The organism is Psychroserpens sp. BH13MA-6, from assembly GCF_052983595.1.
This window is the reverse complement of sequence record NZ_JBRJGE010000002.1, coordinates 403,699-461,369: the sequence shown is the minus strand read 5'-3', so window position 1 is coordinate 461,369 and position 57,671 is coordinate 403,699. Positions and strand designations below refer to the sequence as shown.

Annotated in this window: 42 protein-coding genes (2 of these 42 only partly in view); 21 read left to right on the top strand and 21 right to left on the bottom strand. The window is 35.8% G+C overall.

The features are described from left to right. Positions 1 to 1,508, top strand: partial view of a glycoside hydrolase family 3 N-terminal domain-containing protein gene (locus ACU8DI_RS06575; RefSeq protein WP_447111965.1) — the 3' portion only. The gene continues 1,411 nt to the left of window position 1, outside the view; the window shows 1,508 of its 2,919 coding nt (coding positions 1,412–2,919); its start codon lies beyond the left edge, outside the window; its stop codon occupies positions 1,506 to 1,508. Between the two features lie 4 nt (positions 1,509 to 1,512). After that, on the top strand, positions 1,513 to 2,649 hold the full coding sequence (gene bshA / locus ACU8DI_RS06570) for an N-acetyl-alpha-D-glucosaminyl L-malate synthase BshA (RefSeq protein ID WP_447111964.1): 1,137 nt from the start codon (positions 1,513 to 1,515) through the stop codon (positions 2,647 to 2,649). Positions 2,650 to 2,653: 4 nt separating this feature from the next. Here the strand turns inward: bshA and ACU8DI_RS06565 are convergent, their stop codons facing one another. After that, the gene (locus tag ACU8DI_RS06565; protein WP_447111963.1) at positions 2,654 to 3,721 is read right to left on the bottom strand and encodes an endonuclease/exonuclease/phosphatase family protein; all 1,068 of its coding nucleotides are present in this window, start codon (positions 3,719 to 3,721) and stop codon (positions 2,654 to 2,656) included. Between the two features lie 212 nt (positions 3,722 to 3,933). On the opposite strand from ACU8DI_RS06565, the gene ACU8DI_RS06560 reads away from it, so the two are divergent. After that, the gene (locus ACU8DI_RS06560; protein WP_447111962.1) at positions 3,934 to 4,251 is read left to right on the top strand and encodes a four-helix bundle copper-binding protein; all 318 of its coding nucleotides are present in this window, start codon (positions 3,934 to 3,936) and stop codon (positions 4,249 to 4,251) included. Between the two features lie 30 nt (positions 4,252 to 4,281). Further along, on the top strand, positions 4,282 to 5,808 hold the full coding sequence (locus ACU8DI_RS06555; RefSeq protein ID WP_447111961.1) for a GH3 family domain-containing protein: 1,527 nt from the start codon (positions 4,282 to 4,284) through the stop codon (positions 5,806 to 5,808). Here the strand turns inward: ACU8DI_RS06555 and ACU8DI_RS06550 are convergent. Next, on the bottom strand, positions 5,805 to 6,413 hold the full coding sequence (locus ACU8DI_RS06550; protein ID WP_447111960.1) for a hypothetical protein: 609 nt from the start codon (positions 6,411 to 6,413) through the stop codon (positions 5,805 to 5,807). The genes ACU8DI_RS06555 and ACU8DI_RS06550 overlap by 4 nt on opposite strands. Positions 6,414 to 6,555: 142 nt before the next feature. On the opposite strand from ACU8DI_RS06550, the gene ACU8DI_RS06545 reads away from it, so the two are divergent. Together ACU8DI_RS06545 and ACU8DI_RS06540 are read left to right on the top strand one after the other, a co-directional pair. After that, positions 6,556 to 7,818 (top strand): putative DNA modification/repair radical SAM protein, encoded by a 1,263-nt coding sequence (locus ACU8DI_RS06545; protein ID WP_447111959.1) that lies wholly within the window; start codon positions 6,556 to 6,558, stop codon positions 7,816 to 7,818. After that, positions 7,818 to 8,591, top strand: a complete 774-nt coding sequence (locus ACU8DI_RS06540) for a TIGR03915 family putative DNA repair protein (RefSeq protein WP_447111958.1) — start codon at positions 7,818 to 7,820, stop codon at positions 8,589 to 8,591. The genes ACU8DI_RS06545 and ACU8DI_RS06540 overlap by 1 nt, the downstream gene beginning before the upstream one ends. A gap of 1 nt (position 8,592) precedes the next feature. Here ACU8DI_RS06540 and ACU8DI_RS06535 read toward each other — a convergent pair whose 3' ends face one another. Beyond that, complete coding sequence (locus ACU8DI_RS06535) at positions 8,593 to 9,396, bottom strand: DUF1853 family protein (RefSeq protein WP_447111957.1); 804 nt, start codon at positions 9,394 to 9,396, stop codon at positions 8,593 to 8,595. A gap of 82 nt (positions 9,397 to 9,478) precedes the next feature. Here ACU8DI_RS06535 and ACU8DI_RS06530 point away from each other — a divergent pair, with 82 nt between their 5' ends. After that, positions 9,479 to 10,600 carry a DEAD/DEAH box helicase gene (locus tag ACU8DI_RS06530; RefSeq protein ID WP_447111956.1) on the top strand — a complete coding sequence of 374 codons (1,122 nt, stop codon included), beginning with the start codon at positions 9,479 to 9,481 and terminating at the stop codon, positions 10,598 to 10,600. Between the two features lie 52 nt (positions 10,601 to 10,652). On the opposite strand, the gene ACU8DI_RS06525 is transcribed toward ACU8DI_RS06530, so the two are convergent. Further along, on the bottom strand, positions 10,653 to 10,805 hold the full coding sequence (locus ACU8DI_RS06525) for a YqaE/Pmp3 family membrane protein (protein ID WP_447111955.1): 153 nt from the start codon (positions 10,803 to 10,805) through the stop codon (positions 10,653 to 10,655). A 176-nt stretch (positions 10,806 to 10,981) separates the two neighbouring features. Between ACU8DI_RS06525 and ACU8DI_RS06520 the strand changes: the two genes are divergently transcribed. Further along, complete coding sequence (locus ACU8DI_RS06520) at positions 10,982 to 11,413, top strand: PepSY-like domain-containing protein (protein WP_447111954.1); 432 nt, start codon at positions 10,982 to 10,984, stop codon at positions 11,411 to 11,413. Between the two features lie 92 nt (positions 11,414 to 11,505). Beyond that, entirely contained in the window at positions 11,506 to 12,057 is a 552-nt protein-coding gene (locus ACU8DI_RS06515; RefSeq protein WP_447111953.1) for a DUF4251 domain-containing protein, read from the top strand. A gap of 125 nt (positions 12,058 to 12,182) precedes the next feature. Here the strand turns inward: ACU8DI_RS06515 and ACU8DI_RS06510 are convergent, their stop codons facing one another. Together ACU8DI_RS06510 and ACU8DI_RS06505 are read right to left on the bottom strand one after the other, a co-directional pair. Next, a complete protein-coding gene (locus ACU8DI_RS06510; protein WP_447111952.1) occupies positions 12,183 to 12,764 on the bottom strand; it encodes a hypothetical protein in 582 nt (193 codons plus the stop codon). Positions 12,765 to 12,774: 10 nt separating this feature from the next. Next, the gene (locus ACU8DI_RS06505; protein WP_447111951.1) at positions 12,775 to 13,338 is read right to left on the bottom strand and encodes a YceI family protein; all 564 of its coding nucleotides are present in this window, start codon (positions 13,336 to 13,338) and stop codon (positions 12,775 to 12,777) included. A 129-nt stretch (positions 13,339 to 13,467) separates the two neighbouring features. Between ACU8DI_RS06505 and ACU8DI_RS06500 the strand changes: the two genes are divergently transcribed. The 5 genes from ACU8DI_RS06500 to ACU8DI_RS06480 all read left to right on the top strand — a co-directional run bounded on the left by ACU8DI_RS06500 (position 13,468) and on the right by ACU8DI_RS06480 (position 17,705). Next, positions 13,468 to 14,328, top strand: a complete 861-nt coding sequence (locus ACU8DI_RS06500) for a winged helix-turn-helix domain-containing protein (RefSeq protein ID WP_447111950.1) — start codon at positions 13,468 to 13,470, stop codon at positions 14,326 to 14,328. A gap of 68 nt (positions 14,329 to 14,396) precedes the next feature. After that, positions 14,397 to 14,972, top strand: a complete 576-nt coding sequence (locus ACU8DI_RS06495; protein WP_447111949.1) for a Crp/Fnr family transcriptional regulator — start codon at positions 14,397 to 14,399, stop codon at positions 14,970 to 14,972. A gap of 117 nt (positions 14,973 to 15,089) precedes the next feature. Beyond that, complete coding sequence (locus ACU8DI_RS06490) at positions 15,090 to 16,184, top strand: alkene reductase (RefSeq protein WP_447111948.1); 1,095 nt, start codon at positions 15,090 to 15,092, stop codon at positions 16,182 to 16,184. 31 nt (positions 16,185 to 16,215) lie between these two features. After that, on the top strand, positions 16,216 to 16,641 hold the full coding sequence (locus ACU8DI_RS06485; RefSeq protein WP_447111947.1) for an OsmC family protein: 426 nt from the start codon (positions 16,216 to 16,218) through the stop codon (positions 16,639 to 16,641). A gap of 5 nt (positions 16,642 to 16,646) precedes the next feature. Then, complete coding sequence (locus ACU8DI_RS06480) at positions 16,647 to 17,705, top strand: NAD(P)-dependent alcohol dehydrogenase (RefSeq protein WP_447111946.1); 1,059 nt, start codon at positions 16,647 to 16,649, stop codon at positions 17,703 to 17,705. Positions 17,706 to 17,778: 73 nt separating this feature from the next. On the opposite strand, the gene ACU8DI_RS06475 is transcribed toward ACU8DI_RS06480, so the two are convergent. The 6 genes from ACU8DI_RS06475 to ACU8DI_RS06450 all read right to left on the bottom strand — a co-directional run bounded on the left by ACU8DI_RS06475 (position 17,779) and on the right by ACU8DI_RS06450 (position 33,283). Next, positions 17,779 to 18,786: a PorP/SprF family type IX secretion system membrane protein gene (locus tag ACU8DI_RS06475; protein WP_447111945.1), complete on the bottom strand. Its 1,008-nt coding sequence runs from the start codon at positions 18,784 to 18,786 to the stop codon at positions 17,779 to 17,781. Positions 18,787 to 18,815: 29 nt separating this feature from the next. Continuing rightward, a complete protein-coding gene (locus ACU8DI_RS06470) occupies positions 18,816 to 27,038 on the bottom strand; it encodes a T9SS type B sorting domain-containing protein (protein ID WP_447111944.1) in 8,223 nt (2,740 codons plus the stop codon). A gap of 70 nt (positions 27,039 to 27,108) precedes the next feature. Continuing rightward, the gene (locus ACU8DI_RS06465) at positions 27,109 to 29,649 is read right to left on the bottom strand and encodes a PorP/SprF family type IX secretion system membrane protein (protein ID WP_447111943.1); all 2,541 of its coding nucleotides are present in this window, start codon (positions 29,647 to 29,649) and stop codon (positions 27,109 to 27,111) included. A gap of 1 nt (position 29,650) precedes the next feature. After that, the gene (locus ACU8DI_RS06460) at positions 29,651 to 31,114 is read right to left on the bottom strand and encodes a T9SS type B sorting domain-containing protein (RefSeq protein ID WP_447111942.1); all 1,464 of its coding nucleotides are present in this window, start codon (positions 31,112 to 31,114) and stop codon (positions 29,651 to 29,653) included. A 146-nt stretch (positions 31,115 to 31,260) separates the two neighbouring features. Beyond that, entirely contained in the window at positions 31,261 to 32,574 is a 1,314-nt protein-coding gene (locus ACU8DI_RS06455; RefSeq protein ID WP_447111941.1) for a hypothetical protein, read from the bottom strand. Positions 32,575 to 32,830: 256 nt separating this feature from the next. Further along, positions 32,831 to 33,283, bottom strand: a complete 453-nt coding sequence (locus ACU8DI_RS06450) for a hypothetical protein (protein WP_447111940.1) — start codon at positions 33,281 to 33,283, stop codon at positions 32,831 to 32,833. A 450-nt stretch (positions 33,284 to 33,733) separates the two neighbouring features. Between ACU8DI_RS06450 and ACU8DI_RS06445 the strand changes: the two genes are divergently transcribed. After that, the gene (locus ACU8DI_RS06445) at positions 33,734 to 34,342 is read left to right on the top strand and encodes a hypothetical protein (protein WP_447111939.1); all 609 of its coding nucleotides are present in this window, start codon (positions 33,734 to 33,736) and stop codon (positions 34,340 to 34,342) included. 8 nt (positions 34,343 to 34,350) lie between these two features. Here the strand turns inward: ACU8DI_RS06445 and ACU8DI_RS06440 are convergent, their stop codons facing one another. Next, positions 34,351 to 34,545, bottom strand: a complete 195-nt coding sequence (locus ACU8DI_RS06440) for a hypothetical protein (RefSeq protein WP_447111938.1) — start codon at positions 34,543 to 34,545, stop codon at positions 34,351 to 34,353. Between the two features lie 253 nt (positions 34,546 to 34,798). On the opposite strand from ACU8DI_RS06440, the gene ACU8DI_RS06435 reads away from it, so the two are divergent. Continuing rightward, complete coding sequence (locus tag ACU8DI_RS06435; RefSeq protein WP_447111937.1) at positions 34,799 to 35,698, top strand: mechanosensitive ion channel family protein; 900 nt, start codon at positions 34,799 to 34,801, stop codon at positions 35,696 to 35,698. A gap of 49 nt (positions 35,699 to 35,747) precedes the next feature. Here ACU8DI_RS06435 and ACU8DI_RS06430 read toward each other — a convergent pair whose 3' ends face one another. Further along, positions 35,748 to 36,317: a hypothetical protein gene (locus ACU8DI_RS06430; RefSeq protein WP_447111936.1), complete on the bottom strand. Its 570-nt coding sequence runs from the start codon at positions 36,315 to 36,317 to the stop codon at positions 35,748 to 35,750. A 217-nt stretch (positions 36,318 to 36,534) separates the two neighbouring features. Here ACU8DI_RS06430 and ACU8DI_RS06425 point away from each other — a divergent pair, with 217 nt between their 5' ends. Continuing rightward, positions 36,535 to 36,963 (top strand): FKBP-type peptidyl-prolyl cis-trans isomerase, encoded by a 429-nt coding sequence (locus ACU8DI_RS06425; RefSeq protein ID WP_447111935.1) that lies wholly within the window; start codon positions 36,535 to 36,537, stop codon positions 36,961 to 36,963. 116 nt (positions 36,964 to 37,079) lie between these two features. Next, entirely contained in the window at positions 37,080 to 37,796 is a 717-nt protein-coding gene (locus ACU8DI_RS06420) for a hypothetical protein (RefSeq protein ID WP_447111934.1), read from the top strand. A gap of 705 nt (positions 37,797 to 38,501) precedes the next feature. Here the strand turns inward: ACU8DI_RS06420 and ACU8DI_RS06415 are convergent. From ACU8DI_RS06415 to ACU8DI_RS06405, 3 genes are all read right to left on the bottom strand, one after another. After that, on the bottom strand, positions 38,502 to 43,472 hold the full coding sequence (locus ACU8DI_RS06415; RefSeq protein ID WP_447111933.1) for a hypothetical protein: 4,971 nt from the start codon (positions 43,470 to 43,472) through the stop codon (positions 38,502 to 38,504). 393 nt (positions 43,473 to 43,865) lie between these two features. Further along, positions 43,866 to 47,174 carry a M1 family aminopeptidase gene (locus ACU8DI_RS06410; protein ID WP_447111932.1) on the bottom strand — a complete coding sequence of 1,103 codons (3,309 nt, stop codon included), beginning with the start codon at positions 47,172 to 47,174 and terminating at the stop codon, positions 43,866 to 43,868. Further along, positions 47,174 to 48,064: an ABC transporter ATP-binding protein gene (locus ACU8DI_RS06405; protein ID WP_447111931.1), complete on the bottom strand. Its 891-nt coding sequence runs from the start codon at positions 48,062 to 48,064 to the stop codon at positions 47,174 to 47,176. The genes ACU8DI_RS06410 and ACU8DI_RS06405 overlap by 1 nt, the downstream gene beginning before the upstream one ends. A 212-nt stretch (positions 48,065 to 48,276) precedes the next feature. Here ACU8DI_RS06405 and ACU8DI_RS06400 point away from each other — a divergent pair, with 212 nt between their 5' ends. Together ACU8DI_RS06400 and ACU8DI_RS06395 are read left to right on the top strand one after the other, a co-directional pair. Then, positions 48,277 to 49,071 (top strand): sensor histidine kinase, encoded by a 795-nt coding sequence (locus tag ACU8DI_RS06400; RefSeq protein ID WP_447111930.1) that lies wholly within the window; start codon positions 48,277 to 48,279, stop codon positions 49,069 to 49,071. Then, the gene (locus tag ACU8DI_RS06395) at positions 49,068 to 49,760 is read left to right on the top strand and encodes a LytR/AlgR family response regulator transcription factor (RefSeq protein WP_447111929.1); all 693 of its coding nucleotides are present in this window, start codon (positions 49,068 to 49,070) and stop codon (positions 49,758 to 49,760) included. Before ACU8DI_RS06400 ends, ACU8DI_RS06395 begins: the two co-directional genes overlap by 4 nt. Positions 49,761 to 50,077: 317 nt before the next feature. Here the strand turns inward: ACU8DI_RS06395 and ACU8DI_RS06390 are convergent, their stop codons facing one another. Continuing rightward, positions 50,078 to 50,716 carry a hypothetical protein gene (locus ACU8DI_RS06390; RefSeq protein ID WP_447111928.1) on the bottom strand — a complete coding sequence of 213 codons (639 nt, stop codon included), beginning with the start codon at positions 50,714 to 50,716 and terminating at the stop codon, positions 50,078 to 50,080. A gap of 54 nt (positions 50,717 to 50,770) precedes the next feature. Further along, positions 50,771 to 52,615: a leucine-rich repeat domain-containing protein gene (locus ACU8DI_RS06385; RefSeq protein ID WP_447111927.1), complete on the bottom strand. Its 1,845-nt coding sequence runs from the start codon at positions 52,613 to 52,615 to the stop codon at positions 50,771 to 50,773. A gap of 333 nt (positions 52,616 to 52,948) precedes the next feature. Between ACU8DI_RS06385 and ACU8DI_RS06380 the strand changes: the two genes are divergently transcribed. Next, positions 52,949 to 55,486 (top strand): ligand-binding sensor domain-containing protein, encoded by a 2,538-nt coding sequence (locus ACU8DI_RS06380; protein ID WP_447111926.1) that lies wholly within the window; start codon positions 52,949 to 52,951, stop codon positions 55,484 to 55,486. Between the two features lie 41 nt (positions 55,487 to 55,527). Here the strand turns inward: ACU8DI_RS06380 and ACU8DI_RS06375 are convergent, their stop codons facing one another. Both ACU8DI_RS06375 and ACU8DI_RS06370 read right to left on the bottom strand, forming a co-directional pair. Next, entirely contained in the window at positions 55,528 to 56,250 is a 723-nt protein-coding gene (locus ACU8DI_RS06375) for a DUF6090 family protein (protein WP_447111925.1), read from the bottom strand. A gap of 107 nt (positions 56,251 to 56,357) precedes the next feature. Then, positions 56,358 to 57,671, bottom strand: the 3' portion of a protein-coding gene (locus ACU8DI_RS06370; protein ID WP_447111924.1) for a zinc-dependent metalloprotease. It continues 1,155 nt past the right edge of the window; only the last 1,314 of its 2,469 coding nucleotides appear in the window; the start codon falls outside the window, past its right edge — the gene reads right to left on this strand; its stop codon occupies positions 56,358 to 56,360.

Sequence of the window (57,671 nt, the reverse complement as noted above, 5' to 3'; positions counted from 1 at the left end):
AGAAAAATGACCACCCATGGAGAGATTATAAATTCACGGATAAAGAAATGGTTTGGCTTTATGAAATCGCAAGAACGAATTCTGTGATCTTAGATGTCTTTGCCAGACCTTATGCGCTTATTGATTTGCTTAGTATTGAAAACATTGAAAGTATTGTGATGAGTTATCAGAATAGTACCATTTCTCAAGAGAAATCTGCTCAAGCAATTTTTGGTGCTATTCCTGCAAAAGGTGAAACACCTGTTTCGATAGGAGCGCATTTTAAAGTGGGTGATGGCATCACCTATAATGCCATTCAATCGTTGAGTTATGGCATCCCAGAACGCGTTGGGATGAGTTCAGAAAAACTCAAACGGCTAGATTCTATAGCACAATATGCGGTTGACAAAGAAATGACGCCTGGTATTCAACTATTAGTTGCAAGAAAAGGGAAAGTGATTTACAACAAAAATTTTGGTAAGCATACCTATGAAGGTGATGAGAAGGTGAAGTTTGATGATATTTACGACGTCGCTTCCTTGACGAAAATATTGGCAACTTTACCCTTATTAATGGAGTTAGAGGAAAAGAAAGCAGTATCGTTGAATACGAAGCTGTCAAGAATACTTCCGGAATATATAGATTCTAACAAGAAAAATGTTACAATCAAGCAGATGTTATCGCATTTCGCTAAATTAAAACCTTGGATACCTTTTTATGTAGCGACCTTAGATTCTGTGACAAAAAAGCCAGACCCTAAATATTACAGACGTGCAGCTACACCGAGATTTAATATCAAAGTGGCAGAGCAGATGTACCTAAGACACGACTATCCTGATTCCATTCAAAAAATCATTGTAGATTCTGAGCTTTTATCATCGTTGCGATACAGATATAGTGATTTACCGTACTATATCCTAAAGAAATATATTGAAGGCTACTACAAAAAGCCCTTGAATGAGTTAGTTCAGGAGCACTTTTACCAATCCTTAGGGGCTAATTACACCACCTATAATCCTTCAACTAAGTTTACAGATAAAAATATTGTACCAACAGAAATTGATGACTATTATCGCTATCAAAAGGTGCATGGTTATGTGCATGATATGGGTGCTGCCATGCAAAATGGTGTTGGAGGTCACGCAGGTATTTTTAGCAATGCCAATGATGTCGCAAAGATTATGCAAATGTATTTACAAAAAGGCTATTATGGCGGGAAGCGTTATTTCAAGACGGAAACCATCGATAAATTTAACACCTGTTATTATTGCTCTAAAAATGTAAGGAGAGGGATAGGTTTCGACAAACCACAACTGGGAGAGGAAGGTCCAACGTGTGGTTGCGTATCCATGACAAGCTTTGGCCATTCTGGATTTACAGGTACTTATGCTTGGGCTGATCCAGATGCTGAAATTGTTTATATATTTTTAGCAAATAGAACCTATCCTCATGCTGGTAAAAACTTATTGTTACGTGAAAATATTAGAACTGAAATACAACGCTTAATTTATGAAGCTATAATCGATTAGTACCATGCGCATAGGAATTGTTTGTTATCCAACTTTTGGAGGAAGTGGTGTTGTTGCCACAGAACTTGGACTCGAATTGTCCAAACGTGGCCACGACATACATTTTATTACGTATAGTCAGCCCGTTAGGTTAGAACTATTAGGTAATAATGTTCATTACCATGAAGTGACCGTTCCTGAATATCCATTATTCTTATATCAACCTTACGAACTAGCCTTGTCGAGCAAATTAGTAGACATGGTTAAGCTTCATAAAATCGAAGTCTTGCATGTACACTATGCCATTCCTCATGCTTATGCGGCTTATATGGCGAAAAAAATGTTACAAGAAGATGGCATATATGTCCCTATTGTCACCACCTTACACGGAACCGATATTACCTTAGTGGGAAGTCATCCATTTTATAAGCCAGCCGTTACCTTTAGCATTAATAAATCTGATACAGTGACATCGGTTTCACAGAGTTTAAAAGATGATACTTTACGTTTGTTTCATATTAAAAAAGACATTAACGTCGTACCAAATTTCATTGATTTGAGTAAGTATGGCTCAAAATTTACCGATTGCGAACGTGCAATGATGGCCTCAGATGATGAAAAAATTATTACGCATATCAGTAATTTCAGAAAGGTGAAACAAATTCCTGATGTGATCAAGGTATTTTATAATATTCAAAAGGAAGTCCCATCGCGCCTGATGATGGTGGGTGAGGGTCCTGAAAGAGAACCAGCGGAACGTCTGTGTGAAGCATTAGGGATTGAAGATAAAGTCGTTTTTTTTGGAAATAGCAACGAAATTGATAAAATCCTAGGATTTAGTGATCTCTTTCTGTTACCATCGTTAACCGAAAGTTTCGGACTATCAGCATTAGAAGCAATGGCCTCAGGTGTTCCTGTAATTTCAAGTAACACAGGAGGTATTCCTGAAGTTAATGTACACGGCGAGTCGGGTTTCTTAAGTCAAAAAAATGATGTGGATGACATGTCCAAAAATGCCTTATTCATTTTAAAGGATGCTGACCGATTGAAAACATTTAAAACCAATGCTCGTGAAACTGCCAAAAAGTTTGACATTCATGAAATTGTTCCGCAGTACGAGGCTATCTATGAAGACACACTTAAAAAGTGTCTAATTTCTTAAAAAATTAGTCTGATTTTTTTGAAATTTTAGTGAGTTGTTCCTGCAATTGTTTCTTATCGCTCTCTGATGGTGACTCGGGTTCTTGCTCACTTGCCTTATCTGGTTCAAAGCTGAATTTGGCGTATAACGGAAAGTGATCTGAAGAGGTTTCATCATAGGTTTTAAAATCCTTAAAACGAAATTCTTTAGAACAAAATATATGATCTAATGGCCATCTCAAAAGAAATTTTTGCGCATTATAAGTGCTGTAAATACCACGTCCAATTCTCGGATCTAAGAGCATGCTGTTTCTTTTAAATAGCTGATTTGTTTTTGACCACGATACATCGTTAAAATCTCCTAAAACAACCACAGGCAACTTAGAATCGATCACTTTTTTAGCAACTAACATCATTTCAGTATCTCGATCGGTCGACATAGGATTATGTTGAGGCATAGGAGGTGTTGGATGAATCGCATATAACTGAATGGTATCACCTGATGTTATGACAAGCTTCGAATGAATGGAAGGAATACTGTCATTGATTAAAAACTTGACTTCTGGATTTACTAATTTTAACTTTGAATACAACAGCATTCCATAGGTATTGTCCAAAGGAAATTCAATTTGATACTTGTAATCATCTGAAATGGCCTGAGAAATAACATCTCTCCACCGATTATTGGCCTCTGTTAATACCATGACGTCTGCATCGGAATCATCTATAGCTTTGATAATTTTTTGAGTATCCTCATTATCTTGATAAACATTAGCTGTTAGAAAACTGATTTGCGTTGTTACGTTTTTTGAAGATGGTTTTAGTTCTTCACCTGCAAATAAGGTAAACGGATATATTTTAACAAATTGAAAGACAAAACATGCGACTAATATCAGTACAAAGGCATAATCTCCTTCGTTTTTAAAATCAAACTTGATGAAATAAACAAGAATGGCCAGTGCTGTTAGAAACGTTAATTGTGTGTGTGGAAAATCGAAGATCCGTATCCACCAATAGTCTAATGCAAAAATTGGGGTAATCGTGATGAGAATCGCTATAATCCCAAAGATTTTTAATACTAATTTGAAAGTCATGAATAAAACAGAGGTTGGTTGAGTTGCATTCAATGTAACCAATTCAATAATAGCTTCCTAATTATATGAGTAATAGGAGTAATACTTAGCTGATATGAGTTAACAATGGTTTTTAACAAAAAACGATATGAGTTAATTCTTTTAGTCTTAGCATTATTAAAACCGTTAATTTTTGGCGACCTTGTATTTATTAATCTATTAAATTTTTAGTGATGAATAAAACTTATATATCTTGTATTGAAGCCTGTCAAAAATGTCTTGTAGATTGCCAAAATTGCTTAACGGAAATGGCTGGCAAACAAAGTATGAATGATTGTCCGAAATGCTGTGTGCAATGCATAGACGCTTGCTACATCTGTATTAAAATGATGGCCTCTAATAGTGCTTTTGTCAAACAATACGCGTTACTGTGTGCTGAAATTTGTGAGTACTGTGCAGACCATTGTGAAGCTCATAATCATGAGCATTGTAAGCAATGTGCAGCATCATGTAGAGCTTGTGCTGAAGCTTGCCAACAATTAGCAGCGTAACATAATCCAACTTAACATATCAACATAACAATGGCTATTTTAGGAAATATTATCAAAGGTGTTATCAACTTAAAAGACACACTCACTTCAGAGGTGAATCATGTAGAAGCTCAAGAAAAGGTTTTAAAACACATTCTTGAAAAAGCCAAAAATACGCAGTTTGGTAAAGCTTATAATTTTCAAAGTATTTTGAATGCCGATGATATGCCACGAGCTTTTGCAGAGAGCGTTCCTTATTTTGACTATCATTCGTTAAACGACAAATGGTGGTATAAACTCCATGAAGGTGAAACCGATGTGACTTGGCCTGGAAGTCCGTCTTACTTTGCTTTAAGCTCAGGAACCACAGGAAAAACAAGTAAACGAATTCCTGTGACAGATGACATGATTGAGGCTATTAGACAATCAGGTATCAAGCAAGTTTTTGCCTTGAAGAATTTTGATTTACCAGCCGATTTTTTCGAAAAAGAAATCATGATGTTGGGAAGCTCTACAGACCTTGAAGAACGACATGATCATTTAGAGGGTGAGATTAGTGGTATTACTGCGAGTAACATTCCAACGTGGTTTCGTGGCTATTATAAACCAGGAGAGGAGATAGCCAAAATTGATGATTGGGACGATCGTGTGCAACATATTGCGGAAAGAGCGGCAGATTGGGATATTGGCGCACTTAGTGGTATTCCATCGTGGATCGAACTGATGCTTCAAAAAGTGATTGATTTTCACCAACTTGATCATATTCATGACATCTGGCCGAATCTCCAAGTTTATACATCTGGTGGTGTGGCTTTCGGACCTTACGAAAAAAGTTTTAAAGCACTCTTGGGTAAACCTGTAACGGTTATTGATACCTATTTAGCTTCTGAAGGCTATATAGCGACACAAGTTCGTCCAGAAACCGATGCGATGCAACTCAACACAAATCATGGTATTTATTTTGAATTCGTGCCTTTTCAACCTGAATATATTAATGAAGATGGTTCTCTCACTGAAAACGCTCCTGCAATCACTCTCAAGGACGTAGAAACGAATCAAGACTATGTGCTTATCATTAGTACGGTTAGTGGTGCTTGGCGTTACCTGATTGGTGATACCATAGAATTTACAGATACAGATCGCGCCGAAATCAAAATTACCGGACGTACAAAATTTTTTCTAAACACCGTTGGTTCGCAATTATCTGTCAATAAAATGGATGCTGCCATGCGCGAATTAGAAGAACAATTCGATATGAAAATACCGGAGTATACGATTTGTGCAAAAAGGGCAGAGGACGACGAATTTTATCATTTTTGGTATTTGGGATCTGATGCTAAATCACAAGATAGTGACGCCTTGGCAGATGCATTAGACAACGCATTAAAAGAAGCCAATAAAAACTACAAAGTCGCAAGGAGTAAAGCTCTTCATGGTGTTAAAGTGAAGGTGGTGTCTCCCGACACATTTTATGATTGGAATGCACGAAACAAAAAGAAAGGCGGACAAGTGAAAATGGAACGTGTTATGGGTGAGGAGAAATTTTCAGAATGGGAAGACTTTATAGCAAGCGTTTAATCGGTTTGTAATAGCATATCACGCTGCTTGACCAATTCCATGATTTCCTCAGGTGATAGATAGTAGCGCTTGATACGTTCTTTGTAGGCGGTATTTATCTGCGCATGATTCAAAATAAAATCCTTGGTTTTTAAGATGTAATCCTCCATGCCGTGTGCAACGGCAAAGGTATCGGCTGCTCGCTCGGCTTCAACGATGTGATTGTCAGACAACAAATAATTAATCCCAAACCATATAAGATTTAAATTACTACGATCTTGATAATCCATAATGTGACCCAATTCGTGGCCAATCCAACCAATTAAGATATCAGAAGGAATATTTTTGGTCTTGAACTCCTTATCTGAAATTTTAAATGATTCGCTTATTAAGATGATATAGCGTCTCTTTTTTTTACTTCGGAAAAAACTCCCAAAAGTGGGACGCGCTTGCATCGTGGATTTCTTAATATGCTTTTTAAACTTGATTTTAATGATCGTACTATCTAATTCAGGGTAATAGGTAAGCGCTTTTACTACTTCTTGTTCGATAGATTGTGGAATGGTATGCTGTGCACTCATAGTTGGACTGATACAGATTAAAATGATTAAAATAAAACGCTTCATTAGGAACATAATACTGAAGAAATTAGGGTTTTATTGAAGTTTTCAAAGTTATTCTTAACCCATTTCATAAAGTGATATAAAATCAAACATATGTTTGAATTATATCACATAATTCACGATATTTACAAAAAAAAACCTGCTTATGTCGTTTGAACGCATTCAAGAAAAATTAAAAATATTAGCTGATGCTGCAAAATATGATGTGTCATGTTCTTCAAGCGGAAGCAAACGAGCCAATACTAATAAGGGTTTAGGAGATGCTACAGGTATGGGAATTTGTCACTCCTATACAGAAGATGGTAGATGTGTTTCACTACTTAAAATTTTATTGACTAATCATTGCATTTTTGATTGTGCCTACTGTGTGACAAGAAAAAGTAATGATATCAAACGCGCGGCTTTTAAAGTTCAAGAAGTCGTAGATCTCACCATCAACTTTTACAGGCGCAACTACATTGAAGGGTTGTTTTTAAGCTCTGGTATTTTTAAGAATGCGGATTACACGATGGAACGCTTAGTCGCTGTCGCTAAAAAATTAAGATTAGAAGAAAACTTTAATGGCTATATCCATTTGAAATCGATTCCTGGAGCTTCGGACGAGTTAATGAGAGAAGCCGGACTTTATGCAGATCGTTTAAGTGTGAATATCGAAATACCAACTCAGGCAGGCTTAAAAAAATTAGCACCAGACAAAAAACGGGAGGACTTCATAAAGCCTATGGTGAAAGTAAAGAATGAAATCATTCAATACAAAGCTGAAAAAAAAGTCATTAAGCATACACCAAAATATGCACCTGCCGGACAAAGTACGCAAATGATCATAGGTGCGAGCGGTGAAAGTGATTTTCAAATCATGCAGACGTCCAATCATTTTTACAAAAACTTTAATCTCAAACGTGTGTATTACTCAGGCTATGTTCCTATAAGCTATGATGATCGCTTACCTCAAATTGGTAGTGCTGTACCTATGTTACGCGAGAATAGATTATATCAAACCGATTGGCTCATGCGCTTTTACGGTTTTGACGTTAGCGAAATTTTAAACGCGCAACATCAACATTTGGATCTGGATATTGATCCCAAGTTGAGCTGGGCATTAAGAAATCTTCATGAATTTCCTGTGGATATAAACCGTGCCGATAAACACATGCTGGCAAGAATTCCTGGATTAGGAATGCGATCTGTCCATAAAATTTTAAATGCTCGGCGATTTCGACGCTTAAATTGGGAACATCTTAAAAAAATAGGTGTGGCTCTAAATCGTGCTAAATATTTTATGGTGTGCGAAAGTGATCCCTTTAAACATCGGGATCTTGCGCCTGAAACCATAAAAGGTTTAATTCTTCAAAATTCAAAAAGTAAATACCAACAATCCCTGAGTCAGCAACTAAGTCTTTTTAACTAATGCAAGAACGGCATTTAATTTACGATGGTACCTTCGATGGGTTTTTGAGTTGTATATTCTACATTTATGAGCACAACTTGGACCAAGTACATATTCAGAATGAATTTGAAGTACAAGAGCGTTTGTTTTCTGAATTTGAAACGGTCATCACCGATATTGATAAAGCCAATCGCGTTTGGAAAGGACTTAAATCCAAATTGTCTAAAATGGGATGCTATCAATTGTACTATGCCTTTTTAAGTGAGGAAGCTAAAATAGAAAACACCTTACTATCCTATGTGAGGTATGCCTTCAGCAATCAGCTGAAAGCGGATAAGAATTATGCAAATCCATATGTATTAAAAGTGGCACAAACCGCTAAAAAAGTTGGTAGAGAGAAACACCGTATGGAGGCCTTTGTGCGCTTTAGACTCACCAAAGATCAAGTATATTTTGCTTCTATTGAACCTGATTTTAATGTGCTTCCTTTAATCTCAAAGCATTTTAAACGCCGTTATGCCGATCAGAAATGGATGATTTATGATATCAAGCGTCGTTATGGTCTGTATTATGATTTAAATACTGTGGAAATTATACAAATGGCGTTTCCTGAAGATTTCGATATGACAAAAAATGACACGGCTATTTTTACAGCGCAAGAACTAGAATTTCAAAAATTATGGCAGGATTATTTCAAAAGCACTAATATCGAATCTCGTAAAAATATGAAACTTCATGTGCGTCATGTTCCCAAGCGCTATTGGAAGTATTTAAGTGAAAAACAACCCAATTAGATTACCACCATACTAAGAATGCTTTCGATAGTTGTTCACCAGTAGCTAACCAAAATAAAGGCGATCTGTGCTCATTCAATAGCTTCTTGGTTTTAGTATTGAAAGCCTCATAATCCATCCATTCTACGTCAGCACGTGGTTCTAAGAACCAGTCCAATTTTGAGGGTAAAAAAAAGCGACAATTCGACAACGCTTGCAATTGATGTTTCTTGTAAAAAACACCTGACACACAGTTTTTATTAAGCAATTTAAAAGGGATGTCTTTATCAATGGGTACAAACAATTGTCCTTTGAATAGCACCTGTTGTTGAAAATTATATGTTCCTAATCCTAATACTTTTAAACGATTAGCACTTTCTTCCGAATATAACAGTGGTAATTGTTTGTCTTTGAGTTTTGTTAATTTCTCCATCAGACTATCCTTCCTATTCGGACCAATCCATCGATCTAATTCATGAGAGCCAGAATTGCTATCATAGACATAAAATTTATAAACGATTTCTAAATGAATAGGCGTACCATGTACTTTGAGTAGCGCATCAAGCTCTCCCAAAGTGTGCTTGTTATGTTGAATTTGAATGTTTTCAGATAACATCTCATAATCAGGCAAGGCCGAAAGTTCTTGAAAAGCGAATTGTTCTGCTAATTGTCCCAGTCGCAAACGACGGCTAATTTTTCGGTCGAAATAACTTTCACTAAGCTCAGGAAGCGCTAATTGTTCTAAATCAAAAACGGTAGAGCCTTCCCATAAAGGAGCTGTTTTTAGGTAGGCGTGATAAAGGTGATTTAAATGATCTTGGTTCATACACATAGAATTTCGAAAATACGAATATTAATTCTGAAAGCTAAGCGAATAACAATACCTTTGCATTCAATTACAATTCATTATGGATACAACATTTTACGATTTAGGGATTTCAAAGCCTTTAATAAAAGGCTTGAAGGAACTCCATATAAAAACACCAACACAAATACAATCAGAAGCCATACCAGTATTACTTAAAAACGATACTGATTTTGTAGGATTGGCACAAACAGGTACTGGTAAAACGGCCGCCTATGGATTACCAATTTTACAGAACATTGACCCAAAAAACAATGAAGTTCAAGCCTTAATCTTGGCACCAACAAGAGAATTGGTACAACAAATTCAAAAGCAATTGTTCAAATTTACGAAGTACTGTGATCATAAGATTTTTGCGGAAGGGGTTTATGGCGGAGAAAAAATGGATATTCAGTTAAAGCGTTTACAGCGTACTACCCATATCATTGTTGCTACACCTGGACGTCTATTAGATTTTATTGAAAGAGGAGAGGTGCAAATAAAAAACATTGACACCTTGGTACTTGATGAAGCCGATGAAATGTTAAGTATGGGTTTTAAACAAGACCTTAACAAAATTTTAAAATATACCACTGGAACACGTCATACTTGGTTGTTTTCTGCAACCATGCCTGAAGACATTAAAAAGATTATCAAGACCTACATGTCTAGTGACGCCATACAAGTTGAAATTGATAGAAACAGCTTGGTCAATGCTAATATTTCGCATCATTATATTGTCACTTCAATCAAGGAAAAGGTAAACATTATTACGCGTTTACTAGATAAGTATACAGATGACAGAGGTATTATTTTCTGTAGAACAAAAGCAGGCACGAATCAATTAACTGAAAAACTAAAAGCAGAAGGCTTTTCTGTGGATGCCTTACAAGGCGATATGCAGCAAAAAGAGCGTGACAAGGTCATGAGAGCATTTAAGAACGAATCCTTACAGTTTTTGGTTTCTACTGACGTATCTGCAAGAGGAATCGATGTCAATAATTTGGCATTCGTCATTCATCATCAATTACCAGACCAATTAGAATATTATACGCATAGAAGTGGAAGAACAGCAAGAGCTGGAAAAACAGGAGCTTCAATCGCTTTGATTATCTCTGGTGAGGAACAGCAAATCCAAGGCATTCAGAAAGACTTAGATATCAAGTTTAAGCAAATGACTTTATAAAAAAAAATGCTACTGTATTCAGTAGCATTTTTAGATTTTATTACATCTATTATTATTTGTTAACAATAATAGCATGAATAACACCAGGTATCCAGCCTAATAGTGTTAGAAGTATATTAATAAGAAAATCCTTTCCAACACCATGTTTTAGCAAAACTGCTACTGGTGGTAAAAGGACACTAAGAATAATTGTTAATAAAGACATGTTTTTTGGTTTTTTGTTATGTTCTCAATATAGTCTCTAACTAACGAAGGTATTGTCTTATATGCATAAAAGTTTGTCTTTATAGCCTTCTTTTGATTGCGACCGTAATGATAGGTATTGAGCACATCTTATTCCTTTCCTTTTCATACATTAAGCAAAATCTTAAATTTATAATAATGACAAAGCATATCACCATTTTAACTTTTATCATACTGGCCATTTTTGGTTGTCAGAATTCTGTTATAGCCCAAGCTCCAGAAGCAGTAAAAGCTACTTTTCAAAAAATGTATCCTGGAGAAAATGATCCCGATTGGCATCAAGACGACCATGGAAACTATGAGTCACATTTCAAAATTGATGGCATTAAATATCGTGCTGATTTTTCTAAGAACGGACAATGGATTGAAACGGAAACTAGCATTGACAAAGATGATTTACCAAAGGCCATCAAAGATAAAATTAAGGCTGATTACGAGGATGAAGAGATTACCGAAGTTGAGAAAGTAGAGCATCATTCAAAAGGCACATTTTACGATGTTGAGTTTAAAAGGAAAGGAAAAAACAAAGATGTCGAGTTTAGAGCTAATGGTGACATCATTAATGCCTAATCGTTGTAACAAACATCAAATCACTATTTAAAATGTTAAATAACAATGTTTTAAGTCGGCAATATCGTATATTTAAGTGTATCATTTGAATTATGAAACTTAAAATAACATCTCTATTTATAGTCATTTTGCTCTGCGTAAGTTGTGGATCTTCAAAAACCAACGCAACGCCAGAGCAGATTAAAAAACTAGACGCTTTGGTGGCCAATCAATCCTTTCAAATTGAATCGGATTGGGCATATCCACAGGCGACTATGGCCATGGTTGCCATTCAAAATGCTGGCATATTACCTCCTGGAGATAATGCAAGTCGTATCAATTTACATGGTAATCCGAACGAATTAGTACTCAAAGGTGAGAAGGTGAGTTCAAAATTGCCTTATTACGGTGAAGTGCAAATGCCTTCAGGTTATAATGGATCGGACAATGGAAGTATTTCATTTGAAGGTGCGGTCGAAGATTATACCGTTGTTCAAAAAGATAATCACAGTTATAAGATTTCCTTTAAAGCGATAAGTAATAACGAAAATTTCAATGTATCCATTGTATTATATCCAAATCTCAAGAGCGACATCTTATTACAAGGTAGCAAACGATTTCCTATCCGTTACATTGGAAAAGTAAAACCCTTAACCACCGAATAATAAAAATTTTAAACTACACATACGATTGTTATTCCTTTTCTTAAGTTTAGATATTATACCTCATATGACTGACGACCCGAAGATAATTCCCAATACTACAGACCTTATAGACAGCGATTAATGACTTAAAATTCGCAATAATCTCCTACAACTCGTACCTGCTTCAAGCGTTGCCATACCGAATGGTCATGCGGTTGACTCGACAAAAAGAACAAGGGCGTATAATTATTCTTCTTTTCACAATACACATGTACTATTTGAACATAAAGTGTCATCGTTTGTAAGGAGTGGAATGAATCGTAAATCGTTATTCGACCTTGATACTGATGTCTCCCTTTAGCGCTTATGTCCACCGTGGTCTCAGGAACTGTAAAGCTTTTATCCTTATTTACGGCTTTCATGAGACCATCATAATATGCTTTCAGATTATTGGACGTCTCAGTTAACGTAAAAGGTTGTTCAAGTGCTATATGCCAAGCTATGACATAGGACCAAAATTCCTGACTGCTTTGATTAGACCATTCTTTCGAGAATTGCAATGCTTCATAACCTTCATAATTCAAGTCTGGTGCAAAGCCAAACGGAAAGTGAATGACTTCAGAAATCCAACGGTCATCAGGTGTTTCTAAAAACTGTTTGTCTGGTATATTTTGTCCGTAAACGCAGCATGTGAAACATAAAACGATTATAATTATTTTGTAATGCATTGTTATAGATTTAAAGTACGAGTTTGACTTCGAAGGCGATGGCATCAGAAATTGCACCATCTCTTAATTTGCTATTATAATTAATGCCCCAGCGCATGCGATCAATTTTAAATTTAGTAGTCATTTGTTTCTTTTCATAATCTACTTCCGCTTGAAAATCGATAGGCAATGTTTTTCCTACGATGGTTAAGTCTGCAAAAACTTTCATATGAGTAGCATCGTGGTAATCCACACTTTTAATAACTAATTGAGCCAAAGGATGGTTAGATACATCAAAAAAATCAGGATCTTTAAGATGATTCACCAAGCTTTCATTAGGTTCTTTGTCTTTGATATCTGTACTTGTAATGGTATTCATATCAATGACAAATACACCGCCAACAATTACGTCATTTTCTTTTAAGAAATAGCCTTCTTTAAAATCTACCAATCCATAATGGCCTCCAAAATAAAAGGTATAATCAGCGCTCCATTTAAGCCTACTCTTCTCTGTATCAATAGGTAACTGCTCTTGACTTATAGCATTGGTTAACATAAAAAATGTTAAAGCGAGTAATACGATAGGTGTTTTCATAATTGGAAATATTTAATTTTGATTAGACGGTAAAACTAGCTGGGATGCAAGTGAAAAGTGTCAAAAAAATGTAAAAGAAGTGTCAATGGTTGCAAAAATTCCTTAAATATGCTGTTATTTACAGTCACTATGAAAAACACATACTTTCAATTATTCGTGATTATAAGCCTGAGCGTGATATGCAGTGCACTGTTAGGATGTACTAATGAATCGGAAAGTAAGGATCCTGCACTTGTAAAAATAGCATTGAGAGAGGCAGGCAACCAGTTATTGTTGCAACAAAATGACTCAACCTCCATTATTTTCCCTATTGTGGCGACTGAAGAGTATAAATATCAGTTATCGTTTGAAAAAGAATTATCATTTGAGCCAAATGAATTAGTGCAAGTTATCGACAGTAGTTTTGCCTTGGCAGGAATTGATGCTAATTATAGAGTAGAGGTGCTGCAATGCACTGATTTGGAAGTCGCTTATAGTTATGAAATGCAAAAAACACAAGAACAAACCATCATTCCTTGTGGTGGTCGCTACCTGCCTCAATCCTGTTATCAAATTGAAGTACAATTTTTAAATCCTCAAACCCATTCTTTGAATCCTTATATCCTTTTTGGTTGCCTAACTACGGTTGTTTTACTCATCTTTTATTATTCAAAAAATAAATCTACGATGTCTACCTCGACTGATGCGTCCTCTAATTATGCTGAAATTGGCAGTTATCATTTCTATCCTGAACAGAATAAATTAGTGAAACAAGCACAAGAGATTAGTTTGTCTAGAAAGGAATGTGAACTATTGGAATTATTTATTGCGCAACCCAACCAAGTGATTAAAAGAGATGAACTGACGAAACGGGTTTGGGAAGACAATGGTGTTATTGTTGGCAGAAGTTTAGATACGTACATTTCAAAATTGAGAAAAAAGCTAAAAGATGATCCTTCTATAAAACTGACCAATGTACATGGTGTTGGTTATAAATTAGAACTTATTTGATTTTTATTGCGTTATAATTGCGAGCAATAGTGTTCGTTACACTGCAAATAATTCTTGATATTTGTATTATGCATGACGCGATCGTATCACATATCAAATCCTATGTCCATCCCTCAGATAAAGATTTGCAAACTTTTTCAGGAGCGCTAAATCGCGTAGACGTGACCAAAGGTAATTTCTTGTTGCGACCAGGCACTCAAGTTTTGCACGAATACTTTGTGATACGTGGTTGTTTGATGGCCTATTATTTAGATGATAAAGGTCACAAGCATATCATACAATTTGCGGTTGAGAATTGGTGGATTGGTGACTTCGATGCCTTTTACAATCAAATTTCTTCAAAACTTTACATAGAAGCTATTGAAAACTCTCAGTTATTGTCTATTAATTATCACAAGCTGCAATCTATTTACGAAGAAGCACCCATTTTTGAACGGTATTTTAGAATTTTAACAACGAATGCTTTCATTTCACAGCGTAAGCGGATTTTGTCTTCTTTGGAAAAAAATGCACAAGAGCGCTATCTGGAATTTTGTAGCTCTTATCCAAATATAGAACACAGAGTTCCCAATTATCAAATAGCTAATTATTTAGGGGTTTCAGCAGAAAGCTTAAGTCGCATACGTACCAAACTGAAATGTTAATATTTTGCCAATTGATATAGGTCAATAGAATTGGTCATTTCTAATGGTATATTGATACCACATTAACATATTTCAAATAATCAATAGGATACCAACCTATAAACCAAAATAGAATAGATGAGCAAACAACATTTACTAACGCCTTACCGAAAAAACATAAGTTTAGAAAATAGAATTGTCATGGCTCCCATGACAAGGAGCCGTGCAGATAATGCGGATAAAGCACCAACCAACGCACTTCATGGGTTATATTATGAGCAACGCGCCTCAGCCGGACTCATTATAACTGAAGGATCTCAAGTTTCCGAAAGAGCTGTGGGTTATATTCATACGCCAGGAATTCATAGTAAAGCACAAGTGGAAGGCTGGAAGCTGGTGACGAAACGGGTACACGATAAAGGTGGTAAGATATTTATTCAATTATGGCATGTAGGTAGAATGTCGCATCCCGATTTTCATGATGGCAAACTACCTTTATCGGCTTCTGCCATCAATCCGGAAGCACAATCGTACACACCTGAGGGCTTTAAAGATACAGTGACGCCCAAAGAAATGACTATTGAAGACATCAAAACCACCATAAAAGACTTTCAGAATGCAGCGGCTAATGCTGTTGAAGCTGGTTTTGACGGTGTTGAAATTCATTCATCAAACGGTTATCTTTTTCAGCAATTTTTCAATGGAACTTCCAATCATAGAACAGATGACTATGGAGGAAATATTGAAAACAGAACGCGCTTCTTCTTTGAAGTGCTTGATGCTATGAAGGAAGTGATTCCGGAAGAGAAAATTGGCGCACGTTTTAATCCATCACTCCATGGAGTGTTTGGAATGACAATGGATGAAGAGACCATTCCAACATTTGAATATATTGTGAAAAAGCTGAACGATTACAATTTGGCTTATATCCATCTTTCGGAACCGTTTACAGATGTGTCAGATATTCCATATGCCGTAACTGAAATTGCGAAACATTTCAGACCACTCTACAACGGAACACTTATGATTAACTCTGGCTTTGACCAAGAGAAAGGCAATAAAGTCATTGAGGAAGGGCATGCCGATTTAGTATCTTATGGCAAGCTGTATATTTCCAATCCCGATTTGGTTGAGCGTTTTGAGAATCATCTCGAGTTAGCCGATTGGGATAAAGATACATTTTACACAACAGGAGCAAAGGGTTACACCGATTACCCAAAAGCTTCAGAATAAAAAAGTTTAACTTAAAAAATATGATAACATTATGAAATTTACAAGAAATGCGAATGCCGAATGGAAAGGCTCTGGAAAAGACGGTAAAGGTCAATTGACGACAGGAAGTAAAGTTCTTGAAAACACGGCTTATTCTTTTCATACGAGATTTGAAGACGGCGAAAAAGGCACCAATCCAGAAGAATTAATAGGTGCGGCTCATGCTGGATGCTTTGCGATGCAACTGAGTTTTCTATTAAATGAAGATAATTTTACGGCGACAGCTTTAAATGTTGACGCTAAAGTAACCTTTGAAGATGGCAACATCACAAAAATAAATTTAGATTTAGAAGGTGATGTTCCTGAAATTGATGCGGAACAATTCCAGCAAATAGCTCACAAAGCAAAAGACGTATGTCCGATTTCAAAATTATTGGATACGACCATTGAATTAAAAGTAACCTTAAAAAACTCATAAACACTATGTCCACAACAACTGTAAAAGCCTATGGCGCAAAATCTAAAACGGCAGATTTAACCCCTTTAGATATTGAGCGCAGAGCCGTAGGAAAACACGATATCAAAATAGACATTACTTACTGTGGCGTTTGTCACAGTGATATACATACGGTCAGAAATGATTGGGGCGGCTCAAGCTATCCCGTTGTTCCAGGACACGAAATTATTGGTCATGTTACTGAAGTTGGCGCTGACGTTAAAAACTTTAGCGTTGGAGACGTCGTAGGCGTAGGGTGTATGGTCGATTCTTGTCAGACTTGTAGTTCTTGTCAGAAAGACTTAGAGCAATTCTGTGAGAATGGTGCGACTTTCACCTATAACAGTCCGAATAAGCACATTGAAGGAACGCAAACCTATGGTGGTTATTCCACATCCGTAGTCGTCGATGAAAAATTTGTACTCAGTGTTCCTAAGAATTTAGATGAAGCTGCTGCTGCACCATTATTGTGTGCCGGCATTACAACCTGGTCTCCTTTGAGCCATTGGAATGTTAAAAAGGGTGACAAAGTTGGTGTGATTGGCTTAGGTGGCTTAGGACACATGGGTGTCAAATTTGCAAATGCACTTGGCGCACATGTTGTAATGATTACAACCTCTCCTGAAAAAGGGAAAGATGCCAAGGCCTTAGGTGCCCATGAAGTATTAGTCTCAAAAAATGATGATGAAATGGAAGCACATCAAGGGTCGTTTGATTTTATTCTCAACACCATACCTGTAGGACATAATATGGATCCTTACATTAACTTACTGAAAGTTGATGCGACGATGGTTCTAGTAGGAGCTGTTGAGCCAATGGATGGCTTTCATGGTGGCGGACTGATAATGGGTCGAAAACATGTTGCTGGTTCTCTCATTGGAGGTATAAAAGAAACACAAGAAATGCTTGATTTTTGTGGTGAGCATGATATCACTAGTGATATTGAGTTGATTGACATGCAAGACATAAATACCGCATATGAACGAGTGACGAACAGCGATGTCAAATATCGATTCGTCATTGATATGAAATCATTGAAATCCTAAGGATTTTAATTGAACAAAAAAACCAGCAAATAATAACTTGCTGGTTTTTTTGTATTTATAACGATCCATTCTATTATTGGTTCGTTCCGTTGTTTTTATATTTCCTCCAACTGGTTCCTTTGGTACACGGACAGTCACTAATGCCTTGTAGAAAATCCAATCCAATAGTTATTGAATGCGTACCTGAATTAAAACTAGACAAATCATTAAATGTGAATTGATAAGAGTAAGCGAAATACAATCTGTTTTTCATAATTCCTGCCATGGGACCGAAATTTAATGGTTTTAGGAATTGATCATTCAGAAATCGGTAGGAACCTCCAACCCAGTAATAATCGCCATCTCGATTAAACTTTCGGTATTTAAAATTAATATCTGTACTTGAACGCTTATCACTATTGAACATTTGATAAAATACAGAAGGCTCGAATTCTACATTCTTGTTATACTTACTCTGAATCACATAACCAGAGTAGATTTGATAGTTTAATAATCGGCTCGGTTCAACATCAAAACCCGAAAAATTGTCTATATCCTTATCCAAAAAGTTATTCGCATTAAAACTAAAATAAAAACGATTAAATCGGTATAGAAAGCCAACGTCAAAGTTATTGTTTGAAATGGCTCTATCATCGGTAATACTTGGATCTACAATAGGAATTTCTTCTGTGGTTTCAAAATTTTCAATATCAATTCTAAACGCGTTAATATTATAAGATAAACCAAAAGACAAATATTGTTTTGATTTGTAATCAAGAATGATATGATGCGCAAAAGAGAATTTAATACCTTTTTGACGGGTGTTACCATTTCTATCATTGTAAGCCGAAATACCTACACCTGAACGATTTGAAATTCTAAAATCGGCATACAACGCCTGATTATCAGGTGCGTTTTTAATACCAACCCATTGGGTAAGTCCGTTAGCTCTTACTCTAAAATTGTCTCCAATTCCTGCGTAGGTAGGTGAAATTACAAAGTCGTTATCTGCCAAATACTGCGTCCACGCTGGTAAATTTAACTCTTGACCGTAGCCGAATGTAACCAGTAAAAAAGCGATATATAGTGTTAATTTTTTCATTTTAGTAGGTTTTAATTCATTAGGGTTTTTTACCTGTAAAGCGTGAAATGTCCAACATATTCCTTGTTCACTAATGGACTGTTAGGTCTTACAACATACCAGTAATCACCTGTAGGTAATTCAGTGCCATTATAGCGACCGTCCCAATATTCACCAACTCTATAAGTGGCTACTTTTCTTCCGTATCTATCAAAAATGTCAAAGGTGAGATTTGGGAAATCCTCAACACAACCAGGTGCCCAAGTATCTACGACACCATCACCATTAGGTGTGAAATAGTTAGGGATACAAGGACCCGTAATTTCCACGTTTATCTCAGCCATAGCTTCACATCCAGCACTATCTATTACGACCACAGTATAGGTAGCCGATTCAGTAACGATAAAAGAATTCGCATCACCAAAATCTCCTCCATTGATAGAATATTGATAGTCACCTGTACCACCTGAAGCAATAGCAATAATTTCTCCTGGCTCATCACCAAGATTTAAAATCAAGGATATAGGGTCATAATCTTCAATATTGAATAATTCCGTTATTTGAATACAGCCATTGGTATGTCTCACCTCGATGTAGTGATCTTCTCCTGGTACTACATCAGTAAAGACATTACTCAATTGATAAGGACCACCATCTAAAGAATAGTCTAATTGTGACAAGTCTGTAATACTATCATCGACCGTTACTGTCACTGTATTTCCTAGATTATTATTATCACAATTGTATGCTATTTCAATTTGCGGATCGATATTTACTGATTCCGGGAATGTGATATTCCACTGTGATTCACAGCCTGAAGCATCTCTTACATAAACAATGTGATCACCACCATCTAAGTTGGTAAAAACAAACTCAGTTTGATTAGCTGCACCAGTACTATAAGGACCTTCATACGTATCTAAACTTACACTGTACGGTAAAGTTCCCCCTGAAATATCTACACTAAACTCACCGTTACCTTCACCTTCACAAGTTTCTTCAAACAACGAGTTTGGAACAATACTCAAGATAACTGGAATTGGATCTGTAATGGTAAAATTGAAGGTTACATAACATCCTAATACATCCTGAACAATCACATCATAAGTGCCAGGAGCTAAGTTTTCAAAAACGTTTGTTTCAAAAAATTGATCCAATTGTGGTGATATGGCGTACTTAATAATTCCAGTGCCACCAGTGGCATTAATTTCTAATACACCATCATTATTACCACTACAAGTCACATTGTTTACTACAAAATCAACCTCTAAAGGTGCGTCTGGTTCAGTAATGGTAATAGGCGCAGAGGTCTCATTACAATCACCACTAACTACATTCACTACATAAGTTCCAGCTACTAATTCTGTAAATACACCAGGACTATTCTGAGTGGCTGGTAGTGTATTACCTTGAGTGTCTTCAAGTGTATAAACATAGTTACCTAAACCACCTTGAGCGGTAGCAACAATAGTACCATTGTTATCACCAGCACAATTGATGGTTGGGTTCGTTGATTGTAGATTGATGGTCAATTCAGGTAATGGATCTATCGTAATTTCATTAGATACATTAGCCACACAACCATTCGTGTCTCTTACATAATATTCATAAGTACCTACAGGAACAGAAAATGTGGTGTCATTAGTAAATGATCCTAAGACATTTGTAAAGTTAGCATCAGTACTATAGGTATAAGGACCATTGCCTCCTGTTGCTGATAAGGTCAAGGTAGATTCAGTTAAACAGGTTTGTGTTGTTGCTGTTACCAAGTTAGCTTGAACAGGTGAAGGTTCAGTAATGACAATGTCTACAGACGTCATAAAACATTCATAACCATCACTAATACTTACCGTATAGGTTCCAGCACCTAGGTTATCAAACACATTTGAGGTTTGTGGACCTGAGGTACTTGGTGATGGTAAAATGGTATTAAGCGTATAGATATAATCTGTTGTTTGTCCGCCTGTCACGTTAGAAACTGTAATGGAGGCATTCTGATCACCAAAACAAGACAACATGCTCGTGCTAGGTGTAAATGTCGCATCAAGAGGTGTTGGTTCTATTAAGGTAATAGGCACTGAAACGATACATCCTTCAGCATCTCTCGCTGTCACAACATAGTTGCCTGCTGACAAATCAGTGAAGGTTCCATTCGATGAGAAAGCCACCGATGCAGCACCTGAAAGTTCGTATTCATATGATCCCCAACCACCTGTCGCTAATGCTGAAATGGTTCCTTGACTGTTATCACAAGTCACGTTAGATGTTTCATCAACAGTTAAGGCTAATGTTTCAGTTGGAGATGAAATTATGACATTAGAAGTAGTCGTACAGAACGGACTCTGAGTTTCGTTAATCGTTACCGAATAACTCCCAGCAGCTAATCCTGAGACCGTTAAAGGATTGGTCGCTGTATTCGCATTAACAAGTCCTGTTACAGAGTTTCCTAAGTTATCAAAAACCTCATAGGTGTAATCACCTGTGTATCCAGCAACCGTCATTTCAAAAGCACCAGAATTATCGCCAAAACAGGTGACAGCAGTAGGTGATGTCGTTATTGTTGGAGGCGTCGCTTCTTGTAAAGCCACAGTCACTTCATTTGTACATGAGGTTACCGTATCTGTAATAGTTATGGTATACACACCAGAAGGTACTCCCGAAAACACATTACCGTTTAATACAATAGAACCAGCACTTGGTGAAATCGCATAGGAATAAGATCCAGAACCGTCAGTTCCTACCACTGTTATTTCACCATCATCATTATTACAAGTTGGCAGCGCTGAAACAGACGCATTAACATCGATAGGTGCAGGAATGTCAATCGTCACTAAATTACCGCAGCCATTCGCATCTTGTATTTCTACGGTATGAACTCCAGAAAACAGGTTTGAAATGGTAAAAGGAGCTGATTGCGTTTGAAAAGCGCCACCATCGATGCTATAACTATAAGGAGCAATACCTGGACTATCTAATGTTACATTTATTTCAAATTCTCCTTCAGAAACGGTACATAAATCATTAATAGAAGCAGAAATAGAAGGCGTTGGATCCATTGGTAAAATCACCACTGGACTAGAAACGACACATCCATAAGCATCCAATACATGCACGTAATAGTTTCCAGCATCCAAATTGAAAATACTCGCAGCATTCCATCCTGTATCGGAAGCTAAAGGTGCTGTTGCAGACGTTGTTACTTGATACGAATAAGGCGCAGTACCATTCTGTCCGATAGCACTTATCACTCCAGAAGTTGGATTACAATTAGCATTTTGATCTATGGAAACATTTAAATCTAATGGAATGGCAGATTCAGTAATATTAAATGGTGCAGTCACGATACCACAACCAGCATTTGGTCCAGTGGTTTCAGTGATTGAAACAAAATAATTTCCGAAAGGCAGCGGACCTAAATCAGTCACTGTTAGCGATCCATTGGCAGGTATATTTCCTGAATTAGAAATACCCGTTGACACCAATGATAAGGCATCAAAAATTTCATATGTGACATCAACACCTGATCCATAACTGCTATCTACTGTAAAAGAGACGTTCCCATCTGCGTTACCAGTACAAGTAATATTGTTTGAGCCAAAGGCACTTAATGATAGGGACGAGTTTGTTGGTATTGGTGTTGTTGCAGGTTCGTAATAACTACACAAGGTTGATGCATCATAAACAATGAATGTATACGTTACACCAGACATTAAACCTGTAAAAGTTGCAGATTGACTACCAGGCGAATCTTCAGGCAACCAAGAACCAGGCGGATTTGGATACACTGATATTGGACCTTGATAAATACTGAAGAAGAACGGTCCAGCACTACTTAAAGTAGAACCAACACTTACCACAGCTTCACCACCTGTAGCACAATCTATTGAAGTATCAATTGAAATATCTAAGTCGGTTGGAGGAGAGGCCACTAAAACATCTTGTTCCAACACTGAACAGCCGTTAGCATCCACAACATTTATTTCATAAAGACCGAAATCGACCACATCAAAACTCACTGACGTTGATCCCGTTGCATTGAGTTCAGAATTAGAATAACCGTTTGAGCCCGTCACAAAATAATTGTAAGGTGCCACACCACCTGTTACAGAGTTAATGATTACAGATCCTTGAGACACACCACCAGTAGTACAAGTAATATCAATAGTACTAAAATCCACATTAATTGGATCTGGCTCAGCAATCACCAAAGTTTCAGTGTCTTCACAAGAATTAGCATCTGTTAAAGTGATTGTATAGGATCCTGCTGGTAACCCAGAAGTTTGTGAGCCATAGTCGACACCAGTGGTATCATTATTGACATTGATTGTAAAAGGAGGCGTGCCTACAGACCCATCAATACTAATATCGATGGCACCATTCGTATCACCATTACATAAAATATCATTAGTTTGAGTTACAAAACTCAATTCTGGTAATGAAATTGGATTCACTGTAATGATACTAGATTCAGCAATACAACCATTCGCATCTGTTATTTGAAACTGATAAGTTCCAGCGTTTCCGGTTGTATAATTAAATGGTGTTCCAGTACTTCCTAATCCTGTAAAAGCACCACCATCAATAGATACAGCATAAGTAAAGGGTGCTGTTCCGGTTATATTACCTGAAATTAAAGCGTCAGGCGTCACGGTACAATCAAGACCTTCGGCAAGAACAACATTCACTGTTGGTGAAGGAATTGGGTCTATTGTATAAGATTCAGAATACACACAATCATTAGCATCTCTCACTTGAAACGTATAGGTTCCAGGTTCTAATCCTGCAAATACATTAGACGTTTGATACGCAGTTGCATAAGCAGATGGTGCTATAATTTGATATTCTAAAGGTGTTGTTCCACCAGTTACGCCTGTAATGGTCACATCACTCGTGTTGGATGGACAAGTTACTGGACTACTATCAAAAGTTATATCGGTTGGAGGATCTAAAGGCGCAATCGTAATGACGTTTGCGATAAACGTACAACTATTGGCATCTTGAATAATCACAGTATAAGTACCAGCTGTTAATCCTGAAAAGGTGTTACTCGCTTGGAAATTTACGCCATCAATACTATACATGTAAGGAGCATCACCACCTGTAACGCCAGTTACTGTTATGGTTGCATCGGAACTACATGTGTAAGCTGCGGCAAGTTCGACCGTTCCAGATATGGCTGTATTTGCTACAATAGTCACGGTTTGAGGTGTTGTAAAACACACAGAGTTTCCAACGGTATATTGTAACATAACATCATAATCACCTTCCGCTAATCCATTAAACACGTTGGAATTACTGTAAGTTGTTCCACCATCTATGCTATACGAAATGGCGTTACCGTTAGCCGCTGTGACATTAATTGTAATCGACCCAGTATTACCAGCACTAGCACACGTGATATCAGTGGTTGTCACATTAAAATCTGGTTCAGGAATAGCTTCAACAGAGATGGACGTACTCGCACTACAGTTATTAGAATCCAATACGGTGATATCATAAACACCTGGATTAGTTACAACAATTTCAGGAACCGTTTGAAAATCGGTAGCACCATTTACAAAATAAAAGTAAGGCGGTGTTCCACCTTGCGGATAAACCGTTATTTCACCATCCGTACATGTTAATGGTACGGTAATAGCTGCTGTAACCGTCAGTAATGGTGGCTCCACAATCGTGACGTCTTCAGAGTAAAAACAGTCATTTTCTGTTTCCACTGTGGCTGTATAAATACCAGGATTAAGGTTTGCAAATAAATAGGTGTTATCTACAATTGGTCCTACACTATTCACTAAAGTAGCACCTTGGTATAAGGCAAAAGAATACTGAGGATCCACATCATTTGCTGCCAAATGAATACTTCCTTTGTCGCCATGACATAAGGGTTGTACAATGGTAGAAGACACAGTGAAATCACGATCTCTAATTTGAACATTTGGTACGGTAAACACACAAGGATTGGTTGGAATTCCCACTTGTCTAATGTATATGGTATAAGTACCAGGCGTATTTATTGTAAACACGTTACTCGATTGATAATTCACATCATCCAAACTGTATTCATAGCCAGAAGGCACATTATTTACCGTAATACTTCCTGGAGTTGTACAAATAATATCGGTAGCAATAACGGAAGGATCTAATAAGTTTTGGTAGACATTAAAATAAAACTGAACGAAACAACCTCCTGAGAAATTGACGGTCAATCGAAACTGTCCAGCCGTGTCTGCGACAAAATCAGGACCAACACCTACTTGATTCCAAGTACAGGCATCATCTTCATTAGCACAATCAGGATCGGTGACTGCTGCACAACTTGATTCATCTAATTGTTCCCAGATGATAGATGTTGCACTTGCGATATTGGTTTGAATAAATCGCGAGTCGTCAGCTCCACATAAAAAGATATTAGGTAAAAGTTTTCCATCATTCGGACAAGTGACCACTTCATCGGCATAAGGAATGACTGGATTTTCAATATTTCCACCGAAAATTTCAACTTGATACTCTTGAGTTATGGATTGACAAGGGGCAATGGCATTATTAAATGAATAATAGGTTCCAGTAGAGGTTACTGTAATCGTTTGCGTATTTCCTATCACTGGATTTCCATTGGGATTAGTAGACCATGTATAGGAATCATAACCATCGGCAGCGGTTAATTCTACACTGTCGCCACATAAAATAATCTCTTCAACAAACTGACAATCTAAATCTGCTAGAAAGTTCGTGGCTTGAGGAGATAATAAACATCCTGTGTTACTGTTTAAACTCGGGTCGTCTGTAATTTGAAAGTTTGGATTATAAAACCCGTTATAGGTGGCAAATGCCTGGTTATTAATAATATTAGAACAAGCATCTGCTAACTGACCACAGTCATCAACCACTTGTACTTCAATACGTATTTCATAAACAGGATCGTTTTCTTCCACAAGTGAATTGTCGATATCAAAAACAAGCTCGCGCGTCACAGGATCGTAACTAGCTACAGTAACACCAGGAGGAAGCACTAAGTCGGTAGGATGGTTGTAGATGATATTAATTGGAAGAACATCTCGAATCTGGAAGTTCGTCGCGTTATCATTACCCGTATTTTGAAACCCAATCACATAATTTAATGAGGCACCAAGATTGACTAGTTGTCCGCCAATATCATTACCAGCATCATCTTCAACAATTTTGGTTAAAACAATATCTGGCTCGATAATTTCAACTGCAAAAGCAAAAAAGTATGGAAAATAAGTATCACCACTTGTTTCTAAAGTAATCGTTCCAGAAGTCGCATCATTAGCGATTACGGAATTACCTGGATTTGGAATAGCGATTGTACCTGTATCAAACCCTAAGGTATTGGTACTGTTAGGCAACCTATTCGTCACAGGAGTGGCATCTAATTGTGTGACTGAACTATTGAAAAAATTATCGACTGGTCGGTCTACTGTTGATAGACTCACACCATTTAATCGTAAACGATCTCCTAAAATCGGACTATCACCCTCCAAGGTTGCAAAAGCAAAGTTGGCTCTAACAGGAGCAGGAGCAGGGACGGTTCTAAATCCGTCTACCGGAATATCTAAATTAGGGTTATTTCCAGGCACACTAATAGCACTAAAGCCATCGAAACTAGTAATTGATTTACCTGGTAAAGTCGGGTCTTCATAGACCACAAACAGGGACCATCCTGCTGATTGCCCTGTACCGTTATAAGGATCAAATGTTGAGGTTTCACCTGTTGCAGAAGACACATTTCCTACTGTGTATGTTCCTAGGTCGACACCAGACCCAAAACTGGTGACAATATCAGTGACATCAGCAAAACAAGCATACGAAAAGCTGTCGCCACCATCTACAGTGTTCCCATCAGCGTCATAAATGATTGTTCCTACAACATCATTATAACCACCAACAGGTCCTTTAAATTTTACATTTGTGATAGGTGCATCACCTGGATTTACTGCTCCCCAATACAATCCAGCATAGATAATCCGATAACAATTTGGGTTTGGAATATCTAAATCAGCACTCGACGAACTAAACGTTGAGGGATCACCGTCAATATCGATATACTGCATATCGACATTGTGATTATAGACACTATTGTCATTGAAGGCATTGTTATCTGGTCCTAGAATATTGTTACCAATAAGGACGATATCACCTTTAAGATCCTGATTAAATCGAGGCGTGAATGGTTCATAGTTTTGAGCTGAAGACGACACGCCTATCAATGCGATCAAAACGATGATTGCTATTTTTGAAAAAGTAGGTTTTTTCATGGTACTTGTTTTTTTTTATTCCAATTTCAGGAGGGCAATTCTGAAAAGGGAATAGGGCCTAATTACTTATTTAATTTTCTATTTTAACGAGGGACATATTTACATTATAAGGTCTGTTACCTTTTGTTTTTAATTCTTCATTGGCAGCTTCAATATTATCGTGTTTACTGTAATACATATAGTATTTGCTGGTATTCACATCATAGAAGAAATCGATATCCGATCGTCCTGATGCAATCACTTTTTTCACAAATTCATTTCTTTTATCCACATCACTATGCACAGCGATGATGAGATAATAACCATTTTCAACATTTTTCACATTCTTGAGAATTTGGATATTATCACTTTGAGGTTCTCCAAAATCAAAATCGTCAGAGGTTAATGCTGTATTTGATGTTGGCGTATTATTCTTCAGACTTTGTAAAGTGGCGCGATCTTGAGAGTAACGATCCTCTTCATTATCAAAGGCTGCTCGTTTAATTCTTCGACGTCTTTCAAATTCTGTTGCAACTCTAATATCTTCGAGACGTGTCTCTAAGTTCGTGCGAGCCTCTACAGCCTTTAATTGCTCTGACGTTAATCTATCAATCGTTTTTTGATAGAATAAATACACCTCGTCATTTGTTAAGGTATCTGCCTCAAAATTGTCTTCATAGAGTGCTTTTAAGCGCTCGATTTCTTGGTTGCGTTTATTAATCACCTCGTCTAAATCAGCCTTGATAGCAGCCAGTTTATTATTTTCTTCAGTGATACTTTTAAATGGTCTAGGCGCTACTGAAATTCCTTGTTCACTCAGATCATTTTCTTCTTTTAAACTCTTCAAGTCTTCATTCTTAACAGCCACCATATCATCAAATTGTTTTAATAAATCGGCCTGTTCAGACTTAGAGGCCTCTGCTTCTTGAGTAATGGCATACATCGATTTTCCTAATTCATCTTGAGGATTGGTAATAAGGGCGTCTTTCGCCTGTTCTTCAGCTAGCAACTTAGCTTGAGCTTCTGCTTCTTCTTTAGCTTGTTGCTCCGCTAATAATTTTGCTTGAGCTTCTGCTTCGGCTTTTTCTTTAGCTTGTTGTTCTGCTAATAATTGCGCTTGGGCTTCTGCTTCAGCTTTTTCTTTAGCCTGTTGCTCCGCTAATAATTTTGCTTGAGCTTCTGCTTCAGCTTTTTCTTTAGCTTGTTGTTCTGCTAATAATTTTGCTTGTGCTTCAGCTTCAGCCTTTTCTTTAGCTTGCTGTTCCGCTAATAATTTAGCTGCAGCATCGGCTTGCGCTTGTTGCTCGGCTAATAATTTAGCTCTAGCGGCAGCGTCTTCTTTAGCTTTTTGTTCGGCTAATAATTTGGCCTTAGCTTCAGCTTCTTCTTTTTCCTTAGCTTGTTGTTCGGCAAGAAGTTTGGCTTCTTGATCTGCTTTCGCCTTTTGCTCCGCAAGTAATTTTGCTTGTGCTTCTGCAGCCTCTTTTTCCTTAGCTTGTTGTTCTGCTAATAATTTCGCTTCAGCTTCAGCTTTCGCCTTTTCCTGAGCTTGTTGTTCAGCCAATGCTTTTTCTTCAGCGTCTTTGATCGCTTTAGCTTCTACTGCAGCTTTTCGATTAGCTTCGGCTGTGGCTTTAGATGTTTTAGATCGTACAGGGCGTCTTTTATTGCCTCCAGATAATAATCCAACCACCTCGTCTTCAGTGCTATAATCATAACGCTCTCTCGTTTTAAATCGGTAGGCTAGGGTAATGTCATGTGATGGTCCAAAATCTGTTAAGTCACCAATGGCTTTTTCAAAATTATACTCAACAGCAATTTGTGTGGTGATATTTAATCCTATACCACCGGAAACACCATAAACAGTATTATATCCAACTTGAGCCCAAATACCTTTAGGAACCGTAAGCATTGCCATTGCAGCAATAATGGTTTCATCTTTTTTAAATTCGGATCTCAATAGTCCAGAAAATTTACTTTCATCGAAAAAACCTCTGGAGTTCATATAACCTGTATACATCACATGGGCTTGAATGCCTTGTTCTGGGTTCTCTTCAATCAGTTTAGATGTGTTGAAGTTGTAAGCTGCGAGATTATTAATGGCCAATCCGAAATCAAAAAAAGCAGTACCGAAATTGATTCCAGGATTAATAGTTAATAGAAAATTCTCTGGAACATTTTGAAGCGAAGGGTCATCAAAATTCGTCACCACATTACCTGTATTAACACCACTTTTATAGGCGCCAATATTTAATCCGAAAGTCAAATTATTATCTCTAGACAATTGCGCATTATAAGCAAAGTTCGCCACACCTCCGAAGGTGGTCAAAACACCGTAATTCTGCTGAAAGAGTCCTAATCCTGCGCCAATGTTTTCAGCAAATCTACCAGAATAACTGGCTAAGTAGGTGAGTGGTGCATCTTCAAATTGCACCCATTCACGCTTATTAAAAATACTGATATACTTTGTTTGTTCTCTTACGAAACTAAACGTTGGGTTAATCGCATAACGATTAAAGGTCAGAGAATTTCTTACAGGGAAGCTAAGGGACACCACACCATCGTCTTCTTGACCATAGAACATCTGCGTAGAACAGAAACATAATATTAAAACCATGAGTAATGCTTTCATATTATTTGACTAGTGTTATTGAACCCTTTTTAGTTTCATTGTTTGCCGTTGTAATGACATAATAAAAGACCTGATTGATATTGGTCATATTGACATTACTTTCTGGCCAATTATTTAAATAATCGTTGGTTTGTAAAACCACCTTTCCACGATTTGTCATAATCATCACGTTGGTGTTGGTACCACTCACATAAGCTGTTGGAATGACCCAAGTATCGTTGATCCCATCACCATTCGGACTGATAACATTTGGTATGTTATTGACATCTGGAAATGGATCAAGCGCCTCTGTTATTTCAAACGAAAATGTTCGTGATCCTTCACATCCTGAAGTCTCAGTGACTACGACCTCATAGACGCCTGGTGTAGACGCTTCATAGGTCGAAGTCTCTTCACCAGTAATCAATACACCGTCTAAATACCATTCATACGTTGGACTCACTGCTGTTGTCGTTACTTCCACTGATAAGGATTCACCTTCTTCAATAGTGTTGGTATCAGAAACATTAATACTTCCCTCAAACAATTCACTCACTAAGTCGATGGTTCCAAAAGCCGAACAGCTGCCCAAGTCTACTTGAACAGCATAAGTACCAGATTCAGTGGTTTGATACATTTGATTTGTGGCGTCTGGAATTGGTGTACCATCCTTAAACCATTGATAGCTATTACCACCTAAAGTACTTAAGGTGGTGGCGCCTTGTGTTGGACAAAATGGATTTCCTAAACTTGAAGAAATACCAGCATTGGCTTCACCTGAAGCCACTTCACTAACAGTCACCCGATTGGAAAACGAATTTGAGGTACAGGTGCCGTAGTTGGTTTCAACAAAATAAGTCCCTTCTTCCGTTACCGTGAGAGAATTTCCTTCTGCCACAAATACAGAGGTTGTAGGTCCTGTTTCTTTAAACCAATTAAACGTTAAAGATGGATAGTTGAGCGGTGAATCATTTGCTCCTGTGCCTGGATTATCAATAGTTAACAAATAGTTACCACCAATACAAAAAGCAGCGGTAGACACTAAATTATTAATTGTAAATGGGGAATCCTGAATTTTATAGTAGGCAGCAAAAGCTGCTGAACTAGTACTTGAAGCGGCTGGCGCACTACTTTTTATTCTTATTTTGTAGTTTTCACCTGCTGTGGTGTTAGGCAATGAAAAGTTCAACGTTGCAGGTGAAGTTGTAATAGCGCCTGGATTAGACGTAAAAATCACTACAGGATTTGAAAAATCACCATCAGCATCAGACATTTCAATTGTAAATTGATTAGAAGCCTCTAAAGAAGATTCCGGAGAGAATACAAATGTGGTACTATAGGAATTAAAAGACTCACTGGCACAAGCTTGACTAAATCCTAAGTTGGGTGTTCCAATTACTATTTGCGCATGAGCACGCTCTTGCAAGACAAGAGTAAATAAGCAGACTGCGAAAAGTAGGTGATATGCAATTTTTGTAGTGGACATTTGGTTTGGGGTTGTAATAGTCTATCCTATAAGCATTGTTGTGTTAAAAATGATTCAAGTAGTTCATTCCAACTACTTGAACCGTCATTTGTTTTCCCTTAAAATTTATGATGTTTATTATGAGCTAATTTGGGGCATTAGTCGTATTAATCGTCATCATCTATTGAATCGTTGGCTGCAATAATCCTATTGATTCGTAAGCGATAATCTGGTCGTTTCGTATCTTCAGCATCAATAAAAGTTTCAGAATCTGGACCTTTGGAGTACACATTATTAAATGCTCTATTTCCATACCAGTTTTCTAAATCTTCATTATTACTTGAGTTTTCAACGAAAATATTTCCTTTACAATTATTAAAATACGTTCTAGTGAACTTAATTTTTTCTAAATTCTCGCTGTTAATCTTCACGTTACTATTAATAATGACCGCAGGATTGAATCCTGAAATCACACTTTTATCAATCGCAAAAGACGTGTCTTCACCTATATAAATAGCCTCATTGACTAATCCAATTTTAATGTCATAATCTAAATCGCTACTCAAATTTAATAAGGTTAAGTTTTCTGCAGCTACCGATGTTTGCTTTCTACTAAAATCGACTTCCTCTTTGATATCATGGTTAACAGCATATAAGCATCTCGACTTGTCAGCTCCAGAAACATAAGGCGATCTGATAGCGAGTGAATTATTGATTTTACATTGTGCACCGTAATTGAAAGCATAATCATTGATGTTCGATTTGTAAGACACCATTTTATCCAAAATGACATCTCCACCGAGTACTTTAAATGAATTACCTTCACAATAGCTCACCATGACATTTTCTATGATGGTTTGCTGACCAACACCAGCCAGTGTTAATCCGTTAAAATATCCATAGTCTTTTGTACGTTTCCCAGCGAATTCAATTCTTACGAAACGAAGAACACCAGAGTAGCTCGCCGGATTGTCACCACCGTAACTAATGTTTTTAGACGAGGTAGGACGCAAACCATAATTTAAAGAAGATTCACTTCCGAACTTATTGGTAGGTGCATCGCCAAGTATAAATAATCCTCCCCAATCACCAGGTTTCTTAACACTGCGACTAGAGGTAAAGATGATAGGATCTGTATGTGTCCCATCAGCAATAATTTTCGATCCGTTACTAATCGTTAAAGAACCTTTGGTTTTGAAGTCACCAATAATGACCGTACCAGGCTCGATGGTAAGCGTGGTGCTGTCTGTTACGAAAACATCGCCCAATAAGAGATAAATATCTCGTTTGTAAAGCTTTTTGTCTTTCGTAATATTTCCACTTAAAATTTGTGTTGGGGCGCCGTATTCTACCTTGTTAGGTTTGAATTCTGTCCAAGGGTTTAACCAATTATTATAACCAATTATCCCTTTTTCTTGCTGGGCAAACATAGTGCCAGATACTAATAAACATAACAGTATCAGTTGCGTAGTTTTTTTCATAGTGGTCAAATTCGTTTATTTGTTAGATTTGTGGGCTTAAATAATATGAATCAAACATATACAAAATACTTATGAAATGCAAATAATATCGACGAAATACTTGTTTCTTGATAAGTTTGAAGTATTTTCCTACAATTTTTAACAAAAAAATTATGTTGAAATTCTGTTATTTTCAAAATTTTAGTAGAAGGCACAAAAAAACCCAACAATTCATGTTGGGTTTTTTTGTTATTTAAAAGGTTTTATGACCAATCATTTAGTCGGTCTTAAAATCATTATACGTATGTAAAGATTTTAATGTTTCCTCGTAGAATAAAATAGCGGAAATCAAATCTCTTGTATCTGAATAGGGAAGAATTGATCGTTGAAATTCTACGGTACTGTCAAAATAATTGACAGATGCCTCTTTATTGGCATCTAATGCTTTCTTGTTTTCCTTAGTCTCAGGAATACCTAAAGACTCCATGGTAACACCAGGCTTTGTAGCAAAAGCGATGTTAGGTAAGATATTTACTATCACTTCTATACGTTCTATATATAAGTTGAGTAATTCACCTTTTGTCATTCTGCTTAACTCGTCATGACTGTGGTATTTTGAGATACTTACTTTTCCACTGATAATATTCACAGGATTGTTCTTTTTTTGAGAAAATCCTATGCTCATCATCAGCAAGAAAATGAGGGTTAATAAAGTAGGTTTTGTTTTCATTTTTAGGACATTTAGTTATTCTTGGAGCAACAAATCTATACAATTTATTAAAAAAAACAACTTTATTTGGACTTTTTTTGCAAAGAATTTTACCGTATGAAATGCATATTTCTTGGATAAACTGCATTTTCACTAGATTAAATGCAAATTTATACGACGAAATACTTTGTCTGTTTTTTGACAATTTGCTCATTTTTAAAAGCTAAAATTTCAACTTTTGTCATCAGAATTTACGGACAGAATTTTTATTTAAATAGCAATTAAATTTTTAATTCATTCTCATAAGGCCTTCTAGGTGTTTGAGCGTCATTTTATGAAAAAATAGGGAAGTAGTTCATCGATATAATTGGAAGTTTCTAACAGTTCGTCGGAAGATTTGATGCATTGATATGATTTTTAAGGTGTTATGATTTCTATATATGACATTTGAAGTATTAAATACTTAACCTCATGAATTATCGTATTGCCCTTTTATCGTTTTTTATCCTTTTAGGAACACAGAAAACCGTTCAAGCTCAAAATTATTTAGTTGATGAAGATGCTGATTATAGCGCTATCTTTAATGAGTCTAACCTGTCTCTTAGCAACACCGATACCATTCCTGGATTCAATTCAAAAGCACAAAAATTAAAAGTCACTGGAACCATTTATGAAAGTGATGGTGTGACGCCAGCCAAAGACGTGGTCTTATATATAGAGCAAGCTGATGAAAATGGCGATTTTGATCTGAGAACTTCTAATGAGCAACGTTATGTTCATCATCGTGGTTGGGTGAAGACCGATGCCAACGGACAATATACCATATATACCTTTTTACCAGGTAATGATAGACGTTATAACTTATTACAACAACTGTTTCCGATTGTTAAGCACAATGGTGAAGCGCGCGAAATGGAATCACTACTTTTTGATAGCGATCCCTTATTATCAAAAGCATGTCGTAAAAAAATCACTAAAAAAGGGGATCCGTCCCGTATTCTAAAGACAACGACGGTTAATGATATGCTTGTGGCTCAAAAAGATATCGTGCTTTACGAAGCTTCTGAAGCGACCAAATAGAAGACTGTTTAGTTTTTCTCACCTTTATTTCTAAGTATTTTTTGATATTCCTCAACGGCATTTTTCACTTGAGACGCACTGTCTGATGCTAATGACACCTTTGTATTGCAGTTGATACATGTATATTGAGTGCCTTTAAGAAGTCCGGAAGCCTCTATACTAATAGGTGTTTGGCATGTTGGACAAGCAATAGTGGTTTTCATAGACATTCGTTTTAATTCGATAGGTCTTTTATCTAAAGTATTTTAAGACACTATAATGTAAGGATTTTTCCTGACTTCATCGCTTACATGGATTGTAACTGAATTTGAATGTAGCCCAATTCATTTGCCTGATGACAGAATCGCATTATCGTTCATATTCTGCGGATTAGAGTTAATACAAGTCGTTAAAAAAGGAGATACTTAGGGTATCACTTTTATAATTCAATTTAAAGTTTATTTAAAACTAATATTTATGCGACCATTAATACAATCCACTACAGAGACCTTAACAACTTCCGTAGAAAACTATTACGAAAGCTTCATTGAAGTCCTACCAAGAATTGCCTTGGGCATCTTAGTGGTCGTCTTGGGCGTTCTTCTTGCCAAATTAATCACCAATATTTATAAAAAACGCATACTCAAAAAAGCAGAAGACCCGTTAATGGCGAAGTTCTTGGCGCAGGCTATCAAAATCGTCTTAACCATCATTGCGATTCTTTTGGCGCTTCAGGTAGCTGGATTAAATGGTGTTGCGACCGGAATTCTAACCGCAGCAGGTGGTGCAGCCATCGTGTTAGGTTTTGCCTTTCAGGATATTGGGAAAAACTTTCTAGCAGGCATTATTTTAGCATTCAACCGTCCGTTCAACATTGACGACACTATTAAAGTATCTGATATGTTTGGAAAGGTTAAAGCCTTAAATTTCAGATATATGCACATGAAAACATTTGACGGAAGGGATATCTATATTCCGAATAGTGATGTGTTAACCACACCTGTTCAAAACTATACTGCCGACGGGTTTTTTAGAAATGATTTTGTCGTCGGTATTGGTTATGAAAATGATATTGAAGAAGCCAAGCGCCTCATTCAGGACATCCTTGATAAGAATACCGATATAGTGCACGATGATCTTCATGAAAACTTTGTGTTTGAAGACGAACTAGCAGCGAGTACGGTCAATTTAAAAGTCTTCTTCTGGGTGGATACTATGGATTATAGGAAATCGGCCATTGTAGTTCGTGGTAATCTGATTCGTCACATTAAGCAAGTCTTAGAAGATCACGATTTCAACTTACCAGCAGATATCAAAGAATTGAAGTTATATGGTACGGAAGATGATATTCCATTGCGCGTTAGAAATGATCAGTAACATAGTGTGGTCTCCTACAATTACTAATAGTAGGAATGATTAACGCCGACTAACATTGAAACTTCTCAACACGAATTTTACCATTCTTACGTTTGATGATAAAAGGTAATTTTTCCAAGGTACATTTTGGCTCTATGGTAAATTGTATATGTCCGATCACTTCAAAATCACCGGTGTCTAAGGCTTGAAAATGTTGTGTGTAGGTCGTGTTCTGACGCACCCAGTTCACATCGCCACCTACAAAGGGATGTGGATCATTTTCTTCCACGGACAAAGGATATTCATCTAAAGGATTCAAAAGCTTAATAGATTTATCACCTTCCCAAAGCACACTAAATTTACCAGAAAAATCTCTTTTCGCATTAGGCGACACAAAATAGGCATCATTCTTTAAGACCATGTCAATGACCAAGGCATAAGTGCCATCAGCCTGTGTATCCACAAATAAGGACGCTTCATATAATTCAGTAGTAAACATAGGCAAATTGGCGTCTTCAAGAGGTATCGGACCCACAGGATGATGCAATTCAGCCGTTAATAGGGCAGAGGAAGAAGCGGTCGTTGTTTTTTGGCAACTGCTCATAAGACATAACAATAAGATATAGACGATTGGTTTCATAGTAAGGAGTATTTTTAAATTCAGAAGTGAAATTACGATATCAAATGCTTTAAAATGTCAATCAACTGTCAAAAAAGTGTCAAAAAACCCTCAAAACGCTTCAAAAGATTGATTTTTACTCAAATTTCCGAAGAAAATAGAAAACTCTTGCTATTTGATTCTTTAAGCCATGATAAGAGCCTTAACTTTGTGCCCATTTTTAATTTAAAAAGACATTATGAGTAAAGTAACAGCAAATGATAATGTGACCTTGCATTATACTGGAAAACTAGAAAACGGACAAGTGTTTGATTCCTCATTGGAAAGAGAACCTTTTAAAGTACAGTTAGGAGAGGGGCAATTGATTCCTGGATTCGAGCGTGCTTTGATAGATATGGAAGTCAATGAAAAGAAAACCGTAACCATTGCCAAGGAAGACGCTTATGGCGAAGTTCGTAAGGATTTATTTCAGAAAGTCCCAAAATCGGAACTTCCTGACACTATAGAACCACAAGTAGGTATGGGCTTAGTTGCCTCAAGACCAGATGGTACTGAGCAGCAATTGCGTATTGCGGAAGTAGGAGAAGAGGACATCGTGATAGATGCCAATCATCCGTTGGCAGGACAAAATTTAGTATTTGAACTAGAAGTATTAGAGATCCACTAATACGGAAATACATACCAATATGGAAGCGCTTTGACTCAGGTCAAGGCGTTTTTTGTTGGATGTTATAGAGGATTCATTATGAATGTGCTATATTAGATTCACCAAAACCAACCATTATGCGACATTTACTAATACTAATTGGTAGCTGTTTGCTGCTGATCATATCCTGTAAACAAGGTGACACTCATGAAACCAAAGACGTGGCGGAGTTACCTGAAGTTGCGGATAGTGTGAGTATAAAGCCATTCATATTTGGCGTTTATGATATAGGCACACATCATATTAAGGATATGCGTTCTTATGAAGCAGTGACTGTGATGGCTTATCCAGGTTACCTTATAGATCCTAAAACAGGAAAATCGGAGCGTTCGAATGATTGGGAAACCACTGAAGTCATAGACTCCATGCAGGCTCAGGGCATTGATGTGCTTATGCAAGTTACCATAAAAAATGCTCAAGATTGTCATGGCTTTTTGCGTGACAGAAGAGCCATTGCGACTTTTAAGAAGGAGTTCCTCAAGCAATTAGCACAACGAAACGCTTTAGGCGTACATATTGTATTTGATGAAGTCAGACCTTCAGATCGACGAACATTCAGCGCGTTTATCCAAATCTTGAAACGCGAGTTTATAGCCTCGAAATATCAAATTTATCTGAGTTTACCTAAAGAAGCCTCGGAAGCCTATGATGTTAAATTTTTAAATAATATGGTAGATCGTTATGTGTTAAAAGAATTACAAGAAGATGAGCATCGCGAACGTATAATCCAGCATTATTTAAATATGGGAGTTCCAGAAGCAAAGTTAGTTGTTGAAACCAAGTTGATGGATTAAGATTAACAATGGCTTTTAAATATTTCTACTGAAAGTCTTATGAACAATCACCAACAGAATAAAGGTATAAGCAGCCAAATCTTCCTATAAGTTTCTATTAGACATGCGATTCAGAAACTAGCATATTGAGGATGTTTCATTTTGTATATAGGATATAGGTAAGAAGGTCAAAACATTTGCCGTTTTTCTATGTGGAAGTTTAATTCTGTATACACGATATAGGCAAGAAGGTCAAAATATTTGCTGCATTTCTATTTTACATAATATAAATTATAGGTCAAAACTAAACAATTAACGAATAGCACGCACAGTGCTATTTTACATAATTACAGATATAACGTCGCGAGACTTATATCGTTCGTAATTATGTAACAGTTAATTGTGTTAGACCAATTCCCAATTTATGTAACAGTTAATTGTGTTACACTATTACCCAAAACATAAGCAACGAATTTAATTTGTTGTTCCTAATGATGTTATAGTTAATTATGGCACGTTACTTTCTTAGATCTCATCAAATTCATTCAATTTTTAACCTGCTTATAATTTGCATATTCTGGACAATGGGTCGGAAATTTTAAAATATGGGATTCTCAGGAATTGGGTTTCTATAGTCACTTTATAATATGATGTTGAATAGTTTTGCTAAATAAAATAACAATCTTGTGAACAAGATTTTGTAAGTTCAAAAATCCTAAAGTACAGTCATAAACTGAAACTTTTATATGATAATCTTTGGTTGTTGTGTGATTTTTTTCGATTACGTATATATTCCTTTAAAAGATTTTCTTGAATTTTTAATGACTCAGTAGGTTTCATAACTGATAGTTCACTGTCTTTCCCTAAACCAAGAGAGTTAAGTGAGGTACCCATTCTTATACCACTATTTTTGGATATAATCCATCTATCATGAAATGGTGTGTCATTATTTTTTTCAGCTATCCACGTAAAAGTAATATTTGTGTACGGTGGAAATTCATCAGAGACTCTTTTCCAATACTTTTTAAATTTTTGCTCTATTTTCTCATCTGGTCCATTTTTCGCACCCAATATTTCAACTTCAATTTCACTGTCACAAGTTTCTTTAATCAATTTTAGAATCTCTAAATCTTCAGCTTGAAAATATGGATCTGCAATCATTATAAATTCTTTAGCTTCGTCAATCATCCATTCTCTAATAAAATTTAATGCCTGTTCTCTGCTTTTTGGATGTACTACCCTATTTTCCGAAAATTCATTATCAACGAAAAACTCACGCGTAGACTTCTCACTCAATTTACGTCTATGAGATAATAACTGTATTAGTTCAGTTGCTTTGACAGATTCTCGAAAATTTTCTTTATGTAAGTTTTTTACAGTCCCAGTTAATTTAGATGATTTGTAGGTTTTAGAACAGTTGCTCAAATAATATATGAAAACAGGAAAAATTTCATGTAGCGGTAAGTTATTTCCAATGATTAAATAATTTGATAATTCGGCAATCTTTTTTGGCGTGAGCTTATCCGAATTAAGAGCCTTTAATGCTGAAATTACTGACTTAACCATTAACCTACTATTGTTTTTTTCTCTTTCTAATAACTCTGTATTGTTCTTAATTTTATTTGAAATTTCTAAACTCTCATAATGATCATGCAATAATTTGCCGATATTATTTTTCTCATTGTCTTTATCAATAGTATTAATAAGCTTTTTAGCAAAAGAAGGTTCTAATCTATACATTGAATCAATAATGTTTTTTTGAGAGCTATATATTTCTTTCCCTTTTTCAAGTTTATTAGATAAATCAAAGGCCTTTTGAACAACTTTATTCCATTTATTTTTATTTGTCTCATGCATAATCTCCATTACATCATTTACTCTTTGAACGAACTCATAATGCACACTTAAACTATCTAAACCTATTAATATATCATCAAATAATTGAGTTTTTAGATTTCTATTATTTGAAACTTTCTCAAATGGAATTTCCTCTAACAACACAGATTTCACAAATATTTCATCAGACTTATTGGGAATAGTACTAGCTCTATTAACCAATTCTTCCCAAAACACTTTATGTCGTACACCTTTATTTTTTAAATTCTCAATTTTGGCTTTAGAAAGAATTTCATAGCCCTCATGTTTAATGTTTTTAACATCAGGTAACTTTTCAGCGACTAATTCTTCTAGTTCCTTGATTAATGCATCTACTTGTAGTCTGCTCAAATTTCTTTTGTTACTATCCTTGATTGCTTTACAAATATGACTGAGTTGATAATAAATTATGTTATCAACTTTTAATAATTTAATTACTTGAATAGCTTTGGTTATATCACTATAATCAGAGTTGAAATGTATTACATTATTTTCGTAAATTTCAAAAGGACTTCTTTTAGAAATATAATAATAACATATTTCACCTAGTAAATCTTCCCTGGATTCATCGGTTAGCCTACTAGAATATTCCAAAGCCATTTGAGGGTTAAACAAATGAACAAAAATCAAACTTGTTGAGATGTTTTCAAAATCAAATTTTTTGTTATCCAGCGATACTAAAATTGGATATATATGTTCGTTAAGAATTCTTTCACCTATATCATTTCTTTCCGACAGATTTGTTAATATGCCGATTTCTGTCCATAGCATTATTTTAACTGTTTCAGACGGGATTCTATTAATTAAGCTTTCTATAATTTTATAATCACTTTCAGAATCTTGTTTACTGATCAATAATCCTGAATATGCCTTTAATATGATTTTAATGCTTACGATAAAAGTTTGAGCTACCCTTCTAGAGTCAATCCAACTATTCTTTTTGATATACTCACACTCATCAAAAATACGCTTGGAGAAAATTGGTGCTATTTCTGAAAGATCAGCACATAGTATAAATCCGTTATCTACCTTATCCCATTCAGATTCAATATTTTGCCATATATTATATATCGAATTTTGCTGTCTCAACGATAACTTAGTTTTTAATTTAGAATTTTTAACGATAATTTTATATAGTAAGACTGAAGCATAGAGTCTTTTTGAAATGTTTTTTATATCCTTTATTTTGTCGCCAAAATAAAACAAGTCTTGTATCGTACTATAGTGCAACGATTTTGCCTCTGAATATCGATCTAATACATCTACTATTAATTGTTCTTTTGATATATTATGTTCGAAAGAATCCTCAATTTTTTTTATCAAAGGAATTTTCACGAACTTTAGATTATTGTTTAAATAGGAATCTAATATAACCATCTTAGCCATTTCTTTTTGGTAAATGGTATTCATATAGTCACATATTTTTAATGCTAATATTGGATTTTTATTTCCTATAGTTTTCAGAAGGTAGTTCGAAATTCTATAATGATTTGAGCACTCTTCGAACATATCTTTTGACAGTTCTAAAATTTTTGCATAAATGAAGTTATTTATATTTCCAATTACATCACTTTTTATCATTTTTAATTTTGCATAAGATTCTGCGTAAGATTCTAATTTCACTAAGGTATCATCAATTGTTTCTATTTCACTAGTAATATCATTAAGAGTTTTTTTCCAATTTTGATGAAGAACGAACTCCGTATGAAATATATTCAACAGATATATATACTTGTTTTTTGAAAGTCCAAGATTGGTAATATTTTTTTCGATTGATTGAAACCGTTTCAATAAATCACTTTTAATTACAGAATCTTTTATAAATGGCAATAATCTAGATAATTCCTTCAATGAGTCATAATTAATAGAAATACTTGACGATGATTTAATCAATTCATCTAAAGCAAGATTAATTACTTTGTGTACATCTTTGATGTTACTTTTATTATTGTTTAACCATAAACGTAAAAGTCTTAGTTTCTCATTTGATTCAGAAAGCTTAGTTACTTCTTGAATTAATCTTTCTGATGAATAATTACCAACTAAAAATGAAATAGCCTTATTAATTTTTTTATCTGATGAGCTCTCTAATTTTCTAACTGCTTCTATTTTTTTAGATTCATCACTACTACTTGATTCCTTATCTTTTATTTCAGAGTCTATCGCGGCAATTGAAAGCTTAGTTATAATCCAATCATTAATATCACTATCCGAAGTAGTCCCAGATGATTTTTCAATAATTTCTATAGCTAAGTTTGGAATTGCATATAATAAATCAGCAACGATATCATATATTTTACTTCCTACTGAAAATAAATCAGTAGTTTCATAAAGATCCTGAATAAGTTTGATTAAGTCCTCATCTACAATTTTATTGTACTCTTTTTGATGTTTGGCAATGAGAGCTAATAATCTTAGTCTATCTATTTTTAGTACAGCACTTTCGGCCAATGTTACAGCTCCTGTAAAATCATGGATAGCAATTCTTGCTTTAATTTCTGATTCCCAAAATTGAAAATTATCTAATTCGTTTAATATACTACCCTGTATTGAGAATCGCCATAATTCAGCACTCTTACCCATTCTATTTGCAGCTTCAATACCCAGTTGTAAACTTTCATTCACAACTTTCAAAGAACCTGTGCTTTCAATTATTCTTGGTAGATAATTCTCATTCAAAATATTAATTACTTTTCCCCAATCATTTGAGTGAGCGTGAAGTTTTGGTAATTCAATCAAGGAATTTATTGAATCGACAGAGGCATAATAGTTAATGAGCATATCATCGACTTTAGCTTTATTCCCTCTCAACAAATTAGCAAAATATTTTTTATGGGCATTTGATGTAAGCCTAATATTTTCTCCTGTTTTTTCGAAAACATAATTATTATTAATTAAATCTTTTGCTTCGTCAAACTGTAATGAGCAGATTTTGGCAATTTCTTCTATGGTAAAAGATTTTTCTTTAAGTGATAACAAGGAAATTATGTTATTATAACCTTCATTATTTAAATCAATAGAGTTACAATCAAATTCAAGCCAATGATAATAAGATTTTGATTTGGCAATATCTTCAATTGATACCTCTTCAACTTTTAGAAGGCGCTTTAGTATTTTTAATCTGCCTGGAAGACCTTTAGTTATTTTATAAAAATCTTTTATCTGTTCATTATTATTTAATTGATCTATTTCAAGAAACTTTAAAATTTCCAATTCAGAAAAACCGGCAAGATTAATAGAATTAATTTTATGTTTTTTAAGTTTTGGATGAAAATTAAGAAAATTTGATTCGTCTCCACTTATTATAAATCGAAAAATATTATCTCCGAAAGGAATTTGTAAAAGCAGGTTTTTTATGAATTCTTGATGTTGTATTAATTGATCCTCCAAGCCATCTAGTATGATTGTGATCTTTTTTCTCTCCTTTTTTAAATATTTTCTTAGCAAAAAAGGATATTGTCTGTAATCTTCGATACCATAAAAAATATCTTCAGACTCTTCTATATGGCCCAAAATGTTTTTTGCTTGATTTACAAAATTTGTACAATAATAACCCAACTCATAATTTAAATTATGATGAGGATTAAAAAAAATTGAAATCACAGAGTCACCTTCTCTTTTTGCATATTGAGCGCAAAGAGTTGTCTTACCAGCATCTTCATCTCCTTCTATAAATAAAATATCTGTATCATCATCGAAATGACCATCGATGAGTGACAAATAATTATTTCTATTTATTAGTTTACTCCAGTTTTCATCTGGAAAGCCATTTGAAAAATATGTATTATTTAATACTACGGCATCTAAAACTTTTTGATTCATTTTTAAAACTTTAATTGTATATTAATCACGACAGATTACAATTGATTATATGAAGTACATATCAATTTAACTGATTAATCAAATCTTATAGGGAGAATATCTGTATCTCAAATATAATAAATTCTACTAGTATACTTATTAAGGAAAACAGGAAACATTTGAATACTAGTAAATTTGAACCTATTCCACACAGAATACACTCCCCTCCTACAAGCTCCCAAAATACCTCCTCTCCCATGCCCTTCCTAACGGGAAACCGTAAAAAAAGTAAGGCTTTATCTTTTGAGTTTGTACCTCAAGTTGTTAGCATAAAAAAATCCCCCAAAAACTGGAGGATTTTAAGCAAACTTCCTTAATCATACGTACATAAGGCTCAACCTCATGATCAACAGCTTATTGCTGTTTTAGTTCAAATGCCTTGTTAGTGGTCACGTCTTCAAATAAATCCGTGATAAGATACTGCAATGAGTCTGGAGTGACCTCTCTAAAATAGCCTAATAAGTCTTCACTGGTGGCATAACGATTGGTGAGCGTTTTAAGCGTCCCATTGGTGGTATTCCAATCCGCTAAAAAGCGTTTTAATGCCTTATTTACTTGTGCCTCTCCCAAGTGTTTTTGAAGTTCATACATGGCAATCGCACCTTTGGCATAGTACACATAGTTTTGGTTTTCTACAAGAGCCAGCGCAGGTTCCTCCACGGTCGCTTTGTCTTGTCCCTCTTTATACTTCACCTTTTGAATCTCTAAAAACTGAAGTAGTTTCTCTTCAGAATAACTGTCTTTTAAGACCATCATGGCGGCATATTGCGATAAGGTTTCTAAAATAAAAAGTTGCCCTTTTACATTGGCTGCTTCTACCTGCATACCAAACCATTGATGAGCAATTTCATGAGCAGTGACATAAAAAGCCATGTCCACATCTTGCTCGTCGTCTATATCTAACACAAATCCTATAGATTCAGAAAACGGAATGGTGCCAGGGAAAGATTGTGCAAATTGCGCATAACGCGGAAACTCCATAATACGTAGTTGCTCGTATTGATAGGGACTAAAATTTGTGCTGTAATAACGCAATGACGCTTTCATGGCAGCCATCATTCTATCAATGTTGTAAAGATGATCTTTATGATAATAAATTTCAAGATCCACTGGCTTTGCTGAGTCATTCTCAGGCGATATCCATATATCCCTTTTTGTTTCATATTTGGCCGAAACCATGGCGTAAAAATTAATCATGGGTACGTCCATTTTATAATGAAAATAATTGCGATTGTTTTCTGTCCATTGTCGTAACAAATTTCCAGGCGCTATTGCTGTTTGATCGTCTGAGGTGCCCATAATTATTTCGAATTGAATACCGTCGGAATCACTACCTGATCGCGCATTTACGAGTTCGTCGCTATGGTCTCGATCGGCTTTTTGACTACGTTTTGGCAACTTATAATCGTCACGTTCCTTAGGATCACTCAATTCATATTTTCTTTGATATCCGATGGTTGGTAAATCTGAATTATTAAAAAACGTACCGTTGTGATTGATGTTAACATTCGAGCTTCCGGATTCAAATCCCTTCGTTGTAAAGCGTTGCTTAAAATACATGCGAACCGAGTCGCCAGGTTGTAATGGTTCCTTCAGATTGCAAATAGTATAATCAAATTTTTCATACTGATGGTCTTTTGTAAATCCGACCTCCAAAGTGAGACTGTCTAAGGTCACATTCCCTTCAATAAGCTTCTGAATGTGTATGGAGGCCATGTTTTTAGAAGTGGTGTTTTTCAACAGATAATGGCCTTCTACTGTATAATCGCGTGTTTCGGGATACAATTCTAATTGCAAGTTAACATCTACGATCTTGGGTTGTGGAATGTATTCAAATTGTTTGAGTTCTGTTTCATATGCCACTCTAAATTCTGTGGCTTCGGAAGTGGTCCAATAATCATTTAAAATATTGGTATTGTAAAATATCACGCCTCCAACGGTGACGAAAGCCAAAAGTATGAAGACGAAGAGCCTTATAAGCGGTTTACTCGCTCTATTTTTCGCAACTTTTATGCGTTTTAATATAGGGGTTTCAACACCTCTTACCGATACCAATGACGCTATCATCAATAATTGCATTCCGAAGAGCAACCAGTACAATTTAATTAACAGATAGGGTTGCAATAAGTGACCATAGCCGTTCATATCAGAATAGGTTCCTAAAGCGCTACCTCCAAAAAAGTACAAATCATGATCAAATCCAACCAATCCCATAGCGATAGTCGCCATAAAGAAAACAATGACTAACATGATTCCAACAAACTTATGATTGACAACCGATTGGATAAAAAACGCGATAAACGTGTATAATGCTAAAATCGGTAAAATCTCCAAAAAGAAACCATAAAAGTAAACCTGTAATTCATAATTATAGTAACCACTCAACGTTTGAAATAATATACCAGATAGCATTAAAGCCATCATGAGCACCACATATATCAAATTAATTCCAATGTACTTACCTGCTAGCTTCATCAAGCTTGACATAGGTGTAGCGTCATAGATTAAATCGAGTTTCATCGTGCGCTCCTTCCATACCAATTCTCCCGAATAAAACACCAAAATGATGATGAAGAAATAAATGGATGTTTCTTGAAGTTCTTCCACAATAAAATAGGTGGCTGGATAACTATCGACACCATATACTGTCCCGAGATTTACAGAATTAATTAAGATGATAATCATACCGCAAATAACAATGCCCCAAAATGAAGGTTGCTTGCAAATACTTATGAAATAAAACCATGAAAATTGTCTTAACTGCAACAATTTTGAGAGTGTTCCATAGTGCTTTTTGGCATGAGGTATGACGACATCATTAACGTGAAGTGTGCCTATAGGTTTTAATATTTGTGGCTTTTTACCTTTAGATCGCTTTTCTTTAAGTACATTAAAACTGAATTTTTTATAGCCATATATCAATGCTACTATTCCCAAAGCCATCCAAAACAGTTTGTTATAAAGCAAGGCTCCCAAAAAAGGAAGTGCTTCTGTACTCTTTTCTGCTGCTGACCACGATTTGGTCACGAAGGTGGTGGTCGTTAGTGAAAACGGATCTAAAATGGCTTGCCAAAACTCACTAGTGATGGCTTTGGTCAACATAAAAACGACAAATAAAATAATCCCTTGTGTATATACGACCACGAGATTTCTACTTAAAGCACCCGTCACAAAAAATAGTGAGGCTCCAAAAAATAACGTTGGTAGGGTTACTATTAGAAATGTCTTTACATAAAGAAAGGCATTAAAATCTAAGAGATCATCTGGGGTATTCCAAGGCATAAACTCCCCTAGCATCATTCCAAATAATATCCCTGTAAATGCAAAAAGTAAGACTGCAAAAGACCCTAAAAATCGCCCGAGTAAGTAATCCTTTTTTTGGATGGGTGTAGAAAAAACCAATGACTCTATATTGTACTCAAAATCGCGCAAAACAGAGACACCCATAATCATGGATGCCAAAATCATGAAAATGCCTGTTATGGCTCCCATCGTTTTTGCAATAACGATAGGTGAGTTTTTCTTCATGAGGCCTAAATCAGCACCTTGAAATATAAAATCGACACCCACCATTGAAAATAAAAACAGAAACAGAAAGAACACATAGGTATCTGGTCGTTTGAGACGGTATTGTATTTCGAACTTAAAAATTTGATACCACATTATGCTTTAGATTTAGCGTTAGTACTACTGAATATTTCTGAGAAATACACATCTTCTAATTCGGCATTAATCAACGAAAAACCATTTCCTGGAGGTTTATCACTTAAAATATGAATGGTTGGTTTTCCAAGGAATAACCGTTCGCTAATGACTTTATAATTGTCTTTATAAAGGTCTAATTCTGATTTGTCGATGGTTTTTTCATAGACTTTGTCTTTAAGCCCTTCAAGTAATTGTAGTGGTTGGCCTTCTAAGCACACTTGCCCTTGATTGATAATCGCCATATTCGTACAAAGTTCTTTGACATCATCGACAATGTGCGTCGATAAAATCACCACAGTATGTTCCCCTATTTCGCTTAGCACGTTGTAAAACCGATGTCGCTCTACAGGATCTAATCCAGCAGTAGGTTCATCTACAATGAGCAACTTCGGATTATTAAGTAAGGCTTGTGCAATTCCAAAACGCTGTTTCATACCACCAGAAAATCCTTTTAGGTTTTGATGTCGAACATCGTATAAATTGGTTTTATTCAACAGAGCTTTCACCAATTCTTGACGTTCTTTTTTATTTGTAATCCCTTTTAATACCGCAAAATGATTGAGTAATACTTCAGCAGATACTTTAGGGTATAAGCCAAATTGCTGTGGTAAATACCCTAAAACCTGCCGTAACTCATTCTTTTGTTGCAACACGTCAATATCACCGAGCATCACAGATCCAGAATCAGCGTCTTGCAGCGTAGCGATGGTTCTCATTAAGGTCGATTTTCCAGCACCATTCGGACCCAATAAACCAAACATGCCTTGAGGTATTTCTAATGAAATATTCTGCAAGGCTTGTATGCCATTTGAGTACGTTTTTGATAAGTTATGAATACGGAGTTGCATAGTGTTCGTTTTATGATTGAATGATTAAGGCAAACTTACTGTGTAACGCTACGATCAGAAAGAAAATGTGATACACGCCTTATTAGCTGTGACAGAAACATAGTTAAAGATTGTATACGCAGGTTATCACTACTAAATAAGCATTCATCCCTCTGTATCCATTGTTTGTCAACTTATTTGCTAGAGGACGTTTAATTAATTAATATTGACCTATGAAGCTTACCATATCAGATAGCAGAAAGAGAATCATTAACCGGATTTATAAACTAACGCTTGTCTTTACAGGATTCATCCTTGTGATTTTTAACGATACCTTTGGAAAACTAGAAGGCTTTCCAGAGTTTATTACACTGTATTTCATTCTGATATTTATCACCATTGCCCATTGGATTTTTAAACAAGTTAGAACCATTATTCGGTTAAAGAATGAAAAAGAGAAAACAGAATTGCTGCATTTAAAAAGTCAAGTGAATCCACACTTCTTCTTTAATACGCTTAACAATTTATATGGCTTAATGGCAAAAGATTCTAAAGAGCGTGACATGGTACTCAAGCTATCTGATATGATGCGCTATAGTATTTATGAAGGCGAAAAGGAATGGGTAACCATCAAACAAGAGTTAGATTATTTAAAAAACTATGTGGAGCTTCAAGAAATTCGATATCATAAAAAGTCGGATATCCAATTCAAACATCACATTGAAAACCCACAGGCTCGAATAATGCCCTTGCTATTTATTATTCTGCTGGAGAATGCTTTTAAGCATGGCTTAGAAAATTTGGAAAAAGACGCGTATATTCATGTAGACTTAACCGAAACTAATAATCATGTCAATTTTGTTATTGAAAATAATTTTGAAGTACAAGAAACACCAAACACCAAAGGCATTGGCTTGAAAAATTTAGAGAGACGCCTAGAATTGGTCTATCCCAATAAACATAAACTCTCTTTTGAAGTCACTGCCCATACTTATAAAGTGTCACTATCTTTAAAGATAAAACAATGAGATATCTAATCATAGATGACGAACATATAGCGCACAAGATTATCATGGAATATTGTGAAATGTTACCACATATGAGTTTGCAAAAAAACTGCTATAGTGCATTGGAAGCGCTAACGTATTTAAATACACATCAAGTGGACTTAATCTTCTTAGATATCAATATGCCCAAGCTGAAAGGTTTTGAGTTTTTAAAAACACTATCCGCACCTCCAAAAGTAATTGTCACGACAGCCTATAGCGAATTTGCGATAGAAGGATACGAGTTGAACGTATCTGATTATTTATTAAAACCCTTTAGTTTTGAGCGTTTTTTAAAGGCTGTAAACAAAGTTATGGCCACAACAACTACAAAAAATGTCAATTCTAAAGCGAATGACGCGATAACAAAACGGTTGTTTTTACGTCAGAACAAGTCATATCTCCAAGTTGATGTTGATACGATTTTATATTTAGAAGCTGCTGGAAATTACACGAAAGTGGTGTCTAAAAATGACATCATCACCATCAGAGAAAAAATATCTGATATTTTGGAATCTTTACCATCAGACCAATTTATACAAGTTCATAAATCTTTTGCAGTAGCTATTAAACACATGCAAAAAATTGATGGCAACAGAATAAATATTCAAGACCATACCATTCCCATTGGAAAATTATACAAAGCCAACCTGATGAAAGTTTTGGGTTAGGGATATGAAAAAACACTGAATAAAATTTTATAAGGTCAACATTTTTAACATTGAAGTCATCGTCCTTGCTAAAAAATCAAACCTTCTCCTCTATTCGCTCATCCCTTATCTAACGGGAAAGCGCTAATAAGTTGAAATATGTCTTTCTATAATTTGCTTCTGTGAGCTAAAAAAAATCCCCCAAAAACTGGAGGATTTTAAGCAAGCTTCCCTAATAGCTAACTAACTAAAAAAAACATAGAATCCTAATAGACCTAAATAAAAGGCCATCAAGAATAACTCTAACTTGTATTTATCAATGGTTTTCAACAATCGCACTATTGTAAATCATAAGATTCTAAGCGTTTTTCAATAAAGTGCTCGGTTTCTGTTACAAAGGACATGGTTGTTAAGACCTCTCCTATACCATCTTCTCTGTATCCATGATCTAATGAATTAGCAATATTGCCATCGAGATCTTTAAAATAGTAATGGTTATCATAACAGGTAAAGCTACCTGCATTGGTGCTGATGTTATCCATACCATTAGCTAACGCTAAATAGTACGAGTACTCGAAATCTAGATTGAACATATAATGCTCATTAGTGTCGCTGTTGTTGTATTTGATAAGTCCCATCTCGTCTATTAGAAACCCTAAAGAATCTCTTAGGGTGTAGTTTCTTTCGCCATTATCTGGAAAATAAGGATAAGTACCATCGTTGCCTGTGACCTCATGTTTAAAATTATAGTAGGTCTCGTTATCGATTTGCACCGTTTCGGTAATAGCAACCGATTCGGTGATATCGGTTGGCAGGAAATTATCCGTATCCATATCACGTAAATAATAGCGGTAATCCCAAGTATTCCCAACCGTTAAGGCATAAAAGTTATCTGAACTTGGTTCGTTGGTGGCATCTTCAGAGCTGCAAGCCACAAGCCATAAGGCTACAATAAGCACTAAACTCGTTTTTTTCATAATCACATTTTTTTTAAGATTTATAACTATTTATGGCTGGTTTTATTGTTGTTTTTACTGAATCAATACTCTTTTGGTCACCTGTCCTTGCTGGAAGTCCATCGTTAAGAGATACACCCCTTGACTCATGCCTCCTGTTGAAAATTGGTGCGTATCACCAGTACTAATGGCTTGTCCTGTGAGGTTGTACAAGGTATAGTGTTCTAGTTGCATACTGTCCGGAGCAAGAATGCTCATAGTATCTGAATGGTTTATAATTTTAATAGTGCTGGCAATATCAAATTCAGAGACACTCAACGCATCTTCACTCACGGGATTAAAGCCAGTCCAAAGTGCCCCAGGATCTGTGACATAAGCGCCCATGGTCCCAGCAGGAATGTGCAGGTGTATAGTGCTTCTGTCGGCAGTAAAGGAGTCTGCTGCACTACCTGATGTAGCAATTGTTGGTGGTGTTAAGGCTAAAGATGTAACATCGGTTAATGGATTATTCTGAAAAACACCATAATCTATGTTTGTGACATTTGCTGGTATGACAACAGTGGTTAATTGATTGTTGTAAAACGCGTTATTATCAATATTAGTAAGGCTGTTAGGTAACGAAATAGTTTGTAATTGATTGTCTTGAAAAGCACTGTACCAAATATTTTCTAAGTTATCAGGAAAAACAACAGAAATTAATGCATTATTTCTAAACGCGTCATCATATATGTCTGTTAATGTACTTGGTAGTGAAATTGAAGTTAATAAGTTATCTTCAAACGCATGTTCATCTATTATGATAATGCCTTCCGGTATAGTTACACTAGTAAGTAGATTATTATAAAAAACATTATTACCTATTTCAGTAAGACCAGTGCCAAACGTGATACTAATTAATTGATTAATAGCAAAAGCATCATCACCTATATGGGTAACTGAATTAGGAATTGTTAAGCTACCTATTTGATTGTTTCCAAACGCATAAGATCCTATAGACGTCAAACCATTATGTAGGTTTAAGCTAGTTATTTGATTTTCACTAAACGCTTCGTCTGCTATACTTGTAATAAAACTCGGAACAGTTAGGGCTGTAAATTGGTTATTATAAAACATGCCTACAGGAATCTCTATTAAACCATTAGGAAAAACAACATTAGAAATATCTGATACTTGGTTGCTAACAAAAACATAATCTGCTATTGTTGTTACAGAATCTGCTAAATCTATAGTTGCAATTTGATTATTTGAGAATGCCACACTATTAATAGTTGTAACTCCATTCGGAATAACAACATTGGTCAACAAATTATCTCTAAAAGCACCTTCTCCTATTGTTGTGACTGTATTTGGTATAATTGTTAAAGCTGTTATCTGATTTCCTCTAAAAGCCTCTTTGCCAATGCTAACGGTGTTTGCAGGGATAGTAAGATTAGTAAATTGATTGTTTTTAAAACAGGATAATGGAATATTAGGAATTGAAATAGATATGGAGCTAAAATCTGCAAAATCATTATTTTGAAATACCCCGTCTCCTAAATTAATGACATTGGTATTTCCAGATACTTGAGTTAAATTATTATTGACAAAAGCATAATCTCCAATATTAGTTATACTGTTAGGGAGAGAAACTGTAGAAAGATTATTACTATTAAACGCATGTGCAGCGATGCTTACCACATTGTAAGTGGCAGCATTATACGTTACTGTACTTGGTATTATTAAATTGGCGTTGGTAAAACTAGTATAATCTGTTATTTCTACTTCATTGGTTGAAATAATGTTATAATTGAAGTCATTATCTACAAATGTTTGTGAATAGCTTATCGTAATAATACATAATGTGATTACAGAAAGTAGTTGTTTTTTACGCATGTCACATCTACTGTTGAAGTGTTTTCGGAAGTGTGTAAAGTTTTTCATAATAATATAGGTTTTAGTTAAAGTAAATTTGTTTCTGTGTTAATAATCCATTGTAATTAAGTCGCCGTTTCAAGGTTTTAAAATGGTTATGACATCGAATATATCTGGGTGCTCACATTCAACAAAGTCAAAATTCGTTTTTGTGACGAAACCCATAATAAAAAGTGACCAAGCCTTTTATCGCAACGAGACACTTAGAAAATCAATTTCAACTAACTCAAAACCCTTAAATTCATTGGCTTTGTGACGAAACCATTTAAAATAGTGATAAACCAAACAAGCCATATGTTAGTCACATTTTAAATAATAGTACATTTGCTGAAAGCGTTTATTGTGAAGCATACCAGCATCGTATTATTTCTATTATTTTGGGCTCATTTCACCCATTCTCAAAGTCATATTTACGAACATTTTGGCGTGGATGAAGGCTTACCGAGCTCGGAAGTATATGACAGCTATCAGGATGCTTTAGGTCATATTTGGTTCGCCACCGATAAAGGCTTATCACGCTACAATGGTTATGAGTTTGAAAATTTCACCACCCAAGATGGACTCCCTGGCAATACGGTATTAGATTTTTATCCGCAAACAAACGGTCAAATCTGGTGCTATGAATACCACACCCAAAGCCTATTTTATTTTGACGACATTTTCAATGGCTTTAAAATGTACAAATACAATACTATAATGAAAGCCCAATTAGACGCAGATGCCGTTCTGAAAAGTGTGGTGGTCGATGAAGCTGGCTATCTGTATATTGGAGGTTATAAATTGGTAGGTATGGTGACGATAGCACCAGATGGTACGGTCAAAAAATCATACAGCAAGGATGACTTTTTGAATCAACCAAAGGAAAAGATCGATTTTAGACTTGGCTATTACAAGAAGAAAAATGTTTTTTTATCGGCATTTCATGATTATGGATTAGAGGACGACATTCAGATGATAGACATTGCAAATGGTACGAGCAACCGAATGGATTTAAGAGTATTAGATGAGGACCACATCATCTTCATTGATAAGAAACTCGGTATCCAATACAAAGGAAATAAGACCACCTATTACAAAAACGACCAAAACCCCATTAGTATCAAACCAATCGGTGAGCAATTATTTTTTGCTGGTTACTATAGTGGTGGTGGTGAAATACGCGATATTCATGGTAAAGTATATGATACATTTTTATCAGAGATGTCGGTATCTAGTTTTCTTTTAGATCGTGAAGGTGGTTATTGGCTCAGTACCCTTGAAGATGGGGTTTTTCATATTAAGAATCCAAAGATTAAAGTCTATACCAACGATTATATCGTTTCGTTGGTCAAAGATGACAAGCAACACTTATTCGCTGGGTTCAACAATGGTGATATCGGTAAAATTTCCAAAGCTAACACAGAGATCCTCTTTCAAGGCTTAAACACCAATGAAGCATTGGTGGAATTTGATAATATCAACAAGGAACTTTATATTTATGGTGATGGTTACTTGATTAACTATTCTGAAAATAGCCCTTCTTATAACTTTTGGGCGCGCAAGCTACCCGAACAAATTGCTCATCCTCTTTTGGCAACAACCGCCTACGGTTTTTTCAAAAAGGATAAAGATAATAGCAAGCAAATCTTTACCAATTTTAAGGCACAAGATGTTAGCATGTTTAGGGATACGATTTTTATAGGTACGACTTCTGGATTGTATGCTCTTAAAACGGACAAAATTTTAAAACACCAACCAAGCAATTTATTAACATCGAGAATCGACGACATTGATGTTTCTGCGACCAATGCCTACTTAGCGACACAAGGAAACGGTGCTGTTGTCTATGGTGACCGTATTTACAACATCACCAAGAAAGACGGTCTTACTAATGATATCGTTAGTGAAGTCCATATTGAAAATGACTCCACAATTTGGGCTTGCACCAATACCGGACTTAATAGAATCAATTTTCACTCAGGCGGCACCTACTCCGTTAATACCATCACAAAATCGGATGGCTTAATAAGTAATGACATCAATGATGTTGAAATTATTAACGACACGGTTTGGGTGGCCACAAAAAAAGGACTTTGCTATTTTAAAAAAGCCGTTATACAGGAAAAAGAAACTGCCAATATCCTATCCCTCACTCTCAAAGAAATGATTGTGAATAACCAAAAGACCCTAGGTGAAGATTTAAAACTGTCCTATCATAAAAATAATATTGACTTTAAGCTACAGGCCATTACGCATAAAAATTCCAATAATATCAACTACAAATATCGCTTAAAAGAAATAGACTCGAATTGGACCACGAGTAGCAACCGTCTTATAAGTTTTCCCTCGCTTTCTCCTGGAACATACACTTTTGAAGCTCGGTCTCAAGTCCTTAATCATCCCAATAACTTATTAGTAACGAAACGATTTAAAATCCTACCGCCTTTCTGGAGAAGTTGGTGGTTTTATAGTTTGTGTTTTGTCATAATTGCCAGCTTGGTGTATCTATTCTTTAAAATACGTGTGCTAAGTTATAACGAAGACGTGTTTCGAGAGCTCATTAGATTGGCCATCAAACGCTTAAAACGCAAAGAGCAATTTTATACCTTTCGATCTAATGGCGAAGATTTTAAAATTACCACCAAGGACATCCTATTTGTCAATTCACAAGGGAATTATTTGGACATTGTTACTAAGAGAAAAACCTATACCATTCGCTGTAAAATTGGTGATTTTTTAGGTACAGTACCTGATGCCTTGGAATTCCTACGTTTACATCGCTCGTATATTGTGAGGATCGATCAGGTGTCCAGTAAAGGCCGGAATTGGGTAATGATTAAAGAGCACAAAATTCCTGTTGGAGAAACCTACCTCAATGAATTGGATAAAATTCATTTTTAATTTTGAATTGAGCAATTAAAGCCCACTTATCAAGCGAATCTCTATCCTTTTAATCGTTCCTCTAGCATTGCTAAAGTTTGACGATTTTCTCTCATAAAAGCATTCAGTTGTGGTTCTAAATTACCATAGACTAAGGTGGAATGAATAGCCAAACGCGCCCGATATTCTGGACTTAACAAATAGGTCATCATCTGAGGATTATCCAAACGTCCTAATAATAAGTCTCCTATCCATGGTTCGTTGTTTTTTAAATACAACATATTTTCATCAATATCCTTCCCAATGCGTTCATTTGAACCCTCCAATAAATTATCGAAGGCATTATGCGTCGTTAATATCCTAGATATTAAGGTGTCTTGCTGCTTATCAGCATCATTCACATAACGCTGTAATAAGTTAATGCCTTTCTGCTGTAATTTAAATGGATTATAAGATAGTATAAGTCCGTAACCTTGTGGATTATTTTTATAGGTTCCTACCGAAACAGTATCACTTAAGAACATTTTAAAAACTTCTTTGCGTTTTTTTAAATAGTCTAATACCGAAGTAACGACTATAGTATCTTGCACAAGATCTTGTTTATAAACCTGCAAATAACTCGTCAACAATTGCTCTGAGGACTTGCGCTGATTGTAATTATTAATACTCACCGCAATAAGAATCCCAATGACTACCAAAATGATTTCGCCAATACCATAAAGAAGGTATCCTGAAATACGCTTACTTTGAAAAAAACCTTTGCGTTTTGTATTGAATATTCCCATACGATGTTGCTATTAGTTCGTTAAATATAAGCTAATGCTATTAGAAATAAAAAACACCGTTTCGAACAGCTCAAAACGGTGTTTTTAAAATTTGGCTTTTCAGAAGCTTATTTAGGATCTAGAATGTCCTCAATACGTTTTACGATATCTCGATAATGGTATTTGGTTTCTGTATTGACTTGTCGGTTAGCTGCTGAAGCCACCTGACGTTTCAATACATTTAACTCACCTCGTACCAAGGCTCTCACATCCGATTGTGACACGTTATAATAGCTATCGCTACGTTGCGGATTTAGCTCTTCTGTCATTAAATACGCCATACGATCAATATAGACACGCTGCAGATTTCTACGATACACATCCACATTCTGTGTTTGTGACGTTTCACTCCATATGCCTTGTCGTAAATCTTTCAACATATCCAACACACTGTAGTTGGTCGCATCCAACGCGTGATGATCTATTAATCGTCCCAGACGATCAAAACTTAGCAAACCATTCACATAGCGACTTTGTAAGCGTCTTAATCGGTCGGTATAACCCGCATAATCGATATTCTGCAACAAGGATTTATCGATAAGCCAAGACGGAGTTTCAAAAGCATTATCATGTAACCATGCCATAGACGCTTTTTGCTTTTCTTTTGGAACAGCCACATAGGCTATGCCACCTTGTCTAGGGGTGATTAAGTGTTCTTCTACACCACCAACATTAGAAAGCACGTGTCCGATGTAACGGTTATAACATCCTAATAATTCACCATAGAGCTCTTCCAAATCCTCATAATCATTAGTTTGATCACTGGTCCAATCCGGTAAATTTTGAGCCACATACTTCAAATTTTTCAAGGCATAATTAGACGCTTTAATCGCATCATTACCGATGTCTTCGGTTTGAGATGTTGGGTCAAAACGGCTACGCTGGCGACCAAATACATACATAGGATCACCTGCTTTTTCCATGATCCATTGATCTAACACAGCTACTTCGGCTTCAGGTGCGTAAGCGCCCGGAATTCTGCGGTAACCCCAATTTATGGCATAGTCGTCATAAGGTCCAATCTGACGAATAAAACGAATATTCTCATCACTAGGCTGCGCAATGTAATTGTAACGTGCATAATCCATAATGGTCGAGGCAATTCCAAATTCTTGGGTAAAAGCGCCATTTCTATAGCTTTCCACATCATAAGCTTTACTGGCACTCATATTATGAGGCAATCCTAAGGCATGACCTACCTCATGAGCAATCACCATTTTCATCATTTCTCCGATTTCTTCATCAGGTGTATTTAAGGTTCTCGCTGAAGGATTAGCAGCACCCGTTTCTAATAAATAACGGTTTCTATAGGATCTTAAATGGTTGTGGTACCAGATGATATCACTCTCGATGATTTCTCCACTTCTAGGGTCTGACACACT

Bases quoted from the DNA above. Each gene is read 5' to 3' on its own strand.
- ACU8DI_RS06475 (WP_447111945.1), bottom strand. From the start codon at position 18,786: ATGAAAAAATTAACACTATATATCGCTTTTTTACTGGTTACATTCGGC.
- ACU8DI_RS06565 (WP_447111963.1), bottom strand. From the start codon at position 3,721: ATGACTTTCAAATTAGTATTAAAAATCTTTGGGATTATAGCGATTCTC.
- ACU8DI_RS06465 (WP_447111943.1), bottom strand. From the start codon at position 29,649: ATGAAAGCATTACTCATGGTTTTAATATTATGTTTCTGTTCTACGCAG.
- ACU8DI_RS06405 (WP_447111931.1), bottom strand. From the start codon at position 48,064: ATGCAACTCCGTATTCATAACTTATCAAAAACGTACTCAAATGGCATA.
- ACU8DI_RS06535 (WP_447111957.1), bottom strand. From the start codon at position 9,396: ATGAACCAAGATCATTTAAATCACCTTTATCACGCCTACCTAAAAACA.
- ACU8DI_RS06455 (WP_447111941.1), bottom strand. From the start codon at position 32,574: ATGAAAAAAACTACGCAACTGATACTGTTATGTTTATTAGTATCTGGC.
- ACU8DI_RS06560 (WP_447111962.1), top strand. From the start codon at position 3,934: ATGAATAAAACTTATATATCTTGTATTGAAGCCTGTCAAAAATGTCTT.
- ACU8DI_RS06460 (WP_447111942.1), bottom strand. From the start codon at position 31,114: ATGTCCACTACAAAAATTGCATATCACCTACTTTTCGCAGTCTGCTTA.
- ACU8DI_RS06430 (WP_447111936.1), bottom strand. From the start codon at position 36,317: ATGAAACCAATCGTCTATATCTTATTGTTATGTCTTATGAGCAGTTGC.
- ACU8DI_RS06440 (WP_447111938.1), bottom strand. From the start codon at position 34,545: ATGAAAACCACTATTGCTTGTCCAACATGCCAAACACCTATTAGTATA.
- ACU8DI_RS06545 (WP_447111959.1), top strand. From the start codon at position 6,556: ATGTCGTTTGAACGCATTCAAGAAAAATTAAAAATATTAGCTGATGCT.
- ACU8DI_RS06485 (WP_447111947.1), top strand. From the start codon at position 16,216: ATGAAATTTACAAGAAATGCGAATGCCGAATGGAAAGGCTCTGGAAAA.
- ACU8DI_RS06555 (WP_447111961.1), top strand. From the start codon at position 4,282: ATGGCTATTTTAGGAAATATTATCAAAGGTGTTATCAACTTAAAAGAC.
- ACU8DI_RS06470 (WP_447111944.1), bottom strand. From the start codon at position 27,038: ATGAAAAAACCTACTTTTTCAAAAATAGCAATCATCGTTTTGATCGCA.
- ACU8DI_RS06530 (WP_447111956.1), top strand. From the start codon at position 9,479: ATGGATACAACATTTTACGATTTAGGGATTTCAAAGCCTTTAATAAAA.
- ACU8DI_RS06385 (WP_447111927.1), bottom strand. From the start codon at position 52,615: ATGAAAAACTTTACACACTTCCGAAAACACTTCAACAGTAGATGTGAC.
- ACU8DI_RS06425 (WP_447111935.1), top strand. From the start codon at position 36,535: ATGAGTAAAGTAACAGCAAATGATAATGTGACCTTGCATTATACTGGA.
- ACU8DI_RS06445 (WP_447111939.1), top strand. From the start codon at position 33,734: ATGAATTATCGTATTGCCCTTTTATCGTTTTTTATCCTTTTAGGAACA.
- ACU8DI_RS06540 (WP_447111958.1), top strand. From the start codon at position 7,818: ATGCAAGAACGGCATTTAATTTACGATGGTACCTTCGATGGGTTTTTG.
- ACU8DI_RS06520 (WP_447111954.1), top strand. From the start codon at position 10,982: ATGACAAAGCATATCACCATTTTAACTTTTATCATACTGGCCATTTTT.
- ACU8DI_RS06515 (WP_447111953.1), top strand. From the start codon at position 11,506: ATGAAACTTAAAATAACATCTCTATTTATAGTCATTTTGCTCTGCGTA.
- ACU8DI_RS06490 (WP_447111948.1), top strand. From the start codon at position 15,090: ATGAGCAAACAACATTTACTAACGCCTTACCGAAAAAACATAAGTTTA.
- ACU8DI_RS06390 (WP_447111928.1), bottom strand. From the start codon at position 50,716: ATGAAAAAAACGAGTTTAGTGCTTATTGTAGCCTTATGGCTTGTGGCT.
- bshA (WP_447111964.1), top strand. From the start codon at position 1,513: ATGCGCATAGGAATTGTTTGTTATCCAACTTTTGGAGGAAGTGGTGTT.
- ACU8DI_RS06480 (WP_447111946.1), top strand. From the start codon at position 16,647: ATGTCCACAACAACTGTAAAAGCCTATGGCGCAAAATCTAAAACGGCA.
- ACU8DI_RS06495 (WP_447111949.1), top strand. From the start codon at position 14,397: ATGCATGACGCGATCGTATCACATATCAAATCCTATGTCCATCCCTCA.
- ACU8DI_RS06375 (WP_447111925.1), bottom strand. From the start codon at position 56,250: ATGGGAATATTCAATACAAAACGCAAAGGTTTTTTTCAAAGTAAGCGT.
- ACU8DI_RS06505 (WP_447111951.1), bottom strand. From the start codon at position 13,338: ATGAAAACACCTATCGTATTACTCGCTTTAACATTTTTTATGTTAACC.
- ACU8DI_RS06510 (WP_447111952.1), bottom strand. From the start codon at position 12,764: ATGCATTACAAAATAATTATAATCGTTTTATGTTTCACATGCTGCGTT.
- ACU8DI_RS06500 (WP_447111950.1), top strand. From the start codon at position 13,468: ATGAAAAACACATACTTTCAATTATTCGTGATTATAAGCCTGAGCGTG.
- ACU8DI_RS06420 (WP_447111934.1), top strand. From the start codon at position 37,080: ATGCGACATTTACTAATACTAATTGGTAGCTGTTTGCTGCTGATCATA.
- ACU8DI_RS06435 (WP_447111937.1), top strand. From the start codon at position 34,799: ATGCGACCATTAATACAATCCACTACAGAGACCTTAACAACTTCCGTA.
- ACU8DI_RS06450 (WP_447111940.1), bottom strand. From the start codon at position 33,283: ATGAAAACAAAACCTACTTTATTAACCCTCATTTTCTTGCTGATGATG.
- ACU8DI_RS06415 (WP_447111933.1), bottom strand. From the start codon at position 43,472: ATGAATCAAAAAGTTTTAGATGCCGTAGTATTAAATAATACATATTTT.
- ACU8DI_RS06400 (WP_447111930.1), top strand. From the start codon at position 48,277: ATGAAGCTTACCATATCAGATAGCAGAAAGAGAATCATTAACCGGATT.
- ACU8DI_RS06550 (WP_447111960.1), bottom strand. From the start codon at position 6,413: ATGAAGCGTTTTATTTTAATCATTTTAATCTGTATCAGTCCAACTATG.
- ACU8DI_RS06525 (WP_447111955.1), bottom strand. From the start codon at position 10,805: ATGTCTTTATTAACAATTATTCTTAGTGTCCTTTTACCACCAGTAGCA.
- ACU8DI_RS06410 (WP_447111932.1), bottom strand. From the start codon at position 47,174: ATGTGGTATCAAATTTTTAAGTTCGAAATACAATACCGTCTCAAACGA.
- ACU8DI_RS06395 (WP_447111929.1), top strand. From the start codon at position 49,068: ATGAGATATCTAATCATAGATGACGAACATATAGCGCACAAGATTATC.